The 57,671-nt window shown below is 43.5% G+C and carries 31 protein-coding genes (1 of these 31 cut by a window edge); 17 read left to right on the top strand and 14 right to left on the bottom strand.

Annotated features, from left to right (window positions below; translation table 11 throughout):
• Nucleotides 1–225: 225 nt before the first annotated feature.
• Both BacF7301_RS03110 and topA read right to left on the bottom strand, forming a co-directional pair.
• Nucleotides 226–2,235 carry an LruC domain-containing protein gene (locus BacF7301_RS03110; RefSeq protein ID WP_167960102.1) on the bottom strand — a complete coding sequence of 670 codons (2,010 nt, stop codon included), beginning with the start codon at nucleotides 2,233–2,235 and terminating at the stop codon, nucleotides 226–228.
• A gap of 64 nt (nucleotides 2,236–2,299) precedes the next feature.
• Entirely contained in the window at nucleotides 2,300–4,645 is a 2,346-nt protein-coding gene (topA, locus tag BacF7301_RS03105; RefSeq protein WP_167960100.1) for a type I DNA topoisomerase, read from the bottom strand.
• A gap of 279 nt (nucleotides 4,646–4,924) precedes the next feature.
• Here topA and BacF7301_RS03100 point away from each other — a divergent pair, with 279 nt between their 5' ends.
• Complete coding sequence (locus BacF7301_RS03100; protein ID WP_167960098.1) at nucleotides 4,925–8,866, top strand: hybrid sensor histidine kinase/response regulator transcription factor; 3,942 nt, start codon at nucleotides 4,925–4,927, stop codon at nucleotides 8,864–8,866.
• Nucleotides 8,867–8,989: 123 nt separating this feature from the next.
• Here BacF7301_RS03100 and BacF7301_RS03095 read toward each other — a convergent pair whose 3' ends face one another.
• The 8 genes from BacF7301_RS03095 to BacF7301_RS03060 form a co-directional block, all read right to left on the bottom strand.
• Entirely contained in the window at nucleotides 8,990–10,111 is a 1,122-nt protein-coding gene (locus BacF7301_RS03095; RefSeq protein WP_167960096.1) for a DUF4971 domain-containing protein, read from the bottom strand.
• A gap of 91 nt (nucleotides 10,112–10,202) precedes the next feature.
• Nucleotides 10,203–11,663 (bottom strand): BACON domain-containing protein, encoded by a 1,461-nt coding sequence (locus BacF7301_RS03090; RefSeq protein ID WP_167960094.1) that lies wholly within the window; start codon nucleotides 11,661–11,663, stop codon nucleotides 10,203–10,205.
• Nucleotides 11,664–11,684: 21 nt separating this feature from the next.
• Nucleotides 11,685–13,169 carry a BACON domain-containing protein gene (locus BacF7301_RS03085; RefSeq protein ID WP_167960092.1) on the bottom strand — a complete coding sequence of 495 codons (1,485 nt, stop codon included), beginning with the start codon at nucleotides 13,167–13,169 and terminating at the stop codon, nucleotides 11,685–11,687.
• A gap of 32 nt (nucleotides 13,170–13,201) precedes the next feature.
• Complete coding sequence (locus tag BacF7301_RS03080) at nucleotides 13,202–14,920, bottom strand: RagB/SusD family nutrient uptake outer membrane protein (protein ID WP_167960090.1); 1,719 nt, start codon at nucleotides 14,918–14,920, stop codon at nucleotides 13,202–13,204.
• 19 nt (nucleotides 14,921–14,939) lie between these two features.
• Entirely contained in the window at nucleotides 14,940–17,717 is a 2,778-nt protein-coding gene (locus BacF7301_RS03075; RefSeq protein WP_167960088.1) for a SusC/RagA family TonB-linked outer membrane protein, read from the bottom strand.
• A 31-nt stretch (nucleotides 17,718–17,748) separates the two neighbouring features.
• Entirely contained in the window at nucleotides 17,749–19,506 is a 1,758-nt protein-coding gene (locus tag BacF7301_RS03070; RefSeq protein WP_167960086.1) for a RagB/SusD family nutrient uptake outer membrane protein, read from the bottom strand.
• Nucleotides 19,507–19,518: 12 nt separating this feature from the next.
• Nucleotides 19,519–22,692 carry a SusC/RagA family TonB-linked outer membrane protein gene (locus BacF7301_RS03065; protein ID WP_167960084.1) on the bottom strand — a complete coding sequence of 1,058 codons (3,174 nt, stop codon included), beginning with the start codon at nucleotides 22,690–22,692 and terminating at the stop codon, nucleotides 19,519–19,521.
• A 353-nt stretch (nucleotides 22,693–23,045) separates the two neighbouring features.
• Complete coding sequence (locus tag BacF7301_RS03060; RefSeq protein WP_245208327.1) at nucleotides 23,046–27,113, bottom strand: hybrid sensor histidine kinase/response regulator transcription factor; 4,068 nt, start codon at nucleotides 27,111–27,113, stop codon at nucleotides 23,046–23,048.
• A gap of 499 nt (nucleotides 27,114–27,612) precedes the next feature.
• On the opposite strand from BacF7301_RS03060, the gene BacF7301_RS03055 reads away from it, so the two are divergent.
• From BacF7301_RS03055 to BacF7301_RS02980, 16 genes are all read left to right on the top strand, one after another.
• A complete protein-coding gene (locus BacF7301_RS03055; RefSeq protein ID WP_167960082.1) occupies nucleotides 27,613–27,804 on the top strand; it encodes a hypothetical protein in 192 nt (63 codons plus the stop codon).
• 78 nt (nucleotides 27,805–27,882) lie between these two features.
• Nucleotides 27,883–28,263, top strand: coding sequence for a S41 family peptidase (locus BacF7301_RS03050; RefSeq protein ID WP_256380255.1), 381 nt, complete (start codon nucleotides 27,883–27,885; stop codon nucleotides 28,261–28,263).
• Nucleotides 28,264–28,573: 310 nt separating this feature from the next.
• Complete coding sequence (locus BacF7301_RS03045; protein WP_167960078.1) at nucleotides 28,574–29,179, top strand: HU family DNA-binding protein; 606 nt, start codon at nucleotides 28,574–28,576, stop codon at nucleotides 29,177–29,179.
• Nucleotides 29,180–29,197: 18 nt separating this feature from the next.
• Entirely contained in the window at nucleotides 29,198–30,829 is a 1,632-nt protein-coding gene (locus tag BacF7301_RS03040) for an outer membrane protein assembly factor BamD (protein WP_245208326.1), read from the top strand.
• A 192-nt stretch (nucleotides 30,830–31,021) separates the two neighbouring features.
• Nucleotides 31,022–32,233, top strand: coding sequence for a DUF4934 domain-containing protein (locus BacF7301_RS03035; RefSeq protein ID WP_167960076.1), 1,212 nt, complete (start codon nucleotides 31,022–31,024; stop codon nucleotides 32,231–32,233).
• Between the two features lie 362 nt (nucleotides 32,234–32,595).
• Nucleotides 32,596–35,736, top strand: coding sequence for a SusC/RagA family TonB-linked outer membrane protein (locus BacF7301_RS03030; RefSeq protein WP_167960074.1), 3,141 nt, complete (start codon nucleotides 32,596–32,598; stop codon nucleotides 35,734–35,736).
• An 11-nt stretch (nucleotides 35,737–35,747) separates the two neighbouring features.
• A complete protein-coding gene (locus BacF7301_RS03025) occupies nucleotides 35,748–37,613 on the top strand; it encodes a RagB/SusD family nutrient uptake outer membrane protein (protein ID WP_167960072.1) in 1,866 nt (621 codons plus the stop codon).
• Between the two features lie 17 nt (nucleotides 37,614–37,630).
• Entirely contained in the window at nucleotides 37,631–39,367 is a 1,737-nt protein-coding gene (locus tag BacF7301_RS03020) for a DUF1735 domain-containing protein (protein ID WP_167960070.1), read from the top strand.
• 33 nt (nucleotides 39,368–39,400) lie between these two features.
• Complete coding sequence (locus tag BacF7301_RS03015; protein WP_167960068.1) at nucleotides 39,401–41,050, top strand: BACON domain-containing protein; 1,650 nt, start codon at nucleotides 39,401–39,403, stop codon at nucleotides 41,048–41,050.
• A 15-nt stretch (nucleotides 41,051–41,065) separates the two neighbouring features.
• Nucleotides 41,066–42,238, top strand: a complete 1,173-nt coding sequence (locus BacF7301_RS03010; RefSeq protein ID WP_167960066.1) for a DUF4198 domain-containing protein — start codon at nucleotides 41,066–41,068, stop codon at nucleotides 42,236–42,238.
• Between the two features lie 10 nt (nucleotides 42,239–42,248).
• The gene (locus BacF7301_RS03005) at nucleotides 42,249–43,337 is read left to right on the top strand and encodes a hypothetical protein (protein WP_167960064.1); all 1,089 of its coding nucleotides are present in this window, start codon (nucleotides 42,249–42,251) and stop codon (nucleotides 43,335–43,337) included.
• Between the two features lie 31 nt (nucleotides 43,338–43,368).
• Nucleotides 43,369–46,215, top strand: coding sequence for a DUF8487 domain-containing protein (locus BacF7301_RS03000; RefSeq protein WP_167960062.1), 2,847 nt, complete (start codon nucleotides 43,369–43,371; stop codon nucleotides 46,213–46,215).
• A gap of 219 nt (nucleotides 46,216–46,434) precedes the next feature.
• Entirely contained in the window at nucleotides 46,435–47,937 is a 1,503-nt protein-coding gene (locus tag BacF7301_RS02995) for an MGH1-like glycoside hydrolase domain-containing protein (RefSeq protein WP_167960060.1), read from the top strand.
• Nucleotides 47,934–50,132, top strand: a complete 2,199-nt coding sequence (locus BacF7301_RS02990) for a glycoside hydrolase family 3 N-terminal domain-containing protein (RefSeq protein ID WP_167960058.1) — start codon at nucleotides 47,934–47,936, stop codon at nucleotides 50,130–50,132. The genes BacF7301_RS02995 and BacF7301_RS02990 overlap by 4 nt, the downstream gene beginning before the upstream one ends.
• 9 nt (nucleotides 50,133–50,141) lie before the next feature.
• The gene (locus tag BacF7301_RS02985; RefSeq protein WP_167960056.1) at nucleotides 50,142–51,230 is read left to right on the top strand and encodes a hypothetical protein; all 1,089 of its coding nucleotides are present in this window, start codon (nucleotides 50,142–50,144) and stop codon (nucleotides 51,228–51,230) included.
• 156 nt (nucleotides 51,231–51,386) lie between these two features.
• Nucleotides 51,387–53,411 (top strand): retaining alpha-galactosidase, encoded by a 2,025-nt coding sequence (locus BacF7301_RS02980; protein ID WP_167960054.1) that lies wholly within the window; start codon nucleotides 51,387–51,389, stop codon nucleotides 53,409–53,411.
• A 145-nt stretch (nucleotides 53,412–53,556) separates the two neighbouring features.
• Here BacF7301_RS02980 and BacF7301_RS02975 read toward each other — a convergent pair whose 3' ends face one another.
• The 4 genes in view from BacF7301_RS02975 to BacF7301_RS02960 are tightly spaced (at most 27 nt apart) and all read right to left on the bottom strand, a layout consistent with a single transcriptional unit that may run on beyond the window.
• Nucleotides 53,557–54,546, bottom strand: a complete 990-nt coding sequence (locus BacF7301_RS02975) for a glycosyl hydrolase family 18 protein (protein WP_167960052.1) — start codon at nucleotides 54,544–54,546, stop codon at nucleotides 53,557–53,559.
• Nucleotides 54,515–54,838 (bottom strand): DUF4971 domain-containing protein, encoded by a 324-nt coding sequence (locus BacF7301_RS02970; protein ID WP_167960050.1) that lies wholly within the window; start codon nucleotides 54,836–54,838, stop codon nucleotides 54,515–54,517. The genes BacF7301_RS02975 and BacF7301_RS02970 overlap by 32 nt, the downstream gene beginning before the upstream one ends.
• 26 nt (nucleotides 54,839–54,864) lie before the next feature.
• Nucleotides 54,865–56,328 (bottom strand): BACON domain-containing protein, encoded by a 1,464-nt coding sequence (locus BacF7301_RS02965; protein ID WP_167960048.1) that lies wholly within the window; start codon nucleotides 56,326–56,328, stop codon nucleotides 54,865–54,867.
• 27 nt (nucleotides 56,329–56,355) lie between these two features.
• Nucleotides 56,356–57,671 carry the 3' portion of a BACON domain-containing protein gene (locus BacF7301_RS02960; RefSeq protein ID WP_167960046.1) on the bottom strand. The gene runs 202 nt beyond the window's last position, so only the last 1,316 of its 1,518 coding nucleotides appear in the window; the start codon falls outside the window, past its right edge — the gene reads right to left on this strand; its stop codon occupies nucleotides 56,356–56,358.

Below are 57,671 nucleotides of genomic sequence, written 5' to 3'. Positions count from 1 at the left end.
ACCAAAAGTGGTTTTATCTCTTTTAAGAGGATTTGATTTTTGGTATTCAATTGGCGACTTTTTGCTCTGTGTCTTGCTTGTTTGCGTAGAAGTTATCTTTGATATATCGTATTCTAATAGAAGGACAAGCTAAAATAGAAAGCATAAAAAAGCAGGCAAGGATTAACCCTGCCTGCTCATTTAATTTATCTTCTTTATAAGAGATTGTTACTTCATTGAAGACTGTTATTTTTTAGGATACATATACCATTTGGTCGATTGTTTTCCGTTGGACTTAACCCATGTCGCAAATTGCGGATAAGACTCGTCTATTCTCACACCTTCTTCAGGAATCGGGAAATCGACAACCGGCATATTGAGTGCGAAAGGCATTAAATCTACTGAAACATAATACAATTCTTCATCCGGGCGGGAAACGTCTTTACCTGTACCGAGTAAGGAAAGATTCGCTTTATCCGTAGGCGGATACTTCACCAGATGCACTTCTTTTCCTCTGGTCTTGTCAGACTCTACAAATATAAACGGATTGTAAGGTGGCAAGACAGTTTTCTCAGATACATCATTTACCTGAATGGTAACGGTGTATTTACGGTCTGCCTCTTCTTTTCCATTGAATATCAGCATATCGTCAAAGAGCAAGATGGTAGGATGGGATTGTCCTGATTCTCTATCTCCACTCATATATTGAGATTTCTGCGCATAAGAGGGGCTTTCGATAGTTATCTTGCTAACATCACTATTGGAAATGTTGTGCAACTGATAACCAAATCCGTTTGCTAAATACCCACCACGATGAAAAGGAGTATATTCATCAACGATTTTATAAACACGATTGGTGAGTATTGATTTATATACTTTGCTTGTATATCGTATCATTACGTCATTCATGTCATAATCACCTTGTTCAGGCCATAAATCTTCAAATAATAATGTTCCGGAGCGCACGGTATAATTATCCTCATTGGTAGGAGGCCCTTCAGGATCAACAGGCAATGGCGGAATCACTCCTTCATCAATGGCATTTTTCTCTGCTATGTGAATATAGAAAATGGCATCGCAATAATCGAGGTCGATGTTATCTTCAAAACCTATGGCAACGATTTGATTGGATGGCTCTTCGCGAAGTGATACGGTTCTTTGTCTTTTCACACCATCCTTGCCTGCTTCATTTAAGTCAGTGGTAGAATAGCGGGTTCCCATACCGGCTACAATGTCACCTTGTGCATAACCGTCCTTAGGTTTGTTATTGAATCCCATACCCTGCAGGCACCAGCCGATAGTGACACCTGCCGGAAACTTGTCTTCAAATTGATTCTTTTCCTCGTTCCAGTATTTTAGTTTTACTTCATCACCGCAAACCAAAGCACCTATACCGGCTGATTTATAAACGGGAGAAGCGTTAGGAAATGCTACTATCTTTTTAATTTTATCCACAGTAGGCGTCTCGTTGGTAGGATATGTATAGTATCCTACTGTGTTATACCAGCCCGCAGTGCTGTTTACGAATACCAAGCTGACTTCGGTATCCTTTATGATAGGAATATCAGAAATCATGTTACCATCAAAGAACTCAGGGTGATTCTTTGTTATATTGTTGCCATCTTTATTATTGAAAATGCTCTTTATGTTATAAAGTACGCTGGCAGGCGGAATATTTTTTTCTGCCGACAAATTGTTCGGGCGTCCGTTGTTATCCCAGTCTACACCGGGCAAAAGCGTCCAGTCGTCCAAGTATTTATGCTCGTTAGTGGTGATTCCTCTGCTAAGCGCCGGAGATTTGGCTAGCAGAGACTGGATGTATGCATCCTGATTGAAAGAAATGCGCTTGTCTGCCCCGATTGCGATTTTTACAGGTGAGGCTGCACCCAAATAGTCAGAAGATAACCATACTTCCGACACGGCGGATGGAATGCTAACTCCTTCTTCATTGAACTTACCATACTTATCAGTAGTAGCCCGATAAATAGGTTCTATACTCTTTTTCACTGAAGAACCGGTTTCGCTGTTCACTTCAACAGGAATCTGGTCGTAAATTTCGAAAAGAACGGCATACTCATTCTTAAAACCATAGTCGACGTCTATCGTCAGACTCTGATTCATGTCGAAATCAAAATACTCATCTTTTGAAAGTTTTCCCGGTTCTTCGAATAAATCACGCTGGTTGTCAACACAGCTACATATTAATGGTACTAAAAAGATGCCCATTAATGTCTTTACAGATATTGTTTGTTTCATGTCTGAAAATAAAGAAATTAATGGGCAAATATATGGAGAAGTTTGGCATTAGCCAAACAAGTATTTACTTCTTTTTAGCAAACTTCTTTTTTGGTGCAGAAGTAGCTCCTTTTTCGTCTTGTATCTTGATTAGCTCCATGCAACTCTGCAAACTCAAATCCTGCGGGACGATATCTTTAGGAATCTTATAGTTGTTACCTTTATAAGTAATATAGGGTCCGAAACGGCCATTCAGAATTTCCAGTTCCGGTTCTTCCTCAAACTTCTTGATGTGGCGTTCGGCTTCTTTCTTACGTTTTTCCAAAATCAGCAGTTCCGCCTCTTCGAGATTGATTTTCATCGGATCTATTGTCTTCGGCAAAGATACATATACCTTATTATGCAAAATGTAAGGACCGAAACGACCGATACCTACACTGACCGTCTTTCCTTCATACTCGCCCAGCGTGCGGGGGAGCTTGAATAATTCAAGAACTTCTTCCAGGGTGATCGTTTCTATGGACTGTCCTTTCTTCAATTGGGCAAACCGTGGCTTCTCTTCATCTTCTGCCGTGCCGATTTGTGCCATAGGACCGAAGCGCCCGATTTTCACCGAAACAGGCTTGCCGCTTTCCGGGTCTTCTCCCAACATGCGTTCCCCTATCTTATGTTCTGTCTTGATAGCCAATGTGTTTTCTACCGACGGATGGAATTTATCATAGAAAGTCTTCATGATGGAAGTCCATTGCACTCCGCCTTCCGCAATCTCGTCGAAGTCCTTTTCCACACTTGCCGTAAAGTTGAAGTCCAGAATATCCGGGAAGTATTCGGTCAGGAAGTCGTTCACCACCGTACCCGTATCCGTGGGGAATAACTTGGATTTTTCCGCACCGGTAATTTCGGAATGATTCTCGTCTTTAATCTGATTGTCTTTCAGAGTCATCACATTAAAGTTGCGTTCTTCCCCGTCCTTGTTTCCCTTTTCTACATACTCGCGTTGCTGGATAGTAGAAATAGTAGGCGCATACGTAGACGGACGTCCGATACCCAGTTCTTCCAACTTGCGTACAAGGCTGGCTTCCGTATAGCGTGGCGGGCGTTGAGTGAAACGTTCGGTGGCGGTGATAGGACCGTGTTCCAGTTTCTGCCCCTTCTTCAAAGGAGGCAGCAGGCGGCTTTCATCTTCCTGCTCGCTGTCGTCGTCATAAGATTCGCGGTAAACATGCAGGAATCCGTCGAACTTAATCACTTCACCGATAGCGGTGAATACATCGCTGCTGCCGCTTATCGTGATGGTTGCGGTTGTCTTTTCCAGTTCCGCGTCTGCCATCTGTGAGGCGATAGTACGTTTCCAAATCAGTTCGTACAGTTTCTTCTCCTGTGCCGAGCCTTCTACGGATTGGTTTTCCATATACGTCGGACGGATAGCCTCATGCGCTTCCTGTGCGCCTTTGGTCTTTGTTTCAAAGTGGCGGGGATGCACATAACGTTCGCCCATCATCTTGACGATGGCGTCCTTGCTGCCTATCGTTGCGAATTCCGAGAGGTTGACAGAGTCCGTACGCATATAAGTGATGAATCCCGATTCGTACAGGCGTTGCGCAATCATCATGGTCTGTGCTACGGTATATCCCAGTTTACGGGCGGCTTCCTGTTGCAACGTAGAAGTCGTGAACGGTGCAGGAGGCGTTTTCTTCACCGGACGGGTGGTAATATCTTCGATAGCAAAATTAGCTCCCTGGCAAACTTCGAGGAAAGCCTTTGCTTCTTTTTTAGTTTTGATGCGGCGAGCCAGTTCGGCTTTCATCTCCACCAGTTTTCCGTCCGTGTCGGGCACGAGGAAAACGGCGGTCACACGATAAGCCGCTTCCGATTTGAAAGCATGGATTTCGCGTTCGCGCTCAACTATCAGGCGGACGGCAACCGACTGTACGCGTCCTGCCGAAAGAGCCGGTTTCACTTTTCTCCAGAGTACGGGAGACAGTTCGAAACCCACAATGCGGTCCAGGATACGCCGTGCCTGCTGTGCATTCACGAGGTTGATGTCTATATCGCGTGGTTGTTCAATCGCTTTTAAGATAGCGCTCTTCGTAATTTCATGGAATACGATTCGTTTTGTGTTTTCCGGTTTTAGTTTTAAGACCTCATACAGATGCCAGGCGATAGCCTCTCCCTCGCGGTCCTCATCGGATGCGAGCCATACGGTTTCCGCTTCTTTCGCTTCTGCTTTCAGTGTGCTGACCAAAGCCTTTTTGTCTGCCGGGATTTCGTAGTTGGGCTTAAAATTCTTCTCTACGTCGATGCTGAAGTCTTTCTTCTTCAGGTCGCGTATGTGTCCGTAACTTGAAAGGACCTTGAAATCTTTCCCAAGAAACTTTTCAATCGTTTTTGCTTTTGCCGGAGACTCGACAATGACAAGGTTTTTCTGCATAATTCTTTCTTTTATAATGGCTTGTACCACAATATTCGGAGACAAAAGTAGAAAAAAAGATTCTCCCTACCTTATAATATAAGGAGAATCTAATATTTTTTAGTAAAATAACCTCAGTTCGATATAATTTAGTTGTAACTGTGATTTTTCCTTTTCAGGGTAGAGGAGATGGACACCGAAATAGAAAAGTTCTCTATTGTGGTGAGAATTTGATATGAAACAGTTTTATTAAAATAGAATTGCTTATATTTACATTTCATATTATATATCATACTAAATATGAATAGGATTCTGTTGAAAATATGTTTAATGTTCTTCTTTATCGGAATGGTGCATTCCCTTCGAAGCCAGTCACCTTACTATTATTATAAACAGCTTGGAATTAAAGAAGGACTTTCGCAGTCAAGGGTACAATGTATCCTGAATGATTATAGAGGCTATTTGTGGATTGGTACGGAGTCTGGCTTGAATTGTTACGATCGTGATCATTTGAAACATTATTTGCATCGGCCAGGAGATGAAAATACCTTACCTTCAGATAATATAATTTTTATAGCAGAAGATTCTTTATGTAATTTGTGGGTAGCTACAACAGTTGGTATTTGTCTTTACAATAGAGAAAATGATAATTTTAAAACTTTGTCAAATAATGGCAAACCGATTTATGTTGCTTCCTGTTTATTGGTAGAAGGAGGTGTCTTGTTGGGCGGTTCAGGTGATATTTATAAATATGATTATGTCACTAATAAACTTGAACCTTTATATTATGCAAAAGATCCTGCTTATTATGTCCCTTTTTGGGAGATGGTGCGTTATGATGACGAACATGTGTTGCTCAATTCATGTTGGAATGGCATATATTCTTTCAATATTAAAACCCATGAGTTAAAGAAAATAGAAACTTTTACCGCGAAGAGCTATACTGCTCTTTTCTTAGATTCTCATAGGCGGCTGTGGGTAGGCGTTTATGGAAGTGGGCTGTATTGTTATCAAGAGGGCAAACTTTTAAAACATTTTACAACATCCAATTCGTTGCTGACATATGATGTTGTTCACGACATCGTGGAAAAAGATAATCAACTTTGGGTGGCAACCGATGGTGGAGGAATTAGTATCATCTCTTTGGATGATTTTTCGTTTACTGACATTCAGCAGAAACAGGATGATGTCCATTCGTTTCCTGCCAATACCATCTATCGGCTTTATCTGGATCCTGCCAATAATATGTGGGCGGGGAGTATTCGTAGGGGATTGATTGGCATAAGGAATGTATTTGCCTGCTCTTATCGGAATGTTCCTTTCGGCAATTTGTATGGGTTGAGTAATCAGACCATTAATAGTTTCTTTCAAGATACTGACGGGAAGGTCTGGGTAGGGACTGATGGTGGTGGAATCAATCGGTTTGATCCACCGACAGGGACTTTTAAGCATTATCCCTCTACTATGTACAAGAAAGTGGTTGCTATTGTCGAGTATACTCCTGATGAACTGTTATTTTCCTCTTTCAACGAAGGACTCTTTATTTTTCATAAATTGACGGGGCGGATACGTCCTTTCATTTTGGTTGATAAGGAGACAAATGACCGTGAATGTATTGATGGTTTTTCTGTCAATATCCGGCGGATAACGTCGGATAAGATTCTTTTCAGTGGGCAACATATTTTTGTATACGATATTAGTCGCCGTGAATTTGATATTGTCGCCACTATGGGGAGCGAATACGAACGAAACTCCCCATTGATTATAGCAACGGTGGGTACGAAAACCTATCTTGTTGATTTGAAGAACATTTGTGAATACGATTCTTCGGAAGGGGTTTTCAAAACGATTTTTCGGGGAAAATATATTATTAATGATGCATCGCGTGACGAAGATGGCATTTTTTGGTTGGCATCTACTGAGGGGCTGGTACGTTGTGACCCACGAACAGGAGAGAGTGAATTGATCAAGACAAGTCTGTTTCAAGAAGTATCTTCTGTGGTGACTGATAGTCAGCATCGGGTATGGGTAGGAACGAGGCGATATTTGTTTGTGTATTCTTCTCTTACCGGGAACTTTGTTACGTTGGACGAAGTAGATGGAGTTTTGCCTAATGAATATCTTTTTCAGGCTACTCTCCTTGCTCATAACGGAGATGTTTTTTTAGGTGGTACTATGGGGATGACAGTGATAAATTCTGCTTTTCATTTAGATACGGAAGGAGAACATACCGTTGAATTATTGGATGTACTGCTGAATGGACTGCCGGTTCCATTATCCGAAAAGCGGGAGAAAACTTTTGAAACGATTCGTGTTCCATGGAATTTCTCGTCCTTACAACTGAAAGTTCTGTTGAACGAGGAAGATGTGTTTCGTAAAAACTTTTTCCGCTTTAATATAGAAGAAATCGGGCAGGACTTGGCTAATTCCAATTCAAACTCTTTGGTTATTAATCATCTCCCCATAGGGGAGTATACAATTACTGCTTCTTATTATACCCGTAATGGGGGATGGAGTGTGAAGCAGCCGGTTCTTCATGTTGTGGTTGTTCCCCCTTGGTGGAAGCGCGGATGGTTTTATGCAGGGCTGTGTATATTGATGGGGGTAATAGTTTACGGAATTACTTTCTATTTTTACCGGAAAAAGAAAGCCAAACAGAAACGGGAAATTCTGCGTCTGAAAAACAAAATGTATGAAGAGAAAATTAATTTCTTGACAAACATTAGTCATGAACTTCGTACACCTCTCACGCTGATTTGTGCACCGTTGAAGCGCATTATTAATCATGAGCCAGGTAGTGACCGTGAGGTAGAAAAGTTATTGGTTCCGATTTATAAGCAAGCACACCAAATGAAGAACATTATCGACATGGTGCTTGACGTGCGGAAACTGGAAGAGGGAAAAGATATGTTGCATATCCTGCCCTATTCTCTGAATGAGTGGGTACGGTCTGTCGGAGATAAATTTGCCGATGAATATCGTGTGAAGGGTATCCGCCTGGAATATGAACTGGATGAACGGATAGGAAAGGTTCCTTTTGATAAGAATAAGTGTGAGTTCGTTCTTTCTAACTTTTTGATGAATGCACTTAAGTTCAGTGAACCGGAGACTACTACAATGCTGATTACCTGTTTGTTGGAGAGAGAAGGACGAGTGCGGATTTCTGTCAAGGACGAAGGAATGGGGCTGAATATGGTGGATACAGATTCTCTTTTCTCAAGTTTCTATCAAGGGATACACGAGAAGGGAGGAAGTGGTATCGGTCTTTCTTATGCGAAGAGCCTTATTGCCCATCATAAGGGAAAAGTGGGTGCTTCGAATACAGATGGGAAAGGGGCGGTGTTCTATTTTGAGTTACCGTTATTGGCGGATACATACGGGCGGCAAGAACTGTTGCAGGCAGATACGTCTACAGGAGTGGAAGTGAATGAGCAGGACAAGATTGATTATACTTTCTTAAAAAAATATTCGGTGATGGTGGTAGAAGATACTTCCGAATTACGAAATTATTTGAAAGAAACGCTGGGTAATTACTTTGCTCGTGTATACGTTGCTAAGGATGGCAAAGAAGGGTTGGAGCAAATCAAAGACCGATTGCCGGACATTATCATCAGTGATGTCATGATGCCTCGGATGAATGGGTTTGAACTATGTAAGGAAGTGAAGACTAATTTGAAAATCAGTCATATTCCATTCATATTATTAACTGCCTATCATAATTCACAAAATATGTACACCGGTTATAAGACTGGGGCGGACGTTTTTTTTCCGAAGCCTTTTGAGATAGATAGTTTGCTGGCACTGATTCATAACCAACTGCGGCAGCGTGAACAGATCAGGGCACGCTACAAGGACGACAAACTGTTGACGCATAAGGATATGAGTTTCAGTAATGCTGATGAGGCTTTCCTACTGAAACTGAACACGCTGATTGCGGACAACATGAGCAATCCGGAACTGGATGTCGCATTTTTGGCTACTAATATGTGCATCAGTCGCTCATTGTTGTTCAATAAAGTGAAAACTATCACGGGTATGGGGATTATAGACTATGTGAATAAGCAGCGTATTGAACGGTCTGTCGTGTTACTTACAACCACCACTATGAATATTACTGAGATTTCTGAAGTAGTGGGCTTTTCCTCCTTACGCTATTTCAGCAAGGTATTCAAATCTATAAAAGGAGAGATTCCTTCTGCTTACCGGAAACAGGATAAGGTGGGAGGCGACACCGGTTCGTGATTAATACTAGAGTGCTGATTGTAACAATTAGAGGAATGAAAGTCATAAAGTATGTTTATGCTTCCATTCCTCTTTCATAAAGAAGTTCCTAAAAACTTGGTTTTACCTTAATTCTAAAAACTATTAGTTTAATTTGCTAACCTTTACCCAATCCACTTCCATGATGGCAGGTAGGTTAGTATCATCAATAGGACCTGCCCATGAGTCTGCTTTTCCTCCGAGTCCCATGTTCAGGATGATGTAGAAAGAAGAATCTTTAGTGAAAGGCCACTGCTTCATTTCTTCTTCATTTGTCAGTTTGAGGTTCTCATAAGAAAAAGTTTCCTGGTCGTTGACAAAGAATGTAATTTTATTTTCTGTCCATTCAACGGCGTAGATATTCCAGTCCTCGTAGTTGCAAGTTACCGATGTCGAGTTGATAGGGTCTTTGATGTTCAAATCGTAGGTATAGTGGGTATGCACAGTCTGATAAATCACGTCCTCTTGCCGAATGTGCTCCATAATGTCAATCTCACCGCCATTCGGCCAACTGCTGTATAAGGGGGCAGATTTCTGAGGCATTAACCAGATAGCGGGGAAAGCTCCGTCCGGATGATTGGGGATTCTTGCCCTAACTTCAACACGTCCGAAAGTGAAGTCGACCTTACCCATTGACTCGATGCCACCGGCACGATATTCATTGCCTATTTTTTCTGCCTTTAGTATCAGTTTGCCGTCTTCTACATACGCTTGGTCGTAGCTTTCGGACATTTCGTCGCACCAGTCCGATGTTGACCTTTGACAGAGTACCCAACTGTCGGGGTTAGGAATGCCGTTCACGTTGAAATCGTCTATAAAGATAATGTCTCTCAATGTTTCGTCATACTTCGGTAATGCGATGGTGTAAGTCGTCGATTGATTATCTGCGGTGGTGACAGTCACCTTCTGCTCTTTCTGCCAGTTCTGTATAAAAGTGGCAGGATCCGGTGAAATGGTAGCTCCGTCCATAAGTGTATAATCTACGTCGGTGATGACATTCGCATTCTCGAGGGTTCCGATTTCTATCCTGTGGGTGGTCTGGTCTATTTTACCATGATAATAGGAAGTGGTGCCCGTTTGTACGTTATTCACTCCTACGGCAAAAGCCGTAAGCGGATAATTAGTTTTCTTTTGGGTGACATACTTTGTATCATCGTCCAGACATGCAAAGCAGGAGATGCCGATGAATGCCAAGCTCAGTATAAATAATATTTTTTTTTTCATCATACTCTTTTTTTTGTTTTATGTATTATGAGTTTTATAAGCGCTTGCCCGAATAGTTGTCAGGCGGACAAGCGCTTTTGGGCTAAAGAAAGGATCAGTCTCCCCAGTTTAATGGAGCTACGTATTCCCATTTGGTAAATACGAGACTGCCGCTTGTTGCTCTGACAAGGAAGCTTCCGCCGGAACTGAGTTGCGAGAATGGCACTTTCCACGTGTCACTCGTACCGTCCGCATCGCTCACGCCGTCGCTGGTTGCTTTGGCGATTATCTTATCGTTCAGTATCCACTCTGTGTAGAGCCAACTGCCGGTAGGTGTCACACTCTCCTGGAGTTCAAACGACAGCACATTGGGTTGACTGGAATCTACAGTGTGGCGGCAATCAGATCTGTCGTCGAACACATCGCTACACCAAGGTCTTGTACTCAGGAGGGTGGTGTTGTCGGTGACATGGAAACGGAGTTCCACATCTCCCCACATGAAGAAGAGTTCGAAGTTGGCATTGAAAGGTTCGAAATAGAAGTTGTAGCGTCCGGGCATCAAGCTGCCGGGACCGTATTGAGTGCCTAATGTTACGTCCATGCCATGTACTTCAGGACGTTTGGGATTCGCCTGCTTGAACCTCACAGTCTTGGTCAGCGGGGTAGCGCCTTCCGCGGCTTTGGTTGCCAGTATAATTGTCCCTGTACGGACGCTGGAGCCTGTATGTTCGGATACTTTGATTACCAACTCTTCGGAACCGGAGAAGGACGTTTTCTCGAAGTCGTACCATGTGTCATCCAGCTCATTCTCTTTATAGACAGTCCATTCCGCATTGGACTCTACGGAAATCCGTAATTCCTGTTCCTGCTCGTAAATGGCAAACCATTTGCCGTTCTCAGGTGTTTCCGGTGTCAGCAACACACCGTCTTGTGTACATCGCACTTCCGTGGCAACTTTTCCGTGGCGGTCGTAGATGGTTACTACACCCGTTCTCATTTCACCTGTGTTGGGAGTTGCTTCTACTGTAATCTGTCCGTTTTGCTCACCTTCAATTTTTCCGTTGCTACCTCGGACAGAGAGCCAGATGTCGCCTTCTGTCACTTCGGCACTCCACTTTTGGTTACTGAGTACGTTGAATGTCATAGCGTCGCCCTCTTGGTTAATCATTTCCACGCCTTCTAGATTCAGATAGGCTGTACCTTTCTGAGTGAGCACAAAGCGCTTGCCTGTCCAATAGTCGCTTTTGATGTGAATAGTGTCTGTGCGGTCATCCAATGCGGTATTCTCTTTGCAGGTAACAGTTACCGTATAAGTCTTACCCGCTTCACCTGTTGCAGGTGAGAGGGTATACCAATCATATTTCCCGAAGACTTCCCATGGGTCTGTGGACTTGACCTCGAAAGAGAACGGCTTCGGATTGGAGGCTTCAACCACGTAAGAGTCTTCTACTCTATAGCGCAGGTCTACCCACTTCTCTGCTTTTTCCTCTTCGCAGCTCTGCAATAGGAAACCTGTTGCAGGCAATGCTAAAAGAAGTAAGGCCTGATATATTGTTTTATGTATAATTGATTTCATATTCACTTTATGTTTTTAGTGTTATTCATAGGATTCAAAGTTGATAGACTTGAATGTCATCGTACAAACTTGGTCTGCTTCCATCTCAAATCCAAAATAGAACTGATGTCCGCCAAATGATGGATTCTCCGAATAATAGTCAGGCTTTCCTCTATGACGTGTTACCTCTTTACCATTGACATACATTACAATGCATATTTTTCCTTCATTCTCCGGATCATCCTTGGCTTCTATGGCAACTGATTTAACATCACTCATACTTAGACCAAAATTTTCCAGTCTGAAAGCAGAATCTGTCCAATCCCATTGTGCCCACAATTCAGAAGCTTGATTTGCAGATTCTGGCCTTAACCAAGCGTGGATGTAACTAGTTCCGTCACCGAACGACCATGTATCTCCGTTCATATCAAACGCGGAATTACTGTCCGGCATATCTATCTTGTCAAATTCCCAGGTGATTTTTCCTTTCCTAAGTCCGAAATTATTTACATATCTGGATGAACCTGTACTTTGGATAGTGGCATATCCTGTCACCGGATCAACCGTCTCCTCTCCTCTGTTTAGAGACATATTTCTGGGTTGTGTCACTTCAATAGGTACACCTTCAAATCCCGGAACATTCATCTTAGGATACAACAGGATGTGTCCGGTACGCGGGACGAATAAGTTGTTAAACGTAGTGGAAAGTTTTAACTGATTACCGTCTGCTTCTGCACTCAGCCATTCTTTGTATTCAGCCGGAATTTCTATTTTCCATTCTACACTAGAGTTGATTTCTATGGTTTTCTCTTCACCTTCTCCGCTCATAGTGTTAACGGCATCTTCTTCATTTTTGGTCTCAATCACAATACCGTCTTGCGTAATAGTAAACGTCTCCTCTTGGAAAGCAGTTTTTACGGTCATTTCTGCACTTCTTATCGCTCCTGTATTTTGGGGTACAATAATGGTGATAGTCTCTTTTTCACCGTTCTCATTTCCCGTACCGGACATTTTATCGATATTCTCGAGGAATTGTGTAGTGGTAATGATTTCCCATGGCTTGTTGGAGATAATATTGAATGAAATCATGCCTCCTTCGGTAGGAACGATATCCGTAGGACGAATTACCACCAAATCTTCTTTCGAAGCCTGTTCGATATTCACCACCTTAGTTCCTTCGATGCCTTCCGCCTTGATAGTCAGCCGGGCTGTACGCTTTTGCTTTCCTATATTATTTTCAAGCGTTACTACAATCTCCGAAACCAGTGAACTTGCCGCACTCATAGAGGGAGTAGGCTTGCACCACTGTTGGTCACTTTCAATAGTCCATGGTGTGTTGGAACTGATATTAAAAACGATGTTACTTGGGGAAGTAGCCAAAGCAGTGTAAGACTCCAGAGCATCTATCTGGATGTTGAGAGGGCCTTCCGGCTGTGAGTCGATATCGAACTCCTGACATGCTACAAGACTGAATGTGCACAATGCAAAAATCAGTTGCAATAATGTGTTGTTATATAACTTTTTCATATATCTTAGTTTATATTGGATTAGACAATAAATTACCATCCTGTGTTTTGAGGACTCAAGTTTGTATTCTTATATAATTCGCTTTGAGGTATCGGATAGAGATACATACAGTCTCTCCACGTACGGCTTTCATAAAGGTTTTTATAAAAATTCAGCGTACCGTTCTGTCGTTTCTCAATCTTTACTCCGTACAGTTCGCGTTGGGTAGTATCAGCAATCTTCCATCTGCGTATATCCCAAAAACGGTGATCCTCGAAAGCAAACTCTACACGCCATTCGTTATACAGACGCTCCATGAACTCATCTTTTCCCATAGAGGTGAGCAGCGGCATATCGGCATTCTTTCTTACTTCGTTGATAGCCCACAATGCTGAATATGTATAAGTTTCATCGGTATAGTCGACATCATTGAATGCGTTAACCATAGATTCTGCATAGGTGAGCAAGGTTTCCGCATAACGGTAGATTGCCCAATGGTGTTTGTTGGCCGACTCCTTGCCCGGTTCAAAACTGGTACCTTCCTGGATATACCGGCGCAGGAAATAACCGGTGGGCGAACCGCCTTCCGACACAATACCGTCATCGATACCCCCTTTGAAAGTTTCTATCGTACTTTCCTTAAATGTCATCCCATTGGCAAGAATCGTGCGATAAAAGCGTTTGTCACGGTTCTCATAAGGAGCTTGCGGATTGAAGTCAGGGTCATCGCAAGCCCAGCCGGTGTTTTCCAGTGTCACTTTGTAACCGTTGGCGGTTTCAAAGGCGTCCACCAGATTCTGCGATGGGAAGTTGCTGTAAGCAATCATAGATGTCCGTGCTCCGTAGGTGAAACGGAGAGGAAAATTATATCTCTCGAAGTCCGTCGTTTCGGTATTGAGTCTCATCAGTACGACCTCTTTTGATTGAAAGTTATTGGCGCTTTCTTGACCGTCAAGAGAGTAAAGTCTTGTATTGATGATATCCAGTGATGCTTTGGCGGATTGCTTCCACAACTCGGTATCCATAGATGGATTATGTAAGCGACTGGCTGCGTACAACAATGCTTTTGATTTTACTGCCATCGCAAAACCTTTGGTTACCCTGCCGATTTCTGCTCCCGGTTCATCTACATAATCATCCGGTAGGTTATTGGCAGCTTCATCGCATTCGCTGGCAATGAATTTAACCACTTCAGCAAACGGTGTTTTGCCAATCGTGTTCGCCTCTTCTTCTGTAAGCACTTCCAGTGGCATGGCGATGTCCCCATAGCGACGTGCCAGTTCAAAGAAGTAGTGTGCACGCAATACTCTGGCTTCAAAAGGGAAGTATCTCAATTGTTTCATCCAGTTCTGATACTGTCCGCCGCTGTGTTCATAACGTGTAAAGTCTACTTGTGCAATCTCTGTGAGAAAACTATTGGCGGCACGGATGCCACGATAGAGCGTCCAAGCGTCGTCATACGTTTTGATAGGTGACCAATTGCCGTTGTTCGCGTTTTGGATGTTGGCGGCGTAAGCTCCGAACTCACCGTCGTCTGAGGCACAGTCGCGCATGGAATAACTCTCTTCGGAAAAGATTCCTTCGGTAGCAAAAAACGTATATCCTTGCGGCATGTATGAGTATACGTGAGACAGCATATCTTTGCTTGTGCCGAAATACTTATACATGTCTTCTTTTGTCTTCAAACCATCTGTTTCATCAAAGTCGAGATAATTGCACGAAGCAAAGATCAGCGAAGACAAAATGGTTAAGATGATGTATTTGGTTTTCATAATGTTCATTTACTTTACATTAAAAATTAAGTTTCACACCCGCCCAATAACTTCTTGTCGACGGATAAGCGATACCAAGCTGTTCCGGGTCGGCAAAATGGATGTTATCTAGCGAGAACAGGTTAGTGCCCTGCACGAATACTCGTAAATCGGCAAAGCGGGTCTGAGATTTCGGGAACGTATAAGCTATCAGCAGGTTGCGTAACTTCAGGAACGAACCATCTCGGTACCACAATGAACTGGCACGGTAGTTGTTCCGGTTTTCCTGTGTAGTCAGTCTTGGCATAGTAGCTATGGCTTTGTTCTCCGGTGTCCAGCAAACTTCCTCGTTCAGGAAAGTGTTCGAGATGTTTCCGTTGTCCACAAGCGGGCGGTAAAGCGGGCTGTCAAGTAGGGAGACCGTTACGCCTGTCATTCCCTGGAAGTCGGCGGAGAGTTCGAATCTTTTATAAGATAAATTCAGATTGAACCCGAAGTAGAAACGCGGAAGTGAGGAGCCGAACATTTTTACCACATCTTTTTCGTCAATGCGGTTATCACCGTTCTGGTCTTTATATTTCACGTCACCGGGAGCGATATCTGAGAATGTTTGCTGCGGACTATTGTTGATTTCCTGCTGGCTGTTGAAGAATCCTATCGCTTCCAGACCGTACATTTGTCCCACACGGTTGCCTTTGGTGTACAGGTAATCGTACTCTTGATAGGCTTGGTTTACATTGACTACTTCCGAGTTCAAGTATGACATGGTTGCTCCGATGCTGTAATGGAAATCACCGGCTTTGTCGTTCCAGTTCAAAGAGGCATCAAATCCTTTGTATTTATAGATTCCTTCGTTCACTTGCCCCACTGTGACACCGATGATGCCGGACGTGGAGTTGGCACCGGACACAAGTATGTCCGAACGTTTTTCGTAGAAACCTTCCACAGTGGCGCCCAACCGGTTGTTGAAAGCGGAAAGGTCAAACCCGAAAGTTGCTTTTTGGGATTTTTCCGCTACTAGTCCGACTACCGGTAAATTACCTTCACTACCACCTGAAACGCTTCCGGCATTCTCACCGAAGTTATAACCGGCAGCGTAACCGTATGACTGGCGCCATAATTCGTGGCTCAGATTTCCATCCCAACCGGATAGACCATAGGAAGCACGAATCTTGAAGAGATTAATCGGAGTTATTTTCTCCATGAATGCTTCGTTGGATACGATCCAGGCAGCAGATACGGCAGGATAGTTCGTGAATTTGTCTCCATCCGGCAAGTAAGCCGAGCCGGAACGGTTGAATACGGCATTGAGTGTATAACGGTCGTCGTAAGTATAAGTGGCATTCACTAAAACCGACAGGTTCTTTTGTGAATTGTTTCTGCCGTTTCTATTTACTGACTGCATGTCGTAAATCAATGCTCCTCCTATCCGGTGTTTGTCAAAGATACGGTTATAGTCCGCTTTTGCCTGGAAGTTACTTCTGAACAACAACTTTTCAAAAGGCTGGCTGTGTCCTAGGGTTTCGGAGTCAGTGCCCCAAATAGTCGGTGTCGTTATCAATGTGCCGTCATCGGCAATGCTGGCTCCGGTATTCATATATCGGTAACCTTTGCTGCTGGTTTCGTACATTCCGCCGATGTTATCAAAAGATATGGCCGCTTCAAGTGCTAATCCCTTGGTCAGCATATCCAGTTCCTGGCGGACGCTCAAGTCCGCGAGCAGGCTTCCGTAGACATTACGGATATGTCCGTAATGTTTCAGCAGGGCAACCGGGTTTTTGTCTCCGTAGACTGAACTTCCTCCAAAGATGCCGTTTTCATGACGGATGGGGAATGCCGCCGAAGGAATGCCGTAAATGTCATTGAAAATGGCGTTGCGCCCGTAACGGGTTCCCCGGAGCTCTTTCAATTTCCCTGCGATTCCGAGTTTCAGATAAGTACTTTTAGTCACGTTCACGTCCAGATTGGTACGTACAGTCAAGCGTGTATCTGTGGGGGTGGTGTCATAACGTGTGTCTTCCGTATTTTTCTTCAGCATCGAACGGTCACGATAGTAATCTACTACCGTATAGAAACGGAACTTTTCGCTACCTCCGCTGAATGCCATTTTTAGGTTGTGTGTAAATCCGGTTTTGTTCAACGTTTCGTTCCACCAGTCTACGTTCGGATAGTCATACGGATAGATACCTGTGCGGAAAGCATCCAGTTCCTGGGTGTTGTAGCGTGCGGACAGACCATCTCCACTCAGTGCGTTGTTGATAGCGTTTGCATATGTATAGGCATCTGCAAAGTCCGGAGAACGGAACTGGGTGTTGACACCGAAGTTATAGTCTACTTTCACTTTTAGTCCGTTGCTTGTGCCGCGTTTGGTCGTAATCAGTATTACACCGTTTGCACCGCGCATACCATAGAGGGCAGCAGCAGCGGCATCCTTTAACACATAGCACGATTCGATTTCCATAGAACTGATGTCGGTAATGTCGCGGGGAAAACCGTCGATTAGTACCAACGGAGCATGGCCGTGTATGGAGAGAGAAGAAACGTTGTCGGCTGACGAGCCTGTACCCTGATATACGTTCAGTCCTGCCACTTTTCCATACAGTGCTTTGCTGATGTCTATGTGCGGAGACTTTTCGAAAGCAGAAGCATTGACTCCGCTGACAGAATAACTACTGGTTCGGGAAGATACGTTCATCCGGTATCCTATGTTCAGGGTATCAGCCAGTTGCATATCCGAGGCCGCTGCCGGTGTCTGCGCATGTAGAGCTACCGAACCTCCCAGGAGCAGAGTGGTTAATATATAGTTTATTTTATTCATTGTTCAATAGAATATAAGTTTGCATATCAATTTACCAACCCGGATTCTGGGTCATTCCATATCTTTTGTTGATTTCCTCTTGAGGTATTGGAGCCAGATACCACTTGGTATCCCAATTGTCCGCCCAATAACGGTCGTTCAGTTCTACTTTCTCAAAAGTGAACGCTGTAGGATTGTGCTGGTCGTTACCCCTGCTTCTCAGTCCGTACAGTTGTTTCTTGAAATCGTTTTCACGACCTCTGCGAACAAGGTCGAACCAACGTACCTCTTCAAATCCCAGTTCTAACGCTCTTTCTCTCAGTACGGCTTCCAGGAACTCATCGTGATTCATGTTTTTGGGAAGTTCGGATAGGCCTACTCTCTTCCTCACGTCATTTACCATCTTGTAGGCTTCATCGTTCGGGCGCTTGTTCACTTCATTGAGCACTTCCGCATATCCCAACATGATTTCCGGCAGACGGGTGTGAGGCCACTGTATCGGTCCTTCACGGTCACTGTTCTCTTGCAGGATGAACTTCATGGTCATGAATCCGCTGCCGGCTTTGTAATTGGGATGGTTGAGATGGACGGGAGCGACTGTTCCATCACAATAGGTGTCTCCGGGACAAGCCACATTTTCATACAGACGCGGGTCGCGGGTAGGTTCCATATCACCTACGGTAAAGAAAGGTTGACGGGAAGGAGACTGCCAGTCGAAGTCTTTCGGGAAATCGGTTCCGTCCGCCCAAGAGAACATATCGACATAGTTTAATGTGGGAAGGTAACCCCAGGGGCGGCTGTCGATATACTCCCAAATAGTGTTGGCATCATATCCATGACGGGTGGAGATCAGTATTTCCGTACCGCCGCGATTGTAGTATGCCCGGCGATAGGCAAGGCGTCTTGCCCGGTGCGTCTCTTCCCCCGGCTGGATCAGCGAGTATCCGCCTTGTCTTTGCACTTCCGCAAAGAAAGCCTCGCCTGCTGCTTTTGCAGTTTCCCAACGCTGGATGCTATAGTTGCCGTAGCAGGTATATTCGTCCGCTTGGGGATGCCATTTTTTGTCTGAGTTGAACGTGGGGCTGGCAGCCCATTGCAGCACTTTGAATTTCAGTGCCATGGCTCCTGCCTTGGTCATACGTCCGTCATCCGCATCATCCTGTTTCCATTTTAAGTTAGAATTGATGACCTCGTCGAGCAAAGCTACAATCTTCTCCACGGTTTGTGCGAATGTGATGCGGGGAAAGTTCATTTCTTCGTTAACATCCACATAGTGGTCTATCCATGTCACGCCACCTACGTAGCGAAGCATCTCGAAGTAGCAAAGGGCTATTACGGTTTTCGCTTCAGCGATACGTTGGCTCTTCTCACTATCCGACATGTCAGGTACGTTCCTTACGTTCTCAATATAGCACCAGGCGTAGCGGATAGCAGTCCAGTCTGCTTTGCTTCCGTAACGGTATGCGGCACTTCGGGGAACATTGGTGGGACTGAGCGCTCCGTTATAATAGAGTTTCAGAGGACCGTCATTGATGTTGTCACGGAAGCTGTAACATAAGTCGGTAAGGGATTCGAGAATGTTTACGCCCAACTTCCAGTCGGAAGTACTGGGCAATCCGTAAGGCAATCCGGTGTATGCTTTCGTCAGTACCTTTTCTGCGTTTATTTTCGAAGAGAACATTTCTTCGGTGGTGGCTCCGGAACTTTCGGGCTGGTTGCTCAGAAATTTATCCCCGAAGCTGATTTCAGAGCAGGAAGAAGCCATCAGCAGGCATCCTAGTGCCATGAATCCTTTTAGTATACTATTCATAAAGTTGTTCTTTTAGAAGTTAAGATTTAAACCAAAACTGTACACCTTAATCAGCGGATACTCTCCATAGTTGTCGGGGTTGCTTTCCGGGTCAAGGTATTTGAGCGGTGAGAAAGTCAGCAGGTTATAGCCGCTGAAGTTGAATCCGAGCGAAGTAAGTCCCAGTTTCTTCAGGAATTTCTTTCCGGTGAGCGTGTAGCTGAGGCTCAGACTTTTCAGACGGAGATAAGAAGCGTCTGCCAGCCAAAGGGTAGAGGGTTCGGAGTTCCAACTTTCCGAAGTTTCCGATGCACGCGGATAAACAGCACCCTGTTGGTTCTCCTCTGTCCAGCAACCATCATAAAAGTAGGTCAGCAGGCCGCGTTTCCCGGCGTTGGTATACGGGATGCGGTATTCGATTTCATACATTCTGTTGACATTCTTGGAGCCTACCCACTGCATGGAGAGGTCAAAGCCTTTCCAATTGAAACCCATGTTCATGCCGAACACATATTCCGGACGAGTGGCAAAGCCGGTCACGCATTTGTCATTACCGTCTACGACATGGTCACCGTTCAGGTCGGCATACATGGCATCACCCGGATATACCTTTACGGAAGGTTGTGGAAGCTCCGGATTCAGAACCAGCTCACCACCAGCATTAGTTGTAAAGTCGCTGTACTGATAGAGACGGACAAAGTTATACAACCCACTGTAACGTCCGGTAGACCCGCCGGTTTGGTTCATATAGGCGAATTGCTTGGGCACCTCGTCCATATAGAGAATCTTGTTGCGGGCAAAGGAGACATTGCCGTCTATGTAATAGCTGAAATTCTTGCCTATCCTGTCATGCCAGCCCAGGGAGATTTCGTAACCGTGATTGTTCACCTTACCTATATTAAGGTTGGGAAGAGAGGTTGCGATAATGCTTGGAGTGGACTCGGGAGAGATCAGAATACCCGTGCGGTGTTCGATAAAGTAGTCGAAAGTGGCGGACAAACGGCTGTTGAAGAACTTAACATCGATACCGTAATTCTGTTTTTCCGCAGTTTCCCAAGTCACTTCCGGATTACCCATACTTGAGATGGCAGATGCCGATTGGGATATGGGATTATTAGTACCAAAACTATAACTTCCGGAGCCGCCCCATACGGCAGGCATATACATAAAACGGGAATCTACGCCCTTGTCGTTACCTACACGTCCCCAGGAAGCTCTGAGTTTCAAGTAATCTACTACCTTCTGGTTTTCCATGAACTTCTCGGCTGTGGCTATCCATCCGGCTGAGAATGAGGGGAAAATACCGAAACGTGTACTGCCCGGAGCAAAGTTTTCCGAACCGTTATAACCTACGTTTACATCGAACAGATATTTGCTTTGATAAGCATACGTGGCACGTCCCACCAGTCCTACATAGTTGCGCGGCAGATAAGTGTAGCTGTCCGGATAGTAATTGCGGGATTGGTTGTACAAGATGAGGCCGGATACTTTATGGTCACCGAATGTCCGGTCGTAGTTGATACGCCCTTCGAGGTACCAGTTTTGTGCACGTCCACTACTTTCCGAATAGGTCAGCGGGGTGTCGCTGCCGGAAGGAACAAAAATGTGTGTCTTATCATAATCGGGGTCGGTTTGTGGCATATTTCCGTTTGAGTCAAAGTAAGACTGATAGTATACCGTCTGTGATTCTATGGCTCCTCCGGCGCGTTCCTTATATAATTTGAACTGATTGTCGTAGGCTCCTTTTACGGAAACACTCAGTCCCGGAGTGACGAAATCCAATTTCTGCGTGATGTCCAGGTCCATATTCAGCGTTGTGTCATATGTTTGGTTGTATCCTTTTCCATAGAACACGAACATGCCATCGCGCATTACTTCTCCCAAAGGTACCAGATCATCGGGAACCAATGTGCGTACTCCGTTGATAAATCCCGGTCCGGCAAACGGATGCGACCATATCTGCGCTATCACCCAGGCATTGGGGTCGTTACCCGTACCCGACTGAACGTCGCGTGGTTCTTGTATCTTGCCTAGCACACCGCCTACACCCAGTTTCATGGTAGTGGTCTTGGTCAGGTTTGCGTCGATATTGGCACGATAGTTATAGCGGTTGTAGCGATAGTTGTTGTCATACAACTGTCCGGGAAGTTCTTTCAGAAGTCCGTTCTGATAGGTATAGCCTACCGATACGAAATACCGCACGTTGTCGTTGCCACCGGAAATATTGACATTGTTCTGACTTTGGAGATAGAGGTTATGAAAAATGTACTTCTTCCAGTCCATATTAGGGTACATGAGAGGGTCGGAGCCTGTGCGATAGGCCTCTATCTGTTCCGGAGTAAAGTAAAGTTTGGGATTGGTGACATGATCCATTTCCTGCTTCATGTTCCAGAACCGGGCAAATTCGTAACTTCCTGTCTGCTCTACCAGGGAAATGGGCTGTTGCAAGCCTAGTTTGGTGCTAGCGGAAATTTGTGTCTTTCCTGATTTCCCTCTACGGGTAGTAATCAATATGACACCGTTGGCACCTCTTACTCCAAATACTGCTGTAGAAGAGGCGTCTTTCAGCACGGAGATAGTTTCCACCTCATTGGGGTCGATTTGCGAAAAGGCACGTTCTACGCCATCTACCAGAACTAAGGGTTTGGATTGTGAGTCGTTCAGTGAACCGACACCCCGTACGTAGATGGCGGCAGCGTCCTTACCCGGTTGGCCGGTAGTCTGTACGGAAGATACCCCCGGCAATGCACCGGCAAGAATGTTTGTGATACTTGTTGCCGGTGATTTAATCAACTCCTTGTTGTCAATAGAGGAGACAGCACTCGTAAGCATTCTCCTGTCCTGATTACCGTAGGCGATGGCTACCACTTCTACTTCACCGAGGTTTTGCGAGTCTTCTTTCAGGCTGACTGTAATAAATGTCCTGTCTCCCACTACAATTTCTTGGGGTACATACCCGATAAAAGAGATGTTCAATACCGACTTTCTGTTTGGGACGACGATTGTAAAGTTGCCGTCGAAATCTGTAATAGCTCCTATGCTTGTGCCCTTTACAGTCACATTAGCACCGGGAACGCCTTCTTTTAGTGTTTCATCTGTTACTCTACCTTTGATAGTAATGCCTTCTGGGGGTAAGGCATACATCATTGGTATGAACAAAAGAAACATAATAAGAAAACGGAATCTTAAATTACGCGCGTTTCTCATACTGTTTAATTTAATTAGGTTAATAATGAAAGATTAATAATATGTTAAGTTAATAATCGGCTTGATTTAAAGTAAGGTCAACACTTGATGCATTTGTTGGCTTTTAACAATACTGCAAAGTTAGATGAGGAGTGGAAAATGGATGTGCAATATTCACCAAATAAGGTGCACAAAAAGCTATAAAACGGCTTGTGATGGGGTAGACAGCTATTTTCTGAAATTGTTGGTGGGAAAGGAATATGTTGTTGTCTCCCAATTGAGGAAGTTATATAATAGCTCTGCCGGCTTCATGTATGTACATGTATTTTGTAGTGGCTTTGGCTCTTGAGAAAAAGATATTGTCTAAGGATCGACTACTCAATAATAGATTCTGGATTTTCTTTCACTTTTTTGAGAAATTCGGTAGGCAGCATGCCGAATTGTTTCTGGAAACATTTGGCAAAATAGGAAGAGGAACTGAACCCGACAAGGAATCCTATTTCAGTCACCCTGTATTCACCTTCCACCATCATCCGGCAGGCTTTCTTCAACCGGGTGATTTTGATAAAGTCATTGGGAGTCATCCCGATAATTCCTTTGATTTTAGTGAATACTGATGTACGGCTCATGCCAAGCTCCTGTGCCAGTGTGCTGACGGAGAATTCCGAATCTTCGATATTATTCAATATAATATCCGTGCACTTATTCATAAACTCTTCATCCAGTTTGTTGTGAACCGCCGAGTGCAAGTCGGACAATGGAGTGGAAGCATACGTTTTCTGTTGCTTTTCCCTCTTCTTTAGCAGATTGCGCAATTGCGCTTTCAGATGGAAAGGAGAAAACGGTTTCTCTATGTAGGCGTCGGCACCGGATTCCAGTCCTTTTATCTTGCTTTCCGTGTCCGTCTTTGCGGTAAGGAGAATGACGGGGACATGGGAGATGTTGATATCCGTTTTGATTTTGCCGCACAACTCGAATCCGTCCATCTCTTCCATCATCACATCGCTGATGATAAGGTCTATGTTATTCTTTTCAAGAATCAATAAAGCCTCTTCGCCGCTTGATGCGGAGATGACAAAATACTCCTCGGACAATATCTTGGAGAGGAAATCAAGAATTTCCGGATTGTCGTCTACTACCATCACGGCGTACTGCTTCTTTATCGGTTCGTCCGGCAAGACGGTTTCCGGCTCGCCTTCTTCCGCGTTGTTTTCTGTGATAATCGTATCTTCTACCCGTTTCATGGGTGGGGCGACACTGACGGCGGCTTGTTTGGGGAAGTGCACGGAAATGGCAACCCCGCTTTTGCCGTCTTCCCTGTCTTTAGCTTCAATCTTGCCATTCATCAGTTGGATAAGGGAGCGTGTCATGTGCAGTCCGATACCGATTCCCAGTTTATTCAGTTCGCTGTTGTTCTTGACCTGGTAAAAAGCATCGAATATTTTGGTCTTCTCCTGGTCGGTGATACCGATACCGTCGTCTGTGACGGTAATTATTATTTCGGAATCATTTTCCGCCGCAGTGACGCTAATCCTACTTTTGGCGTATTTCAGGGCATTGCTTAACAGGTTGCTGATAATCTTGGTGAATGCCTCTTCATCTGTGACCATAGTCATCTTTTCGGAGATTGATGAAATATCAATGCTTATTTTCTTTTGTCTTGTAGACAATTCGAAGATGCAGGTGACTTTGGCTATTGTGTCTTTCACCCGGTAAGAGTCATAAGACAGTTTGTAAGCTCCCGAATCCACTTTCCGGAAGTCCAGAAGTTGGGTGACGAGTGCGTACAGGCGTTTATAGTTCTGTTCGATGATACTCAGGTATTCTCCGTAGACATTGTTGATGCTCGTGGTCTTCATCAGATATTCCAGCGGACCGATGATAAGGCTCAACGGAGTTCGTATTTCGTGGGCGATGTTGGTGAAGAAATCAATCTTCGCGTTATATAGTTCCTTTTCCTTTTCATCATTCAACCTTTTCATGCGTGCTTTCTGCCGTTTTTCCGTGCGCTTGATGTAATACCATACAGTGAGTAACAGTATAATCAGCAGCATAATTGCATAAATAATATATGCCAGTTGCGACTGGAGAAATGGCGGCAGCACTTTGATTTTTAGTTGGATCTCGTTGCTGCTCCATATTTTGTCGCTGTTGGTCCCCTTGATTCTTAACACATATTCGCCGGCAGGAAGGTTGGCATAAGAAAGATGATTGTTGATTCCTTTAGTGAATTGCCAACCGCTGTCCAAGCCTTCCAGCATATATTGGTAGTTGTTTTCTTTAGGGGCGATATAGCTGAGAGCCGCAAAGTCGAATCCTATCATGGACTGGTTGTATTCCAGAATGATTTCATCCGTATATCCGATAGACCGTTGGATAGGCGAGTCGGGTATATTAGCCTGTACTTCCTTTCCGAAAATGGTCATGTTGGTGAGAACAACAGGCGGATTGTATGTGTTTTCACGCAAATCCTGTGGAAAGAAATAACAGAAGCCGCCCGTTGATCCCAGGAATAATTTCCCGTCAGAAGATTCAACTCCCGAACGAGGCGTAAACTGCTCATTATAAAGTCCGTTTGATTTGGAGTAAGTTTTCAGATATTCCGTGTCGGGATTATATACGGCAAGTCCTTTATTAGTACTAATCCATAATAAATCTCCTTTGGGGATGATAGAAGTGATGATTTTGTTGGGCAGTTCCAAATGGTCATATCGGGTGAAGTTGTCCGAATCTTCATTATATCTGCATAATCCTTGTCCGTAAGTCCCTACCCACAGTCGTTTTCTGTTGTCGATAGCTAATGTGGTAATCACATTTTTAGTGATTGAATTCGGGTTGTCCGAGCGTTGATAGGCGGTGGTTTTCCCGGTCTTGATGTTGTATGAGTAAAGACCGCTGATGCTTGTTCCTATCCATATTTTTCCGTGATAGTCTTCTATGATAGCAGATATTCTGCCTGCAAAAGACCCCATTCTGGTAAAATTCTTTTGTTCGGGATTATAGCAGCAGATACCGTTGGAAGTACCTACGTAGATGCATCCGTTGCTGGCTTTATATAATATGAAAACTCGGGAAGAGGATATGGATGTTGAATCTTCCGGATTATACAGGTAGCTTTCCACTTTTCCGGTTTTTAAATCAAATACTTCCAATCCCCGTCCATAAGTGGCGGCATACAACTTGTCACCGTCTACCAGCAGGTCATGTATGCAATAGTAAGTAGTACCTATACTTGCCGCATCCCGGAAGGGCATGATTTCCTGTGTCTTGGCGTTGAACCGGAAAATTCCGTTATCGTCAGTTCCTATCCAGTATTGATCGTCCTTACCTTCTTTTATTACATTCACTACCTTTCCTGCCTGTGCGGTAGTCGATAATGAGCAACTATAATATTTGAAGTTATTCTGAAAAGCCGAATAAAACTTGATGCCGTCGAAATAAGACCCCAACCACAGGCTTTCTTCCTTATCTATATAAATAGAATAGATAAACTTATTCGCTCCGGTTCTTATCTTAAGATTCGGATTGTCGGATTGTATGATTTCTCCTTTGTCTGCCTTGAAGATTCCTATGCCGTTATCGGACGAGATAAATAACTCTCCCGGCCGGTATTCTTTAATATCGTGAATATGGTATAATAGGTTGTTCGGACTTTTATCCTGATAATTGGTAAATGTCCGTGTTGCGGGATTAAACAAGTCGAGCCCGTTCTGGAAAGTTCCTATCCACAGGTTGCCGTGTGAGTCCTCAAAGATTTTCTGGATAGAGTTATCCGATAAGCTGTCGGGCAGATTACTTCTTTTGTAAGTGATGAATGTATTTCTGTGTTTGTCGAAGCAGCATAACCCTTCCGAATACGTGCCTATCCATATATTCTGTTTACTGTCTTGTTGCAATGTCATCAGAATATCCTGTGAGATACAATTCGATTTTCCGGGAATGTTCCGATAGACCCGGAGACGGATTTCATCATTAGGAGAAAACCGGTAAAGCCCTTTGCCGTTTGTCGCAATCCACACTTCTCCGTCATTGTCTTCTATCATGTCGACAACATAAGTCTGTATCGTCTCCCCCGTTTCTGTTTTCGCGTTGAAAGGCCTGAATGTATCCGTCTGGGAATCATAAATGACAATGCCGCTATCCAGTCCGATCCACATTTTACCCCTGCGGTCAATAAATATCTTCTTGACGCTGTTGCTCGTCGTGGCGTTGATATATTCTGATAAATAGTAATTCTTGAATTTGATTCCGTCGAACCGGCTCAGTCCGTCGTCCGTACCGAACCACATGAAGCCGCATGAATCCTGAAGGATACTATATACTCTGTTGGCAGCCAGCCCGTCGTCCATCGTGTATGAAGTGGAGAAAATGCGCTGTGCATTCACAACGAATGTGTGCATACACAGGATTTGTACGACTATCAGAAGGAGTAGTTTTTTCATGGGAGAATCGTTTAATCCGTATTGTTTTCATTTAGTATAGGACAATATTATGAAGAATAAGTAGCAAAAACAAATGATACACAATCTTTTTGGCGCTGAAAAAGAACTTTTGAGAGTGAACGAAAATATCGTTCAAATCTTGGATAATTATTGGTGAATATTCATTGTTGGGGTACATGGTTATTGCTTGGTGAATGTAACATAGGTACTATTATTGTTTTTTTGTATGATATTGTTCGTGCTCTACCGATATTTCGGCTATTTTTGCTACTGATTCAAATTCTTATTTTTTATATATCCTTTAATCACAGCTAACTTAAATTCTTATTTAAAATTTAATACTATGTCGAGATTCTTATTTATTGTGTTACTCATATGGGTTTGTTGCTCTTGTACTTTTCTGCACAGGAATAATAACGTGCCGGTAGAAATGTCCATGTGGGAATATACCGATTCAGATGTGGAAAATTTATCTTTATTATGTAAGATTTGGGGATTCATGAAATATTATCATCCAGAAGTACGTGCAGGAAAGTATGATTGGGATCACGAATTACTTTGCGTAATGCCTTCTTTAGTATCTCTCCCCTCAAAAGAAAAGCGAAATGAGGTTTTAGTAGAATGGATAGACCAATTTGATTTTAAAAAGAAGCTCGGGATGCCAAGAGAGATACGACAAGTTATTACGTGAACTTGGGAATATGATCTTCTGTATCCGTCTTCTACAGATTTTGCAACATTTACCCACGGAAGCCTTTCGCAACCAGGATTGTTTACTTTCGGCCCTGTAGTAAAGGTTGGAAAAGAGAATGAAGACTATTATCAAGGTAAAAAAGTAATTTTGATAAATGAAACAACACAAAGCCATGCGGAGTTCATGACTATGAAATATAGATGTACCCCAAACACAATTGTTATGGGAAGTACGACTGCCGGTGCCGATGGCAATTGTTCCTATCTCATTTTGCCGGGTAACTTTAGAGCTACATTTACAGGACTTGGCGTTTACTATCCCGATAAGTCGGAAACCCAACAAATCGGCATTCTTCCTGATATTGAAGTTAAAAGTACAATTCAAGGCATACGCCAGGGGCGCGATGAAGTTTTGGAAGCTGCCATAAAGTATTTGAATGCTGAAGAAGTAAAGTGAACTTGTTTGAACTGTTGGTTGTGTAAAATCTAAAGTTCATGAATTGAGTGTCGATAATTAGGGATGAAGAAATAGACAAACAGATGAGATGGTGGAAATAAAAATCCGCTTTGCATAGAATAATATATGTTTATTCTACGTACATTTGTCTCATTAGCATCTCAATTATCGTTCAACAGTTGTCGGACAACAGTTCTACATTTATAGAACAATCGTTCCACATCTGTTGAACGATAATTGAATTGCAGGTTGGAATACTAATATAAGAGAGAAGGGAAATTAAACTTCCCTAATAAAAAAAGAAAAGATAATGAGTGTAAATTATGATCTCTACGAGACTCCTAATCCAGATAAGGATGGGAAAGAACTGCCTTTACATGCACGTGTGGTATTGAAAGGTAGCTATACGGCAAGTGAATTTATAGATATGGTGACAGCTCTTGAGCATATCCCTCATGCTCAGTTGGTAGGCTCTATCGAAGCAATTTCGAGCACGTTGAAGCATTTGCTTCTGAAAGGTTTTTCGGTAGAGCTGGGGGATATCGGTTATTTCTCTCTTTCCCTAAGTGTTGACAAAAAGGTGGTGGAACCGGAAGATTTACGTTCCCCATCGGTATCTCTTAAAGGTATCAATTTACGGATTAATCGTCAGTTTAAGAAAGATATTGAGACTTCATTGGAACTTCAACGCTGCAATTCACCTTTTCGTGTGAAAAATCCGTTGGATGAAAAGAAATGCTTGCAACGCTTAAACTCTTTTTTTGAAGAGCATCCATGTATTAACCGACAAGATTATATGAGACTTACGGGGAAAACTAAAAAGCAGGCACTGCAGGATATCAATACTTTTATCGAACAAGGCGTGTTGCAGAAATACGGATTGGGGCGTTCGGTGGTGTATATAAAAGTAGTGTAAGAGATTTCATAATATAATATGAATAAAAATAAGTATCATTGTAATATATTTCTGTTCACCGGATGGCTCATCATGCTGGTCGGTTGTCAGCATGCTCCATCTTCTCTTTTGAAGAAGGCTATGCAGATGGAGAATGTTTCCGTCGATAGTATATTCTTTTATTTGCAACAAATAGACAAGCCGGAGAATTTATCTTCTAAGCAGCAGGGAGATTATTACTTTTTATCCTATAAGGCAACTTTGTGGAAGACCGGGAAACCTGTTGATTCTTTATTGCAGACTGCCATTCATCACTATACGCAAAATAGACAGTTATCTCAATGTTTGCAAGCACGTGTGGAGCAGAGTGCTTCCTATTTATATCGGAACCAGCCGGATTCTACATTATTGCTTTCGGATGCTCTTCTGCACGAACGATTGCTGAATGATACATTAAGAACACAATTGTATGGTCTTAAAAGAGTGGCATATTCAAGAAATAAGGATTATGAACAGGCGTTGGACATGGCAGACAGCAGTCGGCAGCTAACTCGTAAACACAAAGATACTCTTGCCTATTTTTCTGCAAGTAAGTTATATTTTCAACTTTTGGAAAAGGTGCAGGAGCATGACAGGTATACACAAGAATCTCTGCAACTAATGGAAGAGTTTGCGGATTCTCCCAATTACCGATATTTGAATTATCATATATTGGAGAACCTATTGACTACCAGTTTGGAAAGAAAAGATTTCCAGGCAGCACAATTGTATCTTCGTCAATTGTCAGCTCAACGACATAGCCGTCATGTCATTCCGCACTATTTTCTCCTTCGCGGCAAATCTTATGCGGCTTTGAATCAAGTGGACTCTGCCAAGTATTACTATCAGCAGGCTGCGACTTCCTCTTCAGATTTTATTGCCGTGGAAGCGAACGCACTCTTATTTAACTTAATCAATGAGAAAGAATATCCGGAACAGGCTTTCTATATCAAGCAAAAAGAAAATAAGATCAAGGACGATATACTGACTAGTACCAAGGCGGAAATACAAAGAAGAGAGTATAATGAGCTTAAATTAAAAAACGAACTCTACCAGTTGCATTTGAAACAACGCGAAAAAGAACTATGGATGCTGGGCATTGTAACAGCTTTGCTTGGTGTTGGTTTCATAGTGTTTTTCTTTTATCAGAAGGAGAAGAAGAAACGATTGCAAAGGGAAAATCTTTTGTTGCACCAAGAGGCGGAGCTAAGCGGACTACGGGAGAAAGAAATCCGTTTGCAGAATAAAGAAGCGGAATTGCGTGAGGCACTTTTCAGACGGATAGCCTTTTTCCGGAAATTACCTTCACTCCATAATGATGAAAGTCAGGATGAGGTGACTTCTAGTCGAAAGATAGTGGTGACCGATGCGGAGTGGATAGAGGTGATTTCTGTTGTCAACGAAGCTTTTGACCATTTTGCGGCAAGGCTGGAACAAACCTATCCGTCATTGAACAATAAGGATATCGGTTTCTGTTGTCTCGTCAAGATTAATGTTAACATGCAAGACCTTTCAGATATTTATTGTGTTAGTAAAGCAGCCATTACAAAACGCAAATATCGTATTAAAACAGACAAGTTGGGGATTATAGATGAAAATGTAAGTTTAGACAGTTTTCTTAAGGCGTTTTAGCTGTTGATTTGGGTCGTTTCAGTAGAGTTGTCCACCTCTTAATGAATGGAGTTGTTGTTTATTGTATTGATAACCAATGGTATATCGGCGATTTGTGTTACTCTTTTTGTCCGCCATATTTTTTGTTTTTCAGTTGGTTTCCCTCTACTTTTGTCCCAATATTCATTTGAAACTAACTAAATACATGTTCGTATGAAAAAGAAAATTATGATTTTGAGTTTGTGTACTTTTTGTCTATTTTCATTGGTTGCTTTTATATGCAATAGTGAAGCAACAAAAGACCCTTTGGCTCTGTCTCCAGTTGCGGCAAAGCGAATCACAACACCTACCGGGACGTTGATTTCCTGTGATTTAAAAGCGTTGAAAGATACCGTGGATATACCACTTAGTTATTTGACCGAAGAACTTCAAGTGGTGAAGTTGGAAGATAAGGATGAGGCATTGGTAGGAGGCTGGGTTCGTACCACAGTCAGTGATAATTATATCTTGGTGAGTAACAAAAAACAGACTCCATACAAGCTTTTCACCCGTGACGGCAAATTCATCACTACTATCGGGGCTTACGGACAAGGGCCGAATGAGTATGCAAACACCTACTCCGAACAATTGGACGAAACACACAACCGTATTTATATTCTACCCTGGCAAAGTGATAAACTGCTGGTCTTCGACTTGAAAGGAGTTCCGCAAACTCCCATTCCTCTATGCTTGCGTGTCCCTAAAGGGCAATTCAGAGTCGACACCGGGAAGTCGGAAGTAACGGTGACAACACTGCCTTTCCAAGGTTCTCCGGCTGTAGTATGGACGCAGGATTTTGAAGGAAAACGCAAAAAATTTATTCCTGCCCGGCATCTCACGGTTCCGCGTGATTTCAGCAATGAAGTATTTATGGATAAGAATACTCCCGATTACAGCGTTATGTTGATGACTATCGTACCTTCTCCGCGTGTGGATAGTTTGTATCATTATAATGCGCAGCAAAATAGGCTCGAAGCCCGGTTCACAGCGAATTATCCGAATAAGGAAAAAATTCCATGGCATGGCTATACCGAATATCCGCGTCACTTTGTCGGAGATGTTTCTGTTCCGGTGCAAGTGTCGGCAAATACCTGGAGTGGAAGTAAACCGGCCAAATATATCGTAGACAAACAAACCCTGCACGGCAACTATTTCCATTTGTATAATGATTTCCTGGGAACGAAGAAGATGCAGATATGGCCTTCGTTCGGTAATGGCTATTATATTGCCAACATGGAACCTGCACAATTAAAAGAGACACTAGAAAAAGAGCTGGCGCGGAAAGAGCTTCCCAGTGATGTACGGAAACGTACTCAAGCATTAGTGAAGTCGTTGGATGAAGACGGAAACAATGTGGTTCTCTTTGCTAAAATGAAAAATAAATAGCGAACTCGTAGATGGCAAATATTCGGGAGTTCTAAATCCCGCAAGTGCTAGTTGCTTTGTGTTAAGTGCCTTACTTCAATTAGTTTAATCCCATTAGGATGCTAATTGAAGTAAGGCTCTTTTGATAGTAAAAGCATTGAAAAACGAACTTGGATAAAATAGTTCAAGACTTGGATAATAATTGGTGAAGGTCCTGTGCGAGTATGAGAAAAAAGTGTAGTTTTACTATTTTCTTGTTCTTTTGTACGGGATTCGCCTTGATGATATCTTTTCTCGGTTATCTTTGCGAATGTCATTTTAGATATTAGTTGCAACAATCTAAAGCATCTCAAACTTATTTTAATAACATTAAATCATGTATTATGAATGGAATTGCACGAAAGTTAAGTTTTTCATTGCAACGATTGGGTAGTGCTCTTATCATTATTTATCTTTTTGCAGCACCTTTTGCGTCGGTACACGCTTCTGACGCAGTGACTGAAATATATCAGGAAGGTAAGAAAGCTGCTGCTCGAAAACTTACCGGTAAGATTGTAGATAAAGGTACAAAGGAGACACTTATCGGTGCCAGTGTGTGGTTGAAGGATACCAGTGTGGGAGGTACCACCGATATGGATGGCAATTTTAATATAAATATTCCGGGAGGGAAAACTGTGACGCTCGTGATTAGCTATTTGGGTTATGCTACGATAGAAAAAGAAATCTCCCCTTCGGCCAATAATCTGCTTATTGAGATGGCTCCTGACAATACTGTGCTCGAAGAAGTGCAGGTGGTGGGTTACGGTACACAACGCAAGGAAAGTGTTATCGGTTCTATCAGTACGTTGAGTGTCAGCAATCTGAAAGTGCCCAGTGCTTCTATTTCCACTAATTTGGCAGGTCAGTTGGGTGGCGTCGTGTCTATTCAGCGTGACGGTTCTCCGGGTAGTTCGGCTGAATTCTGGATTCGCGGTATTTCTACATTCGGTGCAAACAAGACACCGTTGATTCTGGTGGACGGTGTGGAACGCTCGCTCGATTTGCTCGACCCGGAAGAAATTGAAAGCTTTTCCTTATTAAAGGATGCAACGGCTACGGCGCTTTATGGTGTACGTGGAGCGAATGGTGTTGTGTTGGTGAAGACAAAACGCGGTTCAGAAGGGAAACCGAAGATTTCCATTAAGATGGAAGCCGGTATGGTGCAGCCTACCAAGATTCCGCAAATGGCGGATGCGGTGGATTTTGCTACGATGTATAATGAAGCGGCTCCCGGAACATATAGTGCAAGTGACATAGAAAAATACAGAAACGGTACCGACCAGGATTTGTATCCGAATGTGAACTGGTTGAAATCCGTATTCAAAAAACATACTTTCAATCAGCGTGTGACTGCCAACGTGAGCGGTGGTGGCGAGATTGCGCGTTACTTTATTTCTGCCGGTTACTACCATGAAGACGGTCTGTTCATGACCGGAAAAGGAGATTCTTATAATGGTAACCCGGATTATCAACGTTATAACTTCCGCTCGAATGTGGATATTAACCTACATCCTACTACGGTCCTTTCACTGACTTTGGGAGGATTCCTGACGAAAAGGAGAGATGCCGCCGACTCGGAAGGCGTCTGGAAAAGTGCTTTTATATTGAATCCCAACGCTTTCCCTATTCAATATTCCAATGGATATTGGGGAGGAGAAAAAGGGGTTACGAATCCTTATTGGCAGGTGACCAGAGCCGGATATGTGGAGGATTGGCAAAGTACATTGAACTCAATGGTCAGTTTGGACCAGGATTTCTCTTTTATTACCGAAGGATTGAAGGCTAATGTCAAGTTTGCCTTTGATACGCAAGCATGGCATGGCAACAAGTACACGCAGCAAGATGAAATTTGGCACGCGATACGGCGTGACGCAAACGGGGAGTTGGTCTTCAATTCCGAACCGGAGACAGCGAAGGGCGGACCGTGGTTTGATAATAAGTCCGGTGGTAATAATGCCACTTATCTGGAAGCCTCTATTACTTACAACCGTTTGTTCGGGAAACATCGCGTAGGCGGCCTGTTCTTATATAATCAACGGGTAAAGAATGAAACATACAGAAACCAGGGTTATAAAGACAATATATCTTCTATCAAATCATTGCTGTATAAGAATCAGGGTATTGCGGGACGTCTGACTTATGATTACGATAGCCGTTACTTTATTGAGGGAAACTTCGGATATAATGGTTCCGAGAATTTCGCTGCCGGTCATCGCGTCGGTTTCTTTCCGGCTATGGCTGTGGGATGGTACATATCCAATGAAAAGTTCTTCGCCCCGCTGACTGATGTGGTTTCCAAGTTGAAATTGAAGGCATCTGTCGGTCAGGTAGGTAATGACCAGATTGGCGGGGATGTCCGTTTCATCTATTTGGGCACTGTGGCTACTACGGGTGACTATGTATATGGTAACTATACTAAAACAAAAGGTGAGCGTGTAAATGAAGTGGCCAACCCGAATGTCGGTTGGGAGGTTTCAACCAAGCAGAATTATGGTTTTGAGTTGGGCTTGTTCAACAAACTGGAAATACAAGGTGACTGGTACCACGATGTGCGCGATCATATTTTTGTGCGCAACAACAATATCCCTGCTTATGTGGGTATGACTACCGTACCTATGGTAAACGTGGGTAAGATGAAAAGCTGGGGTTTTGACGGTTCGCTGGAATACCATGACAGGATAGGTCAGGTGAATGTGACCGGACGTGGGACATTTACCTACGCCAATAATGAGATTCTGCGCAACGGTGATGCCTTGAATAAATATCCGTGGATGAATTCTGTCGGTCAGAAAATATATCAGAAATTTGGTTGGGAAGCTGTGGGGCTGTTCGAGTCGCAGGAAGAAATCAACCGTAGCCCGGTTCAGTTTAGTGAAGGTAATCATAGCCGCCTGCGTCCGGGTGACATCAAATATCGTGATTTGAACGGTGACGGTGTGATTGATGATTATGACAAGATGCCTATCGGTTATTGCGATGTTCCGGAAATTACATACGGTTTTGGTGGTGCGATAGAATGGAAAGGTTTTGATGTATCTATCTTCTTCCAGGGCACGGCTCGCGTATCATTGTTTGAAGAAGGCTCTACGATAGTTCCGTTCACTTCCGGTTATAAGAATAACGACGGTTTCTTGAAAGGAGTAATGGAAGACCGTTGGACTGTGGACAATCCGAACCCGAATGCCCGTTATCCTCGTACGATACGTTCGAGTGATGCTTTGGACAATAATAACACAAAGAAATCATCTTTCTGGGTGCGTAATGCTGCTTTCCTTCGTTTGAAGAATGCTGAAATAGGCTATACCTTCCCGAAAAGATGGTTGGAAAAGATGTCTATCCAGAATTTACGCTTGTATGTATCGGGAGTGAACTTGCTGACTTGGGCGCCGGATGTGCACCTGTTCGACCCGGACTTGGGTTCCGGCGACGGAAGAAAGTATCCCCCGACACGTGTGTTTAATGTAGGTTTAAATATTAATTTCTAATACTAAAAGACATGTTGATAATGAAATCCAACTATATGAAGCGTATTATGTTTGTGGCTGTTGCAGCCTTGACAATGTCGTCTTGTGATTCGTTCCTGGATACGTCTCCCGAAGACCTGCGTTCGCCCGACCAGATTTATGAGACTTATTCGTCTACACAGAATGCCATGTTCGGTGTCTATTCCTACATCCGTGATACATATCCTTTTGGCATGCCGGATACATACAGTACCAGTGACGTCGATGTGGCTTATACGAATGTGCATACATTCGATATGGGTGTGTGGAGTGCTTCGTCAGCGCAATACGATAAATGGTACACCTTTTATAAAGCGATCCGCGAAGCTACGTATTTTCTTCAGAATGTAGATAAATGCCCGGATCCGCGTCTGACTTATGACACTCGTGAGCAATGGAAAGCGGAGGTACGTTGTGTACGTGCTTATTACTATGCGCAGTTGATGCGTATGTACGGTCCGGTAATCCTGTTGAAAGACGAACAGCCGGATTTCACCGGTACGGATATGTTTCGTGCGCGTAACACATGGGACGAATGTGTTGAATGGATTACGGATGAATTTACTGACCTGATAGAAAATTCCGCCTTGCCTTTGAAATCGGAGGGTGAAACCTACGCCCGTATGAACAGGGGAATTGCCAAGGCTTATCTGGCGCGTGTCCTCTTACAGTCGGCGAGCCCGCAATTCAATGGTAACCCGAAGTATGCCAATATCCGCAATGCGGACGGAACTCCTTTGTTTCCGGTAAAGTATGATAAAAACAAATGGGAACTGGCACGTCAAGCTGCTTTGAGTCTGATAAAGGACGGAAATTATGATCTTGTCAAAGTGCTGTATGAAAGTGGCGCCAATATGGGCGAGATTGACCCTTATACTTCTTACAAATCCGTATTTACCACTTCACAGAATAAGGAAATGATTTTCTCTTACCTTGAAGACGGCGGTACTATTGACAAGCGTCTTGCTCCTAACAGCAACGGTGGTTGGGGTGGAGGTTACAATCCGACTCAGGAAATCGTAGATGCGTATGCAATGTCGGAAACCGGGCGTTTCCCGATTACAGGGTATGCGGACGAAGACCGTACTACACCGATTATTGATCCGGAAGCGGGGTATAAGGAAGCCGGATATTCTCAGTTTACGAATCCCTGCGAGAATAAGGAGAGAAAGACTTATAATATGTTTGTGGGACGTGAACCTCGTTTTTATGTGTCGATAGTATATGGCGGTATGTCTTGGTTTATTCCAAAGAAAGCGGGTGAAAGAATTTATCTGGAGATGTATAAAAACGGCAATAATGGGCCGGATGCTTCTCACAACCATTTTTCAACGGGATATAATATGGCAAAGCTGGCTATGCCGGAATATGAAGCCAGTCCTACGAAGAATGTGAAACGGGAATTGCCTTATATCCGTTACGCTGAAATTCTGCTGAACTATGTGGAGGCTACTATCGAGGTAGGTGACTTGAAAGACCCGAATCTGCTGACATATTGGAATGCGGTGCGCAACCGTGCAGGATTGAAGAATATAGAAGAAGCTTATCCTGAGGCTATGGAAGACCAGGATAAATTAAGGGATCTGATTCATCGTGAGCGTCGTGTGGAATTTGCGTTCGAGGGTATCAATTTCTATGACTGCCGTCGTTGGCTGACAGCGGAAGCGACAGAAAAGGGAAATATTCATGGCATGAATATCCAGGCTACCGGTACTCCCGGTAAGGAAGAGTATCCGGATGCTTTCTTCCAGCGTACAGTCATAGAGAAACGTGTGTTTACACCGAGTTTCTATCTGTTCCCGATTCCGCAGAGTGCGATTAACAAGAACCAAGATTTAGTACAGAACTATAAATGGTAAGAAAGAAGATGATAACGATGAAAAAATATATAAGCTTTTTGTTTGCAGCTCTTTTATTGGGAACTTCCTGTACCGATACCAGAACTGACTACATGATGGGGGATACCGCTTATTTCCCGAAAAGTGATTTACAGAAAGAAACTTTGTACGTGATGAATGCCAATGACCATGTATATGATATATGGATTCATAAAGCAGGGTATTATCAGAATAAGTTTGCGGGAAAAGTGGAACTGGACTATAATTATCTGGTTCAATATAACACGGAAAACGGTACGGACTATGAAATGCTGGATCAGAAGTATTACTCCTTTGACCGCAACTTTGTTATCGAGGCAGGGACGGATGAAGTAGCAGTGCCGTTGAGCTTGAAAATAGAGCAGCTTCTTCAGGATAAAGGATATGGAGTTTATTACATTCCCTTGTCCGTAAGCAGCCTGACACCGGAAGAAGAGGTCTATGTGGATAAATCTCATTTTATCTTGGTGCTGGATATAAGAAAGCCGGTATTGGTGATTGACGGCACGGAAGGAGAGCAAAGAGGAAATGTATTCCTGGACTTGTCCAAGGCGACTACTGAACGTCAGATTGATATTACAGCCAAACTGGATATTAACACGACGGAGGAATTAGTGGTTACTTATGGTTATGATAAGGATGCAGACAACCTGCTTACGGAAGAAGAAAAGTCTCATTTGCTGACTGCCGGATTTACGTATGCGCCAAGCGTGAAGATTCCTGTCGGTGAGAAGTATGCGGAAAATTACCTGACCCTGAAACCTGCGGAAATGCGGGACGGCAAATGGATACTTCCGGTACGTGTAGGAACGACAAATGACAAGGTCGGTTCTGATGGGAACGAAAACTGGCTGAAGCTGACGGTAATCAAAGGTTCTTTGGACAGTAAAGTTATTTTGGAAGGAGAATATGTGCAGGGTGGCGATATTATCCTTGCTTCGGACGACATACCGTCTGATAAAGAGATTGCTGATGTAAGTGCAATTGGAGATTTATCATATTCTGTTCAAGACAAGTATGGTGATAATCCGGACTGGCTGCAAGTGAACCGTGCAAACGGTAAAATCCGTATTACCGTAACCGGCAAAAACACTTCCACATGGCAAGAGCGTGTTGCTACGATTAAGCTTGTTGATGAGGAGACTTGGCTTGAAAAAGAGATTGTTGTCAGACAAGGTATGGAAGGTTGTGGAATCATCTTGAATAAATCCCTGTGGAGCGTAGTAGGTTACAGCGATCATGTTTCAGGCAAAGAATCCGCCTTGGGCAGGCTGTTTGATAATTTCTGGCCGACAAGTAAGGCAGAGGTAGGTTCCGGAAGCACGTTGTCATACATAGAAATCGGCAGTAAAGGTTCGGAAGATGATCCTGTACAGATTGTATTTGATTTGGGTGAGAACCCTCACGCGTATAATTCGGTCGGATTAGTGCCACGCCTGCAATGGGTGGGCAATTCTCCCAAGTATATGAAGATAGAGGTCAGTGATGCCGTACTGACACGTAGTGAGGATATTGCAGACTGGACTCTTGTAGGTAGTGCGAAAAGAGACGCATTTACGAAAAGTGAGCTGGATGCCCATGATGCCGGTAACTGGAATGACTGGTACACTACCAAACAGTTTATTAAATGGCATAACCTTGGCGAGAATATGAATCATCGGTATATACGTTTGTCTTTCTGGGATTCATGGTACAGTACACATTGCTTCGATGAAATTTTTGTCTCTGAGAAATAATGGAATATAAAAAACGATTAAAATAAAATATTTATGAGAAACATATTTTTATTACTATCGTGTCTGCTTTGTTTGCAGGCTTGTAATGATGAGAAAGAGGTGGACTGGACACCCGATGCGCTGACTGTATCTTGCAACGAAACTTTGGAAGAGGCAGGAGACGGACATTGGAAAGTGACTCTCCCTACTGAATATAAAGGTTCCGTGAAGTTGGAAATCCAGACTGATAAGGTTTGGGGAGTGGAGGTTTCTTATATGACGACTGAGGACGAAGAATGGATAACTCCTTCGGCAGAAGGGGGCAATGGCTCTGCTTCGTTGTCATTGGCTATTGCTGATAATAAGACAGCTAAAGACCGCAAGGCTTCTGTAGTGATTTCCACCAAAGGAGAGATTCCAGTGAAGAAAACAATCACGGTGGTTCAGGGAAATGTAGAGGAACTCTTGATTGTCGGTACGATTGATGAGGCAAGTTTCCCGGATGATGTCTTTGTTACAAAGAACGCTGAAGGGGCTTTTTATGTGACATTGCCTAAAGATTTTACGGAAGAAGGCGAGCGACAACTCAATATCTTGACTTATCAGGGAACGGCTACTCCAAGCATAGATATCACTTATCCTGATGAAGAAGTTGTAGATTGGGTCGTTTTTACGGAGACTTCGGTAGCACCGTCGTCGGAATCGGGAGTTAAAACTCTGGCTTTGACAATCAAAGAAAACACAGGGAATATCTACCGTGAAGCATTGGTTAATTTTACTGCTACTGCCGGAGATATAACATCCGGAAAGAGTGTTAAGATTGTGCAGTATGGAGTCGAAAGAATTGTTTGGAATGAGGAGTTCTGTCAACAAGAGAGCGAATTCATTGTAGCCGCAGATGCAAATGATAAAATTTGGGTTGCCACTTGTGAAAATATTAATCCTGCGGATTTGGAGTTAAATGGCAGTAATATGTGGTTGGAGTTGTCTCAGGAAGAAGGCAAAGTATATGCGAAAGTATTGGCAAACGTGAGTACTAACAAGGAGCGTCGCTCTGATGTGGTTATAAAGAACAAGAAAACCGGTGCGGAAGTGAGAATTCCTTTTAAGCAGTGTATACAGGGATATGGTATTGTATTAAGCAAGGCTTTGTGGAGCTTGGCTGCCTATAGTGGCGAGGGGACAGGTAGTGCCAGTAATGTAGCCAGCTATTTTAAACTGTTTGATGATTTTTGGCCGGCGAATAAGGCTGAAGCAGGGGCTACATACCAAGGTTCGAAGAATACGCATATTGAGGTGAAGTCCGGTACGGATAGTAATCCGGTCAGCTTTACTTTTGATCTAGGAGAGAATCCTCGTGGATATGACTCTTTCGGATTGATGCCGAGATTACAATGGACAGCTCCGGCTCCTCAAACCATAATGATTGAGGTTAGTGATAATTTGGAAAGTGGTTGGGAGACTGTAGTAGAAAAAGTAACAGGGAATGGTTTCAAGAAAGAAGATATATATTATTTGAATCCTGAACAATCCAATAATAGTAATTGGTATGATGCTCATTATGAGGGAATTGTTCATTGGTCTAAATTGGCTGATGAGAGAATTCAGAAGCGATATGTCCGTATATCAATGTATGAAACATTCTGGAGTGGCTCTCTTTGTCTGGATGAAGTCTTTGTTGCGGATCGGTCAAATGTAGAATAATAAAATTATTGAGTTATGATAAAGTATTTAAAGAAATATGCATTAATAGCGTGCAGCCTGTTTACATTGGCTGCATGTGATCTCGAAATCGACATAACCAATCCGGGACTTATCACTGAAAAACCGCAGGATAAGCCTCAAGTTGGAGAAACGATTACCTATCGTGCGCAAGTATGGGTGGAGAAAAATGATATGGAAGAGTTGTATGGTGGTGAGCGTCTGTTCAGACAGAATCTGGAGGCACTATTCCGTAATACCACTACTTTCTGGAATGAAAGTACCAATAAGTTTGATTACCGTTTTGAATGGGTTGTGGGTGAAGGAGACGACAATTTGGTCATTTATGAAATAGGCAGTGGTGTGAAAACCAAGGAACAATATAATGTGTATAAAAATAAAGCATACGGTACTTTGAATACCGAAAAGTATGACTTTGTTCTTTTCTTGGCTTTGAATTGTCCTAAGGGTGAAGGCGGACTTTCTTGTGGCGGTGGCGGAGCAAGTAAACAGTCGGTAGTACAGTCTTATTTTGAAGGAAGCCATGATATTTTTGCCAAAAAATGGCCGGAAAAGGGTACATATAGCGATTTGGGGCATGAATATGGTCATGTTCGCGGTGCACAGGATTTATATCAGTATATGATCCCGGCTGAAAATAATCCGATCAGCCATGTTGCATATGATTATCCTAAATGTAACATGGGGACAGGTTATCAGGAATGGAGTGATTACTGCTCGGCGGTATTTAATCACAATGCACAATATAAGCAGCTTACTTCTGATATGACCAGAAGTACATATCCTAAGCAGATGTTGGTCCGGGTGACTAAAGATGGTAAGCCGGTACAACGCGCTACGGTAAATTTCTGGGGATCACGTGCGTCTTTCAGGGATATATATGCAGCACCTGGAAATTCGCCTTACATGAAGAAAAAAACTGATGCGAACGGTGAATTAACGATTAACGACATATACCGGATGTTTATTCCCGATTACAATAATACTCCGAATCTGCCACCCAAGAGTCCTGTTGACGAGTTCCCATTCTCCCGTTGGTATTGTTTTGTGGTAGAAGTGGAATTGGACGGAGGTCAGACGAAGTGTGTATGGTTGTCGGACTTGGACATCGTTCCCGAATATCTGAACGGAGGACAACAAGAGCCTTATGTGTTTGAAATACAAATATAATTAGTTTTCTATGGGTATTTTAAGATATATAGTAGTAACATGCAGCTGCCTTGTTTGGGCAGCTCATGTATTTAGTGCGGATGCGAAAGATACGATTGAATATCGTGCACAAGTATGGGTGGACAAAACAGATCTGGAACGTTATGGCGGAGAAGCGGATTTTAAGAAGAACTTGCAGAAGATGTTTCATAATACGACCCGTTTCTGGAATGAAAGTCCCAACAAGTTTAATTATTATTTCCGTTTTGTTCCTGCCGATGAATTGTGTGTATATGATATTCAAGGGGATAAGGACAGATACAAAGAGTTTCAGAGAAAAGCTTTCGGGCCTCTTGATTTGTCTAAATACGACTTTGTGTTGTTTCTGGCGCTGGGAGCGAAGAATGAAGGGCTTTCCTGTGGAGGTGGTGGAGCCAGCGGACAATCGGTAGTGATGTGCTATGTCCGCGAAGCGCACAATATTTTTACGGATGCGCTTTATCCTAATCAGGGAACATATAGCAATTTGGGACATGAATACGGGCACGTCCGTGGTGCGACGGACTTATATCAGTATATGATTGCTGCAGAGAATAATCCGGTGAGCCATGAGAAATTGACTCCGCCTAAGTGTAATATGGGAACCGGATATCGTGTTTGGAGTGATTATTGTTCTGCTCTGTTCAATTATACGGCAAAAATGAAACCATTGGACAAGGATTTGTCGGACAAGGTTTTCCCGCGCAAGCTGGTGATTAAGGTTGATAAGAAAGGTAAACCGAAATCCAACTATACGGTGAATTTCTATGGAACCCGTGCCGGTGGCAAATACAACAAGCGGGATGTATATCCGAAAGTGTACAGAACTTATACTACCAATAAACGTGGCATGGTTGAAATAACCGATTTGTATAAGTTATATCATCCGGATATGACGGACCCGAATATTCCCCCGAAAGAACCGCAGGATTTATTTCCATATTCTTACTGGTTCAGCTTTTTGGTGGAAATAATAGATGATGCGGGACAAAAGAAATATGTATGGCTTCCTGATGTGGAACTGCAAAGGGAACATCTCGAAACAGGTAACGATACATATATGGTGAATGTAGCTTTTTAACAGGAAATAAACTAGAAAAAATACTTGTACTATGAAGAGATTGGCATTACTTGGTTACTGTTTATTGTTGTCGGGATTGACACTATGGGCGAATACTTCTCAGAGACTACGCGAAGTCGTTGATTTGCGTGGAAGCTGGGAATTTGCTCTTGACCCGGACGGAAAGGGAGAGTTTGCACAATGGTGGAAAAAACAATTGCCTGAAACTGTAATCTTGCCTGGCACAACTGACTCTAATAAGAAAGGGATTGCCAATACCAATAAATCGGAAACAACTTATTTATCCAGATATTATAAATACGAGGGTGCTGCATGGTATAGCAGGAATATAGAGATTCCTGCCGACTGGAAAGGTAAGCATATCGTGCTGTTCTTGGAACGTACCCGCCCGTCAACAGTATGGATCGACGGTCAGGAAGTGGGCAAGAATAATTATTTGTCTACCCCACAGGAATATGACTTGACTCATTTCCTGACTCCCGGTTCACATAAACTGACCATTCGCATTGATAACGGGAAAAGTATTCCTAAACAGATTCGTTCGAGTTCACATGCTTGTACGGAGTCTACCCAGACCAATTGGAATGGTATTATCGGACGGATAGAGTTACAGGCAATGAATCCGTTGTTTATAGAATCCATTCAAACTTTCCCTTCGGTGGCAGACCGTTCTGTAAAAGTGAAAATCACATTATCGAAAGAGCATGGTATCAACGGAAAACAAATCCGCCTATCGGCTGCTGCGTTTAATTCTTCCAGAAAGCATAAAGTAAAGGCTACGGAATATGCTCTGAAAGAGGGCTGTAAGGAATATGAGTTTGTTTATCAACTAGGCAGTAAAGCATTGCTTTGGAGTGATCTTCAACCGGCTTTGTATCAGCTAAAGGCAGAAATCAATGGCATTGACGAACGGACTGTCCGTTTTGGATTGCGTGATTTTAAGGCGGAGCAGACTCATTTCACCATCAATGGAGCAAAGACTTTTCTTAGAGGAAAGCATGACGCCTGTGTATTTCCATTGACCGGATATACGGCAATGGACTTGGAACAATGGCGTCGTTATTTCAGCATCTGTAAAGAGTATGGCTTGAACCACTGTCGTTTTCATTCATGGTGTCCGCCTGCTGCTTGTTTTGAAGCTGCTGATTTGGAAGGAGTTTATTTGCAACCGGAACTACCTATTTGGGGAGGTTTCAAGAAAGAATCAGTCGAACTAATGGACTTCCTGATGAAAGACGGTGAAAATATCATGCGTGAATATAGCAATCATGCTTCCTTCGTTCTTTTTGCTTTAGGTAATGAGTTGGGAGGAGATATTAATGTGATGAAAGATTTCGTGAACCGCTTCCGTTCGATAGAGCCGAGGCATCTTTATACTTATGGTTCGAATATCTTTTTAGGGTCGAAAGGACATATCCCGGGAGAAGATTTCTTAGTAACCTGCCGTGTAGGTAGTGGTGAGGGATATTCAACACATGCCCGTGCATCTTTTTCTTTTGCAGATGCGGCAGAGGGAGGTTATCTGAATAATACTTATCCTAACTCGGTGATGAATTTTGACGCAGCTTTAGAGAAGTCTTCCGTTCCGGTGATAGGACATGAAACGGGGCAGTTCCAGACTTATCCGGATTATGAAGAAATGAAAAAATATACAGGTGTATTGGCACCTTGGAACTTTGAAGTCTTTCGTGACCGATTGAAGAAAGCGGGTATGCTGGAACAGGCTGATGATTTCTTTAAAGCATCCGGTGCATGGTCTGTGGAACTTTATCGGGCAGATATTGAGATGAACTTGCGCTCTGAACGAATGGCAGGTTTCCAATTGCTCGATTTGCAGGATTATCCGGGGCAAGGTTCGGCTTATGTCGGAATCCTGGATGCGTTCATGGACAGTAAAGGATTGATTGAACCGAAGAAATGGAGAGAGTTTTGTTGCGAGGTTGTTCCTTTGCTGACAACAGCTAAGTTCTGCTGGACCGGACAGGAAATCTTTGAAGGTAATATTGAAATAGCTAATTACGGAGAACACTCATTGAAAGGAAAAAGTGTGTCGTGGGAGTTGAAAACAGGAAAGCGGTTGCTCGGTAAAGGTAAAATGCCTGTTCCTTCCGGTTTGGGATTGCTAACTGCCGGTACGATTCGTCTCACATTACCCAATCTTGAAAAAGCATATAAAGCGGAATTATCCTTGAAGATTGCCGGAACTTCGTATCGCAATACTTATCCTTTATGGATATATCCGGCAAAGAAGCAGTTGAATACGGAGGGTATAGTCGTTGCCCGTCAATTAACGGATGAGGTGTTGAGTGCTCTGAAACAAGGTGGAAAAGTTTTGCTGATGCCGGGCAAAGAGGACTGTAAGGAAGTAACAGTAGGCGGACTCTTTCAAACTGATTATTGGAATTATCGTATGTTCAAGAGTATATGTGACCGTATTAAGAAACCTGCATCGCCGGGTACATTAGGAATCTTGACTAATCCCGAACATGCCTTGTTCAAGGACTTCCCAACGGATTTCCATACAAACTGGCAGTGGTATCCGATAATCAAGAATAGTTATCCGCTGATTTTGGACAATATGCCAGAAGAATACCGTCCTATTGTGCAAGTGATTGACAATGTTGAGCGTAATCATAAACTGGGCCTGGTATTCGAATTGAATGTCGGTGGCGGTAAACTGTTAGTCTGCATGGCTGATTTGGAGACTGCACGCAATACTCCCGAAGGGTTGCAATTCAACGCCAGTTTGCTGGAATATATGAACTCTCCGGAATTTAAGCCTGCCACATCTGTTTCAACAGAGTCTTTAAAGAATTTGTTTGTGGCAGGTGTACAAAAGGAAGGAATTAAAGTACTGGATAATATCTCATACGACTAGATGTTTGAAGGCTAAAATTGTATAAGTTCAGGCGAAAAACAGACAAGCATACTTCTCTGCAAGGTTTGGAAGACCGAAAAAAGAGGGTGGTTTACGATATTATTGTCCTTTTGTACGCAATTCGCCTTGATGAATTTACCGGGCGGCTATCTTTGTGATGCAAAGCTGAAAAGACGATTCGGTTTTGTGTAAACATCAACTTTTAAATCAATACCAGTTATGAACAAACTAATAGTATATATCTTATTATTATTCATTCCTACTCAACTGGACGCGCAGGAACTCATGAAAGGAGAACTGAAGAGGGAATTGCTGCCTCAGCCTGTTTTCCCGGAGAATCCTCACTTTGTCGACCTTTATTGGAAAACATGGGAACTCGCTTGGGGAAGGGTGAAATATCAGGAAGGTGTATTCCAGTCTCCTTATATGGACGAGAATCTTTGGGATGATACGATTTGGATTTGGGATACGGAATTTATGGTTTTGTTCTGCCGGTATGCTCCTGCTGTTTTTCCCGGAATAGAGAGCTTGGATAACTTTTATGAGTCAATCTTGAATAAAAAATCTTCTTCACTCAGAATACAGCATCCGGATAACCCGCCTTTCTATTCATGGGTGGAATATGAATATTATAAGATGACGGGGAATAAGGAACGCATTAGGAAGGTGTTGAAAGATGAGCAGTTCCTGCAACGCCACTATTATTGGTTTGACTCTTTGAAACGCGGGACTAAGCTGCATTTCAGACACGCACGGATTGCTTTGGAGAAAAGTGACATCGGTTATCGGTGGGGCTGGGTGCAGAGCGGTATGGACAATACTCCCCGTGGCAGAGGTCGTAAAGGAGAATTGTTGTGGATGGATGCGGTATCACAACAGGCTCTTTCGGCTTTGTATATCGAACGTCTGGCAAAGGAACTCGGAGACAAGCGGATTGCTAAAGAGTTTGCAGCCTTGTATAAAGAAAATAAAACCCTGTTGAATAAATACTACTGGGATGAAAAGGACGGATTTTATTACGACCTTTCCGAGAAAGATACGTCATTTGTGAAAGTCAGAACTCCGGCTGTGTATTGGTCGATGCTTGCCGAAATACCTGATAAGGGACAAGCGGAACGTTTGGTGAAATATGCTGATGCTCCGGACGAATTTGGTGGAAAATATCCTTGGCCGTCTGTTGCCAGAAGTGACAAGGACTATAATCATGAGATTGGGGATTATTGGCGGGGCGCCGTATGGCTTCCACTTGCTTATATGTCTACCAAGGCGCTTGAGACTTACGGATATTATGATATTGCTTATGAGAACTCTTATAAACTGTTGTCCCAGATGTCCGAAACTTATCGGACTTTTAAGCCGGCAACCGTTTGGGAATGTTACTCTCCTTCGGCTCCCCGACCGTCCGAACGGCAGTATAAGGATAAACGGGAGTTGGTGAGACATGATTTTTGCGGCTGGTCTGCGTTGGGGCCGATTTCTCTTTTTATTGAAAACGTATTGGGCTTTTATAATATTGACGCTACCCGGGATTTGATTGAATGGCATAAGAAAGGTCAGGGTGAGCAGGGATTGCGGAATCTTAGGTTTGGAAGTACTATAACTGATATTGTAGCCAATGGTCAGCAAGTGCAGGTGAAAAGCAATAAACCTTATACCTTGAAGATTAACGGCAAGAAATATAGAATAAAAGAAGGCGAACAAATTATTACTATAAAACCATGAAGAAACTGATAGCATATTTGTGCATGATGATTTTTGTGCTGACTAGTGCGGCGCAAAGTCAAACAGACGAGAGTAAGATGAACCGTTTCGTGTCCGGTCTGATGAAGAAGATGACACTGGAAGAGAAGGTGGGACAGTTGAGCCAATGTTCCGGTGGCTTTGCCACAGGACCCGATAATACGCGCGTTAGCCGTACGGAAGACATAAGCAAAGGCTTGATAGGCTCTCTCTTGAACGTGTCCGGTGCTGCCAATACCCGCAAATATCAAGAGGCTGCGATGAAATCGCGCCTGCGGATTCCTTTGATTTTCGGGTTGGATGTTATTCATGGTTTCCGTACAGGTTTTCCGTTGCCTTTGGCTGAGGCTGCAAGTTTTGACTTGGATGCCATAGAAAGAGGTTCGAGGTGTGCGGCGAAGGAAGCGTCGGCAGCCGGATTGCACTGGACGTTTGCTCCGATGGTGGATATCAGTTGGGATGCCCGTTGGGGACGTGTTATGGAAGGGGCAGGAGAAGACCCCTATTATGGCTCACTGGTGGCTAAGGCACGTGTACGCGGTTTGCAGGGAGATGATTTGTCGAAAGAAAATACGATTCTTTCTTGTATCAAGCATTTTGCGGGATATGGAGCTTCTACTGCGGGAAAAGACTACAATAGCGTGGATATGTCGATGGGACAGTTCGCCAATTTCTATATGCCGCCTTATAAGGCGGGTGCTGAGGCGGGTGCCGCCACATTTATGAGTGCATTCAATGATTTTAATAATGAACCGGCTACCGGAAGTAGCTTCTTGTTGAGAGAACTTCTGAAAAATCAATGGGGATTCAAAGGATTCGTAGTCTCCGACTGGGGTTCGGTAGGCGAAATGATAAACCACCGTTATGCGAAAGACGAAAAAGAGGCTGCTTATAAAGGCATAAAAGCCGGCCTGGATATGGAAATGGTAAGTGAATGTTATTCCAAGAATCTGATTACTCTGATAAAGGAAGGCAAAGTATCAGTGAAACTGGTGGATGATGCGGTCAGACGTATTCTTGAACAGAAATATAAGCTGGGATTGTTTGATGATCCGTTCCGTTATTGCGATGAGGAAAGAGAACGTACGGTGATCGGTTCGGAAGAATCACGCAAGGAAGCGTGTTATGTGGCCGAACGTTCCGTTGTACTTTTGAAGAATGAAGGCGCTGTCCTTCCGCTTTCTCCTTCCGTTAAGAAAGTGGCTTTGGTTGGTGCGTTGGCTAAATCACAGAAAGATATGTGTGGCGCATGGTCTTGTGCCGAGGTGAGTAAGGTAGTCACTTTATATGAGGCAATGGAAAAGCGGGGGGTAACTGTCAATTATAATGACGGATACGACTTGAAAAAGAATCAGATCGTGAATCTGGAACAGACATTGGCTGCTGCCCGCCAGTCGGATGTAGTTGTGATAGCGATGGGCGAACAGGCATGGGAGAGTGGAGAGATGCGTTCAAAAGGGGATATCTCCATTTCTTCGGAACAGCAGAAACTGGTTTCCGAACTCGTAAAGACGGGCAAACCTGTGGTTGTACTGATGATGTGCGGCCGTCCTGTCATTTTCAATGAAGTGCGCCGGGATGCTCCCGCTATCTTATGTACCTGGTGGTTGGGAAGCGAAGCCGGCAATGCCATCTGTAATGTATTGTTCGGGGATTACAATCCTTCAGGGAAACTCCCGATGACTTTCCCGCAGCATAACGGGCAGATTCCTCTGTACTATCAGTATAAGAGTACCGGACGTCCTACCGCATTGGGCGGATGGTGTGCGAAATACATTGATATTCCGACCGAACCGGCTTATCCGTTCGGCTATGGTCTGTCATATACCACTTTCGATTATTCGGATGTGAAGCTGCTTCCGGGTAATGGAAAAGATACTTATGCGCGTGTAGCTGTAACTGTGAAGAATACGGGAAAGTATGAAGGTGAAGAAGTTGTCCAGTTGTATGTCCGTGATGAAGTAGCTTCGATTACCCGTCCTATCAAGGAGTTGAAGGGATTTGATAAGATTAAGCTGAAAGTGGGCGAAAGCAGGACGGTGACGTTTGATGTGAAAGACGAACAGCTCGGTTTCTACAATAATCAGATGAAGTTTGTGGTTGAGAAGGGGGACTTTACTTTTATGGTCGGTGGAAATAGCCGTGACCTGCAAGAAATAAAATACACACTTAACTAAATAACAAATATGAAAAACAACTGGAGAAAATGGTTGCTCATTCCTGCATTACTGCCTTCTTTCTTGGGGCTGGATGCGAAACCAATGCAGGGAGAGGTAGCTCCACAGCCGTTGGATACGATTGAATATCGGGTATTTATTGCCGTTGATAAAGCGGGAGTAGAGCATTGGGGCGGAAAGGCGGCCTATCAGAAAAAACTGGATGCTTTCTTCGGGCAAGTGAATGACTTCTGGAATAAGGCCGGAGAAGGACGTCTCAAGTATTATTTCCGTTATGTTCCCGATTGGCAGGTGACCTATGATTGCTCTTCCCGGCAGTTGGAGAATGTCTATAAGAGGAGCGCAGGCTTTCCAGACCATGACGTACTGTTGATTATTGATTCCATACTCGATTTTGATGATGAAGAAAGTGCGAAAGGGTGGTATTGTAGCGGTGGAGCGGACAATCTGAGTATGGTTGTTTGCCGTAGTCGCAGTAAAACGGAACATGAGGATTTGTTCGGAATCGACTATTTCCATAGAGGAGTGGCGCATGAGTTCGGACACTATCGTGGAGTGACGGATTTATATGCCGACAGAATCCGGGCGAAAAACAATCCGGTGAATAATTTGCAGTATGAACCGGACTCTTGCGTTATGAACAATCATTATAAGACGTATAAATGGAGTCCCTATGCCGTTAATATCATTAATTATACGGCAAAGTCCAAACGTCCGGGCCGTGACTTCCCCGGATTTTTCAAGCAGATGTTTCCGGAAAATATTCAAGTATCTGTAACCGTGAAAGGCAAAAAGAAGAAGGGAGTGAAATTGAACTTGTACGGTTCGCGTGCAAAGTTCAATGACTTGATTGCAACTCCCTATCGCACTTATGAGACGGATAAAAAGGGAGAATATCTGATTACCGGCGTTCCTGGCTTATATGATAAACCGGCTCCGCCTTTACACGCTGACGAGTTGCCTTACAATCGCTGGTTCACCTTCTTGCTCGAGGCGGAATATAAAGGAGAGAAGAAATATGTCTGGCTTCCCGAGTACGAAGTGCAACAAACTTTCTTTGAGAATAAGGATACCTATCAGGTGACAATTGATTTCTAAACGGACAGTGTAACAGAGGTAAACAGAAGAAGGCTTTTTGAATACTTTCTTAACAGGAATTTCTTTCTGTTATATGCGCCTTTTGTCCTTATCCGTAAGCCGTAACGCAATTAAGATGTAAATAAAAAGAATGTAAGATATAAAAAGTATTAGTTTATGAAACGTATGATGAGAAGACTTTTGCCGGTTCTAATGGCTGTCGTGCCTTTGACCGTTTGTGCGCAAAAAGTGTATGAACTGAAGGATGCATCCGGTAGGGTGCAGGTGAATGTGAGTGTAAATGATAAGAATGTTGAATACTCTGTTCTCCACGAAGGGGATGTGATGATAGACCACTCTCCTGTCTCCATGAAACTGACGGACGGAACAGCTTTCGGCGTGAATCCGAAAGTCAGGAAAGTCAATAGGCGGTCGGTGAATGAAACGATTTACCCGCCTGTCTACAAAAAGAAATCAATCGAAGACAGGTTCAATGAACTGACGATTGACTTTAAGGGTGGATATAGCCTGGTATTCAGAGCATACGAAGACGGTGCCGCCTATCGTTTTGTTTCCAGTTTGAAAAAGCCGTTTATGGTAGAAAGCGAACAGGCGGTTTTCTGTTTCCCGAATGACCCGAAACTATTCGTGGCTTCTCCGAAAGGAAGAATGAACGAGGGCAAAAAAGATCCTTTTTACAGTTCTTTCCAAAATACGTATGTAGAGACAGCTTTGTCCGCATGGGACAAAGAGCAGATTGCCTTCTTACCGGTTCTGGTAGAGGGAAAGAATCAAAAGAAAATCTGTATTACCGAAGCCGATTTATTGGATTATCCGGGTATGTATGTGAAGCACGGGGATTCCGGTTTCTCTTTGGAAGGCACGTTTGCCGCTTATCCTAAGAAAGTGGTGGACGAAGTACGCGGGCTCAAAGGCGTAGTGAAATCCCGTGAACCTTATATTGCCAAGGTAGAGGGAGCTACCGCTTTTCCCTGGCGTGTAATGGTCATTTCAAAGGATGACACTGAACTGTTGTGCAGTGATATGGTCTATAAACTGGCTACTCCGGCTCAATTCACCGATTTTTCATGGATTAAACCGGGTAAGGTTGCCTGGGATTGGTGGAACGACTGGAATATCTATGACGTGGACTTCCGTGCAGGAATCAATAATGAGACTTATAAATATTACATTGATTTCGCTTCCAGGTTCGGCATCGAATATGTGATATTGGATGAAGGTTGGGCAGTTCCGGGTAAAGCGGATTTGTTTCAGGTCATTCCGGAAATTGATTTGGAAGAACTAGTCAGCTATGCGAAAAGTAAGCATGTGGATTTGATATTATGGGCGGGCTATCGCGCTTTTGAGAAGGATATGGACCGTGTATGCAAACATTATGCAGCTATGGGAATTAAGGGCTTCAAGATTGACTTTATGGATCGTGACGACCAGCACGTCGTTGAGTTCAATCGTAAGGCGGCTGAAACCGGAGCGAAATATAAACTCTTGATTGACCTGCACGGTACATTCAAACCGACCGGTCTTCAGCGTACTTATCCCAACACTATCAACTTTGAAGGGGTTCATGGACTGGAAGAACTGAAATGGGCGGAACCGGGTACGGATCAGGTGGTATATGATGTAACTGCACCTTTCATCCGCATGGTAGCCGGACCGATGGACTATACACAGGGAGCGATGAACAACGTGATTATGAAAAACTTCCATGCAGTATATACGGAACCGATGAGCCAGGGAACCCGTTGCCGCCAGTTGGCACTCTACACAATCTTCGATTCTCCCATTAATATGCTATGTGATGCTCCTACCAACTATATGAAAGAAGAAGAATGTACGAAATTTATCGCTTCTATTCCTACCGTATGGGATCAGACGCTTCCTATTAGCGGAAAGGTAGCGGAATATATTGTCATGGCTCGCCAGAAAGACGGCATCTGGTATGTAGGTGGGCTGACCGACTGGAATGCACGTGATGTTGAAGTTGATTTGTCTTTCTTGGGAAAAGGTGAATTTAAAGCTGAAATATTCAAAGACGGCATCAACGCCGACCGTGTAGGAAAAGATTATAAGCGGGAAGTGATTCGTGTATCGGCAGATAAGAAGCTGAAACTACACATGGCGCCCGGTGGTGGTTTTGTGGTGAAGATAACAAGCGTTGAGGAAACTTCTGGGGTAAATTAGTTAGAGGAATAAAGTAATAGATAAAAGAGTTGGTTCCAACTTGGTCAGACTATGCTAATGGATGAAAAGCAGCCTGATTAAGTTGGAACTGACTCTTTTATAGAGCGTGAGGGGTATAAAGAGTGTATCTACATTCTATCACTCCTTACTCTTGCATAATAACTTCTCCCACAACCTTGATTAATTTAAGTTCTTCCTGATACGCATCCTGGAATAGTTGCCAGATCATAACTCCGCCAAAATCATTATCCATTACATACTGGCATTTTCTCCGGATAGTTGGTCGCCCATTATAATATGTTTTGCCGAATTGGTCAGCATCGGCTACTTCTTCTACATCATAAGTCTTTCCGAAATGATTAAGTATCCCATTAAAGCGGATAGCTCCTACTTCATCCTTGTTGACATCGTTGTCCCATGAATAGCCATAGAATGGCAAACCGCCTACAATCTTTGACTTTGGAGCTTGGAACTTGGTTGCCCAGTAGTTCATATCACTTACAAAATCGGTGTAAGAGGCATGCTGTCCTGGTGTAGACGAATTTCCCATTACCCTGTCATAGCTCATGATATTGATATAATCAAAGTATTCTTGCCATTTAATGGTATAGTCTTTCCAGCAGATTACGGCACAAGTCATTAGCATATCAGCACTTTTGGCTTCGTGTAAAGCTTTGGCGAAGGCTACGAGTGAGTTTGTGTTCCAGTGGTTATAATCTTCGTAGTCAATATCAAATCCGTCGAGTTGGTTTGCCTGAGTGAAATTTACAATATTGGCAACTAATGCGTTTCTTGTTTCTGCATTGTCGATAGCAGCTGCAAATTCACCATTATCGCTTTTATTCAGAGAAATCAGTACCTTCACCCCGTGTTCCTTTGCTCTTGTGCGAATTTGACGGAGTTTGTTTACAGGTACCTTGTCCGTATTCAATGTTCCGTCTGATTTCACATGTGCGAAGCTTACGTTGATATGTGTCAGATACTCCCAGTGAATATTATCAAATTGCGCATCAAAATCAAAGTCATGCGCAGGCAGATAGCCGATAACGACTTTGGGGGATGTCTCCGGCTCTTCCTGTAATTCGGGAAGCAGAACCGTATATTCAGAGGTTAGCTGATTGTCGCTGCTTGTCACGGTGAACTGCTGTTCTGTTTCCCAACGCTTCACTTTCCGGGGATCGGGGGAGATGCTTGCTCCCCCCTGATAATTGATAGTTGACTCCTGTGATTGCTTTTCTGCTTGTAATGCCGCTGATACGGATTACTTTGCTTTCATCATTGATGTTCCCTCTATAATAAGTATCTCCGCATTGCAATGTGAATTGTGCGATTCTGGCTTCCGGTTTGCCGGCTATTGCTTCCGAGTCGTTGCAACTTATACATACGGAAGCTATCAGAGTAAATATAATTTGTAGTAATATCTTCATTTTCTTTCTTTTTGAGTGATTAATTGTTATTCGTCTCCCCATTCTATTGGAGCGGTGTATTCCCACCAGTCGTAGGTAGCTGTTCCTTTGGCTACTCCCAGAATAATTTGGGCGTTGGTTCCATAAGCCACTCCGGTATAGGATGGTATAGAACGTAATACTGCTCCGTCCAGATGCCATTCCAGTTTCATGCTTCCACTGGGGTTACCTTCCAGAACATGCATTTCCATGGTGTATTCGGCCTTCTTGTTGTCAAATGGATATTGTATGATACCACCGTCGGAAGTACCGCAACGTGCATTCTCACCTTCTCCTTTGAAGAGCATCCACCGTATCTCTTTTTCTCCGTAGAGGAAGTAAAGCTGGCACTGGGCGTCATTACTGCTTGCGCTGATATGGAATTTGTAAGTTCCCGGTTTCATACCTTCCCGGGAGATGCGGCAGTTGGTGCCTTCATAAGCGAAGCTTACTGCGCCATCTGCGAATACCGGTTTGCCGGCAGTAATAGTCCATTCGCTATCTACAAAGGAATGACGTTTCGCTTCCGCTTTATTTCCTTGTTTCAGGGTAATGACTTTCACAATAGGCTCGGTTCCGGCCTGTGCTTTGCTGGAGATTCGGAAAGTGGATTTCAGTACGGACGAGCCGGTGTTTTCCTGCAAGCTGATTACTATATCATCCGTTCCATTGTACTCAGTCTTTGTAAATGAATACCATTCGTCCTCTGCATTTTCTTTTTCTATTGTCCATTCTCCGTTAGATTCTACATGAAGCGTGACTGTCGCATCATTGTATAATGCGCGTAGGCTTTGAGTAGCTGGTGTAAGTACAACACCTTTCTGCGTACATTCAACGTTTGCCGCTTCTTTGCCGTGACGGTCATATATGATTACTGTTCCGGAGCGTTGTTCCCCTTTGTTTTCCGAGGCTTTCAGTGTTACCACGCCGTCGAGTGTCCCGCTTTCTCCGGATTGTATGGAAAGCCATTCGCCGCCTTCGGTGACTGCTGCCGACCAGTTCTGGTTGGAGCTCACGTTGAATGAACGGGCCGTTTCTTCTTTTTCAAGAAGCAGGTCGTCTGCGTTTTCAAGCGTTAAGTAAGCTATGCCTTTTTGTATAATACCTACCTCTTTTCCAATCCAGTAATCACTTTTGATAGTGATAGTATCTATACGGTCGTCCAATGAGGTATTGGGTTTATAGGTGATTTGTACATCATAGAGTTCATCGGCTTCACCTTGATTCGGTGAAATGGTGCACCAGTCACTGTGATTGCTGTAAACGATCCACGGATCGGTTGATTTCACCTGGATAGATACTTTTTCTTCACCGGAAGCGGCAATGGTGTAACTGTCTGCTGCTTTGTAGCGCAAATCTACCCATTTCATCGGTTCGTTGTCTTTACAGGACTGGACAGACCATGAGCTGATGAGGATTAGCGTACCTAGTAAGGTACGCCAATTCATAATTTGTTTTATGTTTTCTTTCATAGTTCTGAATTTTAATCATTCTGTTTATTATTCAAAAGCGATGGGAGTAACCTCTAAAGAGGCAATGTCAATACTGCCGGATGCTTTTCCGTTCAAGAAGCCGAAGTAGGCAAAATTTCCTGCATAGCTGTTTCCTGCACCTGTAAACGGATTCTTCAGGTTCCCGATATTGGCATAATTAACTCCGTCAATATCAAGTTTGATGAGGACATTGCCTTCAGTATCCGGATTTGGAATCATTGTAAACTTCAATGTTTTCATTGCATTTAGTTTATTAACATCCAGTCCGGTGAGTTTATTCGGAGTATTAATGTTGCCGTTATCTCCCCAGTTATCTCTGGTTCTTAGACAAAAATCATTCAGGTCATCATAACTTCCATTACCGTCATTATCTCCCATCCAGCAGTTAATTGTAGGTCCTTGGGAGCCGGGGATTGATTCGTCTTTATAATACTGGAAGAAAATTGCGTCTTTGGTAAGGTTCACTTCGTTGAGCTTAACCTCAAATGTGGCCAATTTATAATGCTTGTTTACGTAGAAACGGCTTTGGGTGATTGTAACTCCCGATTCCGTACCTTCCTCATAAACGGCATTTTCCGGCCATGCGATACTACCTCTGTTTTGTTTGATTTCCAGTTCCACGGGGTCAATTCCCAAAGTCTTGTCGGCTTCCAAACGGATGATAGCTGTACGGTCTTTAAAGTAAATCTCTGATTTCGTAGTTACTTTTACTGCGTCACCTGCTGCGTTTTTGCTGACACTAATCCAATTGTCTTCGGTGGATACATTCCAACTTTCAGGAGCAAGATTGGTTGCGACAGAGAATGATTTCGTTTCACCGGCATTGGATGGAAGTATTACGTCTTCTGCTGACATTGCGGGGAATTCCAGCATAATCCCGTTTTGTGTGGCTGTGATTTCTGTTTCATATCCGTCGGAAGCAATGGTCAGTGTAGCTGTACGTTTCAAACCGGTATTGGGTTTGGCAGTTGCTGTAATGGTAACCTTTTCGCCGTTGCCTTCTCCCTCTTCTTTTGCAAGCGTCAGCCATTGATTGGAACTGGTTACTTTCCATGCTTTATTGGAAGTGACCGTAAAGGTAGCCTCACCGCCTTCACTCGGGAACGGGTCATCGAAACCTTGTACGAGCAGAGTCCCTTTCGCTGCCTGTGTGACAGTGATTGTTTTGCTTTCCTTCATTCCGTCTGCGGTGATAGTCAGGATAGCCGTGCGCTCCTGTTCATCCGGATTTTCTTCCGTAATGACAGAGACTTCGGCGATAAGGGAACTGGCTGAACTCATTGCCGGGCTGGGTACGCACCAATTCTTGTTGCTTTCAATCT

Source organism: Bacteroides faecium, assembly GCF_012113595.1.
GTDB classification, from domain to species: domain Bacteria; phylum Bacteroidota; class Bacteroidia; order Bacteroidales; family Bacteroidaceae; genus Bacteroides; species Bacteroides faecium.
Note: the sequence above shows the minus strand (reverse complement) of the source record. Positions and strands in the feature narration are given on the sequence as shown.

Bases quoted from the DNA above. Each gene is read 5' to 3' on its own strand.
- BacF7301_RS03110 (WP_167960102.1), bottom strand. From the start codon at position 2,235: ATGAAACAAACAATATCTGTAAAGACATTAATGGGCATCTTTTTAGTA.
- topA (WP_167960100.1), bottom strand. From the start codon at position 4,645: ATGCAGAAAAACCTTGTCATTGTCGAGTCTCCGGCAAAAGCAAAAACG.
- BacF7301_RS03100 (WP_167960098.1), top strand. From the start codon at position 4,925: ATGAATAGGATTCTGTTGAAAATATGTTTAATGTTCTTCTTTATCGGA.
- BacF7301_RS03095 (WP_167960096.1), bottom strand. From the start codon at position 10,111: ATGATGAAAAAAAAAATATTATTTATACTGAGCTTGGCATTCATCGGC.
- BacF7301_RS03090 (WP_167960094.1), bottom strand. From the start codon at position 11,663: ATGAAATCAATTATACATAAAACAATATATCAGGCCTTACTTCTTTTA.
- BacF7301_RS03085 (WP_167960092.1), bottom strand. From the start codon at position 13,169: ATGAAAAAGTTATATAACAACACATTATTGCAACTGATTTTTGCATTG.
- BacF7301_RS03080 (WP_167960090.1), bottom strand. From the start codon at position 14,920: ATGAAAACCAAATACATCATCTTAACCATTTTGTCTTCGCTGATCTTT.
- BacF7301_RS03075 (WP_167960088.1), bottom strand. From the start codon at position 17,717: ATGAATAAAATAAACTATATATTAACCACTCTGCTCCTGGGAGGTTCG.
- BacF7301_RS03070 (WP_167960086.1), bottom strand. From the start codon at position 19,506: ATGAATAGTATACTAAAAGGATTCATGGCACTAGGATGCCTGCTGATG.
- BacF7301_RS03065 (WP_167960084.1), bottom strand. From the start codon at position 22,692: ATGAGAAACGCGCGTAATTTAAGATTCCGTTTTCTTATTATGTTTCTT.
- BacF7301_RS03060 (WP_245208327.1), bottom strand. From the start codon at position 27,113: ATGAAAAAACTACTCCTTCTGATAGTCGTACAAATCCTGTGTATGCAC.
- BacF7301_RS03055 (WP_167960082.1), top strand. From the start codon at position 27,613: ATGAAATATTATCATCCAGAAGTACGTGCAGGAAAGTATGATTGGGAT.
- BacF7301_RS03045 (WP_167960078.1), top strand. From the start codon at position 28,574: ATGAGTGTAAATTATGATCTCTACGAGACTCCTAATCCAGATAAGGAT.
- BacF7301_RS03040 (WP_245208326.1), top strand. From the start codon at position 29,198: ATGAATAAAAATAAGTATCATTGTAATATATTTCTGTTCACCGGATGG.
- BacF7301_RS03035 (WP_167960076.1), top strand. From the start codon at position 31,022: ATGAAAAAGAAAATTATGATTTTGAGTTTGTGTACTTTTTGTCTATTT.
- BacF7301_RS03030 (WP_167960074.1), top strand. From the start codon at position 32,596: ATGAATGGAATTGCACGAAAGTTAAGTTTTTCATTGCAACGATTGGGT.
- BacF7301_RS03025 (WP_167960072.1), top strand. From the start codon at position 35,748: ATGTTGATAATGAAATCCAACTATATGAAGCGTATTATGTTTGTGGCT.
- BacF7301_RS03020 (WP_167960070.1), top strand. From the start codon at position 37,631: ATGAAAAAATATATAAGCTTTTTGTTTGCAGCTCTTTTATTGGGAACT.
- BacF7301_RS03015 (WP_167960068.1), top strand. From the start codon at position 39,401: ATGAGAAACATATTTTTATTACTATCGTGTCTGCTTTGTTTGCAGGCT.
- BacF7301_RS03010 (WP_167960066.1), top strand. From the start codon at position 41,066: ATGATAAAGTATTTAAAGAAATATGCATTAATAGCGTGCAGCCTGTTT.
- BacF7301_RS03005 (WP_167960064.1), top strand. From the start codon at position 42,249: ATGGGTATTTTAAGATATATAGTAGTAACATGCAGCTGCCTTGTTTGG.
- BacF7301_RS03000 (WP_167960062.1), top strand. From the start codon at position 43,369: ATGAAGAGATTGGCATTACTTGGTTACTGTTTATTGTTGTCGGGATTG.
- BacF7301_RS02995 (WP_167960060.1), top strand. From the start codon at position 46,435: ATGAACAAACTAATAGTATATATCTTATTATTATTCATTCCTACTCAA.
- BacF7301_RS02990 (WP_167960058.1), top strand. From the start codon at position 47,934: ATGAAGAAACTGATAGCATATTTGTGCATGATGATTTTTGTGCTGACT.
- BacF7301_RS02985 (WP_167960056.1), top strand. From the start codon at position 50,142: ATGAAAAACAACTGGAGAAAATGGTTGCTCATTCCTGCATTACTGCCT.
- BacF7301_RS02980 (WP_167960054.1), top strand. From the start codon at position 51,387: ATGAAACGTATGATGAGAAGACTTTTGCCGGTTCTAATGGCTGTCGTG.
- BacF7301_RS02970 (WP_167960050.1), bottom strand. From the start codon at position 54,838: ATGAAGATATTACTACAAATTATATTTACTCTGATAGCTTCCGTATGT.
- BacF7301_RS02965 (WP_167960048.1), bottom strand. From the start codon at position 56,328: ATGAAAGAAAACATAAAACAAATTATGAATTGGCGTACCTTACTAGGT.